The sequence below is a fragment of the Ensifer sp. MJa1 genome, assembly GCF_037026475.1.
Taxonomy (GTDB): domain Bacteria; phylum Pseudomonadota; class Alphaproteobacteria; order Rhizobiales; family Rhizobiaceae; genus Ensifer.
The window spans coordinates 226821-284302 of the sequence record NZ_JAKUMO010000002.1 but is presented as its reverse complement, the minus strand read 5'-3'; the positions used below and the strand labels follow the sequence as shown (position 1 = coordinate 284302).

Here is a 57482-nt window from a genome sequence, read left to right as displayed (position 1 = left end):
CACGCATTTCCGCCTGGCGGGCGCGTGTTCGGCCGCTGCCGCTCGTCGCCATCGGCGGCCTCAACATCGAACGGATCGACGGGGTCTTCGATCATGGGGCTGACAGCGCCGCCGTCGTCACCGATATCACGCTGAATGCCGATCCGGAGGGACGGACCCTGGCGTGGATCGCCCGCACCGCGCCCTGGCGATAACAGCACCACACCGCCCCATCCGGCATGCGCTTGCCAGATGGCGGTGTGGTTCGGACCCTCCTGCCTTCAGGCGATCGCCAGATCACCGAGCCAGGTGGAATCCAGGCCGCGCCGGTTGCAATAGGCGGTAAGCCGGTCACGTGCCGGGCCTGGCCGGTCAAGGCCAAGGAAGCGGGAGGCGTTGCGCCAGAAGATGTTCTGCTGGTGCTCGTCACTGACATTGGCAAGGGTCAGTTCGCCTGCGATCCTCGAAACATAGGCGTTGTAGTCCTTTTCGAGCGCCATCATCGACCAATCGGTGCCAAACATCAGGTGACGCGCGTCGGGATCGTAGTCATCAAGCCATTTGTCCAGCAACTGTCGGATCTTGGCGTGCAGCGTCTTGTCATCGCTGCTGACCAGTTCACTCAGATAGCTCAAGTCGGCAAACAGGTTGGGCCGCCGCCCGTGATCGATCGTCCGGCCGATGATATCTTCCCAGGTGGGCGGACCGGAGAACTTATCCTCAGCACAAGAGACCATGACGCCCGTCGGCGCACCCGGACGCAGGATCTCGTCAAAGGCGCCGAAATGCGCCAGGTTGATCCTGAGCTTGTCGTATTGGTTCGTGTCGAGCAACCTCTTCCAATAGGCCGGACTTGCCAGGTTGCCATAGCCGCAACCGGCACCGATGCTGTTTTCCGCATGGGCCATGATCGGCACCTCGTTGTCGCGGCACCAGACATAGAGCCGCTTCAGCGCCGCATCGATCTTCGGATCCGCATTGCCCCAGGCCTTGAAACCCATCGGCGGATAGATTTTGACGCCTATGAACCCCTTTTCCATGATCGCGTATCGGACATTTGCAAGCGAGGAACCGGGGTTCTGCGCTTCGCGGTGCGGGTCAAAGCCGACGAAGCTGTGCATGCGGATGCCGTGCTTCCTGGTAACGATCTGCTGGACCTCGTCCATGACATCGATCTGGTCGCGCTGCGGCGAAGACGTACCGCGAAGCGACTTGTCGAAATCCAGGATGCTCGGCGTAATCAGCGAAAGCCGGCATTTCGATGCGAAGATCTTGAAATAAGCTTCGGCGAGGTTCTCTCGATAGTCCTGCATCAGCCGGACGAAGGAGAGATAAGTGCCGATCTTCTCGTCGGCCTTGGCGGCGGCAGTCACTGCATCGACGTCCTGGCTGGCCGCGGGGCCGGAACGCCGCTGGAACGTCTGGGGCAGATTGGGGGTGCCGCCCAATCGTTGCAGCAGCCCGACATAGTCAGGCTCGTCGCCGGCGCTGCGCCTTGAAAAGCTCGCACCCTGCTCGTTGGCGCGCGCGATCAGTTCCTGAACCGCAACGCGCAGCTGATCATCCTTGCGCCGCTCCAGCTCCGCATCAGAAGGACGCCGCACCCGTTTCTTGAGAATTGCCGCCTCGTCCTTGGCTTTTGGCGCGACATCGCCAAGGGCAGTGACAAGAAACACGACCAGGGCGTTCTCCACGCCTTTCGTGTCGAACTCGCTTGCGGTGAGCCCACTCCCGTGCAGCTTTTCCCGCAGTGCCACATAGCGGACCAGCCCCTCCACCGGCACGTCGGCCGCGTTGAAGAAGTGGCAATGCACGTCGATGATCGGATGACTGAGACTGCAGGCGCCAGGCGGTGGCAGATGCCGGCATCCGGAAAGCACATTCGCCATCACGCCTGCCGAGACAAACCGCAAGACATCGCGGCGCGTCACGGCGGCGACTGGATCGGACCAGTCGACCCCCATTTGTCCCCTCCTGTTGCGAGACCCCCTCGAACAATCGCAGAAACATTACTCCGACAAACAGCTCTGTGGAATAGGAATTTACTTGCCGTTACTGCGGCGCCCGAGATCAACAGCCATTGCCTTTCAGTCGGAATGGAGGCGTGTTACTCTAAAATCTTGGGGAGAAATTTGCGTGGTTGGTGGCGCCGGCAAGTATGAGTTCCAACGTTACCTGTCGGGGGCCCTGGTTCAATGGTCCTCCCCGACAGCGACGGAATCGGCCGCCCCCGCGCGGGAAGACTTTCTCGGTTCGTTGCTTTTTGCCGATATTTCCGGCTTTACCCGACTGACTGCCAAATGGTCGGAAAGCGACCGCGCCGCGGGTGCCGAGCGCGTCAGTCTGCTTCTGAACGGGTTCATGAGCGAGCTCATCAGGCACGTGGAGGAGCATGGCGGCACGGTCTTGAGCTTTGCCGGCGACAGCCTGATTGCCGGCTGGCAGGCGTTCTCCCCCGAGGAACTTGAACAGACGGCCTGGCGCAGCTGTTACTGCGCCGGCCGGATTCGCGAGCAGATCGGCGGGCCGGGCACGCCCGAAGATGCGCTGCAACTGCGCATCGCCGTCGGCGCCGGCACCATCACCTTGCTGCATCTTCTGCCCCGCGAGGACCAGCGCTGGCTGATTATTGGCGGCGACTGCCTGGCGCAGACCGATCATTGCGGCCAGCTGAGCGATGCCGGTGAAATCCTTGTGTCCGAGACCGTGTGGCGGCTCATCGGCAAGCGGGCCAAGGGAGGAGTGAACCGGGAAGGGACCACGCGGCTCGACGACATCGACGCCTACCTAGCCGGAACGGCGACGCCGCCAAGCCGCAATAGCAGCCCGGCCGAGCGGCTTGAATCCTATCTGCCGCTCTCGTTGCGCAGCCGCCTGCTGTCGCCGCTCGCGGAATGGCTTGCGGAACTCAGAACCATTACGGCGCTGTTCGTGCATATCGTCGGGCGTGATCTCGAATCCGATCTCGACCGGTTGAACAGGGTCGTCGGACGGTCGATCGCCGTCGTCGGCCGCACCGGTGGAGAGATCCTCCACACGGCCCTCCACGCCAGCGGGCTGGAAATCTTTGCCGTCTTCGGCCTGCCCGGCGAAAAACATGCCGACAACGCCCGACGCGCGATCATCGCAGCGCTGCGCCTGTCGAGCGAACTTGACGAGCCCGATCTCGGCCTGTCGGCCGGCATCTCCACAGGCGAGGGCTTCTGCGGCGCGCTCGGCACGGCCCGGCGCGCCGACTATACGGTCGTCGGTTCCGCCGTGAACATGGCCTCACGCCTGGCGAGCGTCGCGGCCGGCCGCATTCTCGTCGACCAGGCAACCGCCAAGCAGACCGCTGGCCAGATCGCCTTTTCCGGTCCCTGGACGCTTGCCATCCCCGGCATGCGCGGCGGCGTGTCCGCCTTTGCTCCAATCGCCGAAACGGTTTCGACGATCGACAGCAGATCATCCATCCTCCTCAACCGCGTGTCTGAACTCGCGGTGCTGACGACCTATGCGGAACGCGCGGCCAGGGGACAGGCGGCCGGCGTGATGATCGTCAAGGGTGAATCCGGCGTTGGAAAATCGGCGCTGCTGCGCGCCTTCATTGAACGCTGCCGCGACCACGGAGGCCGTGTCCTGGTTGGCAGCGCCGACGACATCGAAAGCGACGTTCCCTATTTTGCCTGGCGCGGCGTGATCCGCGACATGCTCGGCATCGGCGACCAGCGCGGTGCGGAAGCCAGCGATCAGGTGATGCAGTTCTTCGAAAACAGGCCGGAACTCGCACATCTCGCTCCGCTGCTGAACGATGCCATCAACCTGACCCTTCCCGATACGATCGAGACCCGGGCCATGTCGGGCGACGGGCGCTCCCACCACCTGCGCGAACTGCTGCGCGAACTCATGACCGGCAGTCTCGCCGCCGGGCGGGGGCTCGTCGTACTCGAGGACGTGCATTGGCTCGACGAGGCGTCCGGCCAATTGCTCGGACGGCTGGTTTCGGGAACGACGCCAATCCCCGTGGTGGTGTCGACAAGAACAGAACGAACGCAGCAAGACCTCACGCGATGGACCGGCCAGCACCACAACAGCGCCCAGACACTCGATCTCATGCCGCTGGACCTGGAAGGGACGATCGCGCTCGTGCGCGCATCGATCGGCGGCAATTCGCCCACGGAAGGCTTCGTCGAAGCGGTCTTTGCCCAGTCGGCGGGAAATCCGCTGCTCATTCGCGAAATCTGCCGCATGATCGGCGAGCGACGATTGCCAAAATCCTCGGAGGCCCCAGCCCCCCTGTCGCTCGCCGAAACCCGCTCGAACGAAGCAACCTTGCTCAATACGGCCAAGGTCACGGTGATTGCCCGAACCGATCAGCTCCCGGCCGATCTGCAGGCACTGCTGAAAATAGCCAGCGCCATGGGCGCGACCTTTTCCACCGAGGAACTTCGCGCGCTGCCGCCGATCAGAAAGACCAGCCTGGACATCGAGGCAAGCATCGAGCGGCTGCAGGCGGCGCATCTGATCAAGCCGATGGACGATCGCCCCGGTCGCTTCACCTTCAGCCATGCCGTCATCCGCCAGGCGATCTACGACAGCATGCTGACCGAACAGCGGCGCGAGGCGCATCGCGCGATCGCCCGGGCGATCGAGGAAAGCGGACAGCCCGACAATGCCGAGAACCTGCCGCGCGTGCTGAGCCACTGGGAGCGTGCCGGCGATGCCAAGCTGGCGTTCAACTATCTCGATCGCGTCGCTGAATTGCGCCTGCGCCAGTTCGACAACGCCGCCGTCGTCGACCTGATCGAACGCTTCTTCAAGATCGCGCGCGACCTCTCCATCACCATGCCCCCGGCCCGCCGCGCGGCCGCCTGCTTTCTGCTGGGCGAAGCCAGCCTCAATCTCGGCCGCGCCGAGGCAGCTCGGCATGCCTATGAAGAAGGGTTGCGGCTTTCAGGATCGCCGCTTCCTCGCACCTCGGCCGGGCTGGCCCTGCATCTCGTGCTCGACCTTGCCGAACAGATGTGGCGGCGTGCAACACACCGCGACAAGGACTGGATCCTGAAACGAGAAATTTCACGTTCGCCATCCGATCCGTTTCTTCTTGCGGCCAAGGCGCACGAGGACCTGACGCGCATCTACTATTTTACCAGCGAGAAACTGCGGCTGATCCACGCGACGCTCAGGGCGACGAACCTTGCCGAACGAAACGAATATGTTTCCCCGACGACGGCCACCAACTATGCCAGCCTCGGCGCGATCTGCGGCGTCATCCCGCTGCACAAGCAGGCAGAGCATTACAGCCGTCTCGCAGCCGCCCTCTCGGAACGGGTCGACCAATTGGGAACGAGGGTCCGCGTCGATCTGTTGTCGGGACTTTACCAGATCAGTATCGGCCACTGGCGCGAGGGACGGCAGGCCTTTGAAGCCGGCATGAACAATGCAACGGCCGTTGGCGATCTCAGGCGCTGGTGCGAGGTGGCGGTCGGCCTTGAGACCATCTCCGGGCCGTGGCTGCTGACACCGGCATTCGAAGGCATCGCCCCATGGGAGATCCTGGTGCAGCGGATCTGCGAGGAAGGCCGCCGACGTGGAGACATGCAAGTGCTTGGCTGCGGGTTGCTGGGGCGCCTGAGGGGTCACGCAGCGCTTGGGCGCTGGAATGCCATCGAGCCGGATCTCGAAGAGCTCAACGAGATCATCACCGAAAAGGCCGAGGGGCTGGAACTCGTCCACTGCATCGAAGGCGCTTCACTGTTGGCCGAGGCCGCCCGTCGGCGCGGTGACAGGAAGGAGGCGGCGAACTGGCTTGAGCGCGCCCTGGCCTGGTGCCGGCCCCTCAATCCGGCGATGAAGACACGAACGCTGCCGGCTCTTGCCCGCCTGTTCGACGTCGCAAGCGATCCGGATGCGGGCGATGCCGCCGCCGCCCGTTTCGTTCATGCAAAGCTCGAGCGTTTCGCACGGGTCTATCCGATCGGCCGCCCGGCGGCAGCGCTCGGGGAAGCGAGCCTGCATCTGCGCCGCGGTCAGCAACGCCGCGCCGAGCGCGTCGCCCAATACGCCTTTGCCGAGGCGATACGACTGGAAATGCCCGCGGTGGCGCTCGCCTCGCTGAACCATCCGGCAGGTCCGCGAGATGCATCCGCGCGGCAGGCGTTCGAGACGATGTTCTCGCTGCGGCAGGCTACCTGGAGCGAAGTTCTCCAACTCGATCAGGCAAACAGTCCGCCGATAGTTCCAATAGCCACGTCCCAGGGAGGTCGCGGATGACAGAGGCCAGGGTGCCCCGCATTCTCATCGTGCTTGCTCATTTCGACGAAACGCGAAACCCCAACGGCCGCCCCGACTTCATTCCGCAGGGAACCGGACACCTGTTCCTGGCTGGCGCTTTCGCCCGGGATCGCGTGAACCTGCGCGCCTATAGCGAGTTTCACGACGGCCCGCTCGTCGACGAGGCGGCCTTTGCGGACCTGGACATGCTGGTGCTGACCGGCGTCACTGCGGCCTTCGACCGGATGCGCCACCTGACGGCCTATGCACGCTCGAAATCGCCCGGCTGCGTCGTCGTTGCCGGCGGCCCTGTCGTGCGCAACCTGCCTGTTTCGAGCGCCGAGACCTTCGACTACGCCTGCGAAGGAGACGTGGAAGAGCTTCAGGCGGTCATCAAGGACGTGTTCGGGGAATGGGCCATTTCCGAGACGATCCTGCCGCGTTTCGACCTCGCCAACTGGCGCGGACCTGTCGCTTACGTGGAGACCAGCCGGTACTGCAATTTCAAATGCAGCTTCTGCGCGCTGACCGCCGAAAGCAGGCACTACCACAGCTATGATCTCGGTTACATCGAGGCACAGCTGCGCAACGCGCCGGCCAAGAAATACGTGCTGTTCATCGACAACAACTTTTACGGCAACAGCAAGGATGCCTTTCATGCCAAACTCGACCTGATCCGGTCGCTGTGGCGTCAGGGCCTGTTTGAGGGCTGGATCGCGCTCGTCACCGGGGATTTCTTTCGGGATCCCCACAATCTCGAGGCAGTGCGGGCGGCGGGCTGTCTTGGCCTTTTCAGCGGTGTCGAAACCTTGAGCGAAGCGCAGTTGAAGCGCTATCAAAAGAAACAGAACCTGGTGGTGCCTCAACTGGAGGCCATTCGAACCTGCCTGAACGCAGGCGTCGCTTTCCAATACGGCCTGATGTTCGACCCTTCATCACAGACGATGGAGGCGATGCAGGATGAACTCGCCTTCATCACTGGCGAAAGCACGATGCCGCTGCCGGCGTTCCTGAGCCTGACGATCCCGCTGCTTGGCACACCCTTGTTTGACGAATGCGTCGCACAAGACCGCTTCCTGCCTTCCGCCAAGTTGCGCGACATGGACGGCTTCACCTTGATGACCCGCCCGCTCGATCGCCTCGATGAGGTCGCCTTGTTTGCCCGCAAGCTGTCGCGCCTCGACGGCAATCGCGCCCGCATCCTCCGCCATTGCCTCGGATTCTACCGCAACTACCGCCATTCCCTATCCGGACGCCAGATGGTGCATCTGCTTGCCAACAGCCTGCGGCTCGCCCTGCCGTCAGTCATGCATCGCCATGGCCTTCCGACGCGCTCGGGGAGCGACGACAATCTCACCTATGTCACGACGACACAGCCGCTCGGACCGCTTTACACGCCGGCATTCCGTGTCGGCGAAGGCTTCCGCTCGCATTTTCAGCCGACAATGATCACCGATGCGTCGGGAGCGCTCCATGAGACCATTGCCCGCAACCTTGATTTCCGCGCCAGGCAGCGGCGTCGGACGGGGCAACGGGTTGAGAATGCTTCGATGTGAAGGTGCACGGAGGCGCCGGGGCTGCGTCAATGTGACCGGGTTGCTGCAACCTTGAGTGCGCAAAGTTGGGTCCAGTTGGTAAGATTGGATTCAATCTTTTTGGGTAAGCTTCCGTTAGCTATTCACACCTGTCGGCCGGCGATTGCCGTCGACCTAGTTTTGCGTACGGGTGCCCATGCGTCTTTCATCTGCGACCGCAATCCTGCTGGCCGGCCTGGTTTCGGGCTGTTCATCCAGTTCGAGCCTGGACACGATCGCACCACGGGCCTCCCGCGAAACGACCAGCTCCGTCGTCCTTTCGGCTGCACCGGTGCCGGCCGCCAGTGTCGGCGCAAATGTGGCACAGGCGACGCCGCCCCAGAATGTGCAGTCCGCGCCGCCGCAGCAAATGCTCGCCTGGGCCGGACCGGTTCCAGAACCTGAAGCCTTCGCGCCGGCTGCCAATGCGACGACAACCACCACGACGCTCGCCATGCCCGTTCCCGGCGCACGGCCGGTCGCCTTTGTCGCGCCGGAAAATCCGGTGACGCAGGCGATGCCGCGCGGACGCTCGCAGATCTACGGTCATCGTTTCCGCGACGCCAAGCCGATCAATTTCGGCCGCACCAAGAATCCGCGCAAGATGGCCGTCCATGGCGTCGACGTTTCGCGCTGGCAGGGTGAGATCGATTGGCCGAAGCTGCGCACGCAAGGGGCCAACTTCGCCTTCATCAAGGCGACCGACGGCGGCGACCATCTCGATCCGATGTTCAAGAAGAACTGGCGCGCCGCCAAGGCAGCTGGCATGAGGCGCGGCGCCTACCACTTCTTCTACTGGTGCCGCACCGCCGGAGAACAGGCCGACTGGTTCATCCGCAACGTCCCGCGCGAGCCTGGCGCGCTGCCGCCTGTGATCGACGTCGAGTACAATGGCGAATCCAGCTGCAAGCGCCGCCTGTCCCCGGAGCGCATCCGCGAAAAGATGCAGGTGTTCATGGACAAGCTCGAAGCGCATTACGGCCAGCGCCCGATCATTTACACGGCGCCGGACTTCTATGCCGACAACCTGCAGGGCGCGTTCAAGCAGTATCCGTTCTGGCTGCGCGCAGTCGCCCAGCACCCGTCCATCGTCTACCCGAACCGCAAGTGGCTGTTCTGGCAGTATTCCGGTTCGGGTCTGTCGCACGGCGTCGACGGCAAGATCGACCTCAACGTCTTCCATGGCAGCGAGGCCGACTGGCACGACTGGCTGGAAGCGCGCGCACGCTGAGCCGACAGGATCGTCGGCCGTCTTCGTCCTGGAGTAGGCGGCTCTTGACCTGTCAGTGCCATGAGGCTGCACTTCGTGAAAGGCGAGCACCTTCATGCGCCTTCTCACACCAGACTCGGAAAACCCATCCAATTGACGGACAAGCCCCGGAACCTCAGGTTCCGGGGCTCGAGCGCAGCCTAGCCGGGAGAAAGAGCTAGGCCGCCTGGACCTTTTTCGACACGCGCGCCCATTCCGGGATCCAGTCGCGGTGGGCGACGAGCAGATCGTCGACGAGCGACCAGATCTGGTCGAGGTCGAGCTCGGCCGCCGTATGCGGATCCATCATCGCCGCGTGATAGAGATGCTCGCGGTTTTCGGTCACCAGCGCCTCAACCGTCAGTTCCTGGACATTGATGTTGGTGCGGATCAGCGCGGTCAACTGCGGCGGCAGATCGCCGATGAAGGTCGGCTGGATTCCGGACGCATCGACCAGGCAGGGCACTTCCGCGGCGCAGTTTTCCGGCAGCGAGGTGATGCAGCCGTTGTTGCGGAGATTGCCGTAGATCACTGACGGTTCGCCAGTCCACACCGAATTCATGATCGAGGAGGCGTATTCGTGGCTCTCGGCCACCTCGATCTTTTCCGCCTCCTTGAAGGCCGCCGCCTGGCCCTTCCAGCGCTCGATCTGCTCGACGCAACGCTTCGGGTATTCGTCGAGCGGGATGCCGAACTTCTCGATCAGGTCGGGCCGGCCGTCCTTGATGAAATAGGGGGTGTATTCGGCGAAATGCTCTGAGCTTTCGGTGACGAAATAGCCGAGCCGCGTCAGCATCTCGTAGCGCACCTTGTTGGGGCAGCGCGGGTTCCAGTGGCTGGGCTTCGGAAAACGCCCCTCGCGATAGCCGCGCACCAGATCCGGATAGAGGTTGCGGAAGCTGCCGTCGGCCTGTTTGTGTTCGAAGGTCAGGTAGAAGGCCATGTGGTTGATGCCGGCAGCGCGGTAGCGGATTTCCGACACGGGGAGATCGAGGTCGCGCGCCAACTCAAAAGCGGTGCCCTGGACCGAGTGGCAGAGACCGACCTGGCGGATCGTCGGGAACTTCTCCGAAATCGCCCAGGTGTTGATCGCCATCGGGTTGACGTATTGCAAAAGGATCGCGTTGGGGCAGACCTCGAGCATATCCTCGCAGATCTTCCAGAGATGCGGCACAGTGCGAAGCCCGCGCATGATGCCGCCGACGCCGAGCGTGTCGGCGATCGTCTGGCGCAGGCCGTATTTCTTCGGCACCTCGAAATCCGTCACCGTGCAGGGCTCGTAGCCGCCGATCTGGAAGGCGACGACGACAAAATCCGCCCCTTCCAGCGCCTTCTTCTGGTTGGAATGGGTCTCGATCTTGGCCTTGACGCCGAGCGTGCGCACCAGCTTGCCGGCGACGATCTCGCTTTCGCCAAGCCGCTCGGGGTTGACGTCCATCAGCGCGATCGTTGCGGCGGACAGCGACGGCCGCTGCAAAACGTCGCCGATGATGTTCTTCATGAAGACGGTGGAGCCGGCGCCGATGAAGGTGATCTTGGGTTGTCTGGTCATGGATTGCCTCTCAGTTCTAGCGGTCATGCTGCCACATCGAAGGCGGCTCGTACGAGCCTTTCGGTGTAGGCGGTCTTGGGATTGGAAAGGATTTCGCTCACCGGCCCCTCCTCGACGATTTTGCCGTGCTGCATCACCACCACCCGGTGGCAGAGCGCACGCACGACCTTGAGGTCATGGGAGATGAAGAGATAGCTGAGCCCCCGCTCGTCCTGCAGCTTGCGCAAAAGCTCGATGATCTGGGCCTGGACGGAAAGATCGAGCGCCGACGTCGGCTCGTCGAGCAGGATGAATTCCGGCTCGAGCGCGATGGCACGGGCGATGGCGATGCGCTGGCGCTGGCCACCGGAGAATTCGTGCGGGAAGCGCGACAGGATGTTGCCAGGCATGCCGGCGGCGACAAGCGCGTCCACCACCCGCTCTACCCGCTCCTTGCGGTTCTCGCCTATGAAGTTGACAACCAGCCCCTCCTCGATGATCTGGCCGATCGGCATGCGCGGATTGAGCGAGGCGAAGGGGTCCTGGAAGACGATCTGGATGCGCGAGCGCAACGGCCGCATCTGGGTGCGATCCTTGTCGTGAATCGGGATGCCGTCGAAGAAGATCTCGCCGCCATCGGCATTCAATAGCCGGATCAGCGCCTGGCCGAAGGTCGTCTTGCCGGAGCCGGACTCGCCGACCAGCCCCAGCGTCTCGTGCTTGCGCAGATTGAGGCTGAGCTTGTCCACCGCAATCAATTCGGAAAATTCGGACCGGAACAGGCCACCCTTCTTCAGCATGAAGGAGACCTTCACATCCCGCCCATCGAGCATGATCGGCGCATTGTCCGGCAACGGCTTGGCGGCGCCCGACGGCTCGGATGAGAGCAGCCGTTTCGTGTAGGGATGCAGCGGATTGGCAAACAGCGCCGCCGTGGTGTTGTGCTCCTTCACCTCGCCATACTGCATGACATAGACGTAGTCCGAGAACTGCCGCACCACCGTCAGGTCATGGGTAATCAGGATCACCGCCATGCGGAGCTCGCGTTGCAGGTCGCGGATGAGATTGAGGATCTGCGCCTGGACGGTGACGTCGAGCGCCGTCGTCGGCTCGTCGGCAATCAGCACATCCGGATCGTTGGCAAGCGCCATGGCGATCATCACCCGCTGGCGCTGACCGCCGGAGAGCTGATGCGGATACTGGTTGATGCGGAGTTCGGGATCCGGGATCTTGACGTGGCGCAGCAGTTCCAGCGCCCGCTCGGTTGCCGCGCGGCGACTGATCCGGCGATGCGCCCGGATCGCCTCGATGATCTGCGTTCCCACCGTATAGACCGGGTTGAGCGAGCTCATCGGCTCCTGGAAGATCATCGCCAGACGATTGCCGCGCAAGGCTCGCCGTTCGCGCGGCGAGAATTTCAGCACGTCCTTGCCGTCATACTCGATGCGCGATTGCGAGGCGATCGTGGCACGCTTGGAGAGAAGCCCCATAACGCTGCGCGCCGTCACCGATTTGCCCGAGCCGGATTCGCCGACGATGGCGATGGTCTCGCCGCGGTAGAGCTGGAAGGACACGTCCTTTACCGCGTCCACCGTGCCATGCTCGACCTTGAAACGGACCGCGATGTTGCGCGCGTCGATGACCGGCCGGCCGGTTCGTTCGGCAACGTCCCTCCGCTCAAGCGGAGCGGCAGTGAGGACGTCGGGTATCTCTGTCATGATGCGTCCTCCTCAATAGGGATCGATGGCGTCGCGCAGGCCGTCGCCGAGCGCATTGAAGGCGAAGACCGTGACAAGCACGAAGGCAACGGGCGAGAGGATCCAGGGATAGGACCCGATGACGGAATAGGTGGAGGTGTCCTGCAGCATCAGCCCCCAGGAGATGAGCGGCGGCTTGACCGCGAAACCCAGGAACCCGAGGAAAGACTCCAGGAGAACGACCTGCGGGATCGACAGCGTCACGGCGACGATCACATGGCTCATCACATTCGGCAGGATGTGCTGGAAGATGATGCGCCGGTCACTGGCGCCGACGGCGATCGCTGCGCGCACATAGTCGATGCGGGCGAGCGCTAAGGTCTTGCCGCGCACCTCGCGCGACATCTGCGCCCAGCCGAGCGCCGACATGACGATGATGACGAAGGCGAGGAAGACGTTGGTTGGCGCCGTCACCGGGATCAGCGAGGTCAGCGCCAGGTAGAGTGGCAGTTGCGGGAACGCGAGCACCAGTTCCACGAAGCGCTGCGTCCAGACATCGAAGCGGCCACCGAAGTAGCCGGACGCCATGCCGACGGTGGTGCCGACGACGGTCACGATCGAGACGACGATCAGCGCGATCATCAGCGAGATGCGCGATCCGACGAGAATGCGGGAGAGCACGTCGCGGCCGAACTTGTCGGTACCGAGCAGATGCACCGGCGAGCCGTCGACCGCGCCGAAGAAGTGGCGCTCGGCCGGGATCAGACCGAAGAGCCGGTAGGGTGCGCCCCTGACGAAGAAGCCGAGGATCTGCGGATTGTCGTAGTCAGGGCCGATGATCGGCTGGAAGGTGATCGGGTCCAGCTCCGCGCCTTCGCTTAAAGGATAGCTGCGCGGTGAGAAGACGACGTTGCCGTCCTTGTCGGTGAAGCTCACCGCCTGCGGCGGCGCGAAGGCGACGCCCGTCGCCTTCGGATCAACCGGCGACAGGAAGTCGGCAAAGACCGCCATGAAGATCAAGAGGCCGACGAGCACGAGGCCGAGCATGCCTGTCCATGAGCGCTTCAGCCGGCGCCAGACGAGCGCGGAATAGCTCTCGTTGTGTTGTTCGTGTTTCGGCTCGGCGGCGAGCGGAAGGGTGGTCTGCATCTCCATGGTCATGCCGGGGCTCCTCCGAGACGCACGCGCGGATCGAGCGCTGCCAGCAGCATGTCGGCGATGATGTTGCCGAGGATCAGCGTTGCCGACAGCACCAGCATGAAGGTGGCGGTGACATAGACGTCGCCCACCCACATGGAGCCGACGATGGCGGGACCGACGGTCGGAAGCGCGAAGATGATCGCCGTCTCGATCTCGCCCGTCAGCATGTAGGGCAGAACCACGCCCTGATACATGATCAGCGGATGCAGCGCGTTCGGAACCGCGTGGCGCATGACCACGGCACCTTCGCTCAGACCCTTCGCCCGGGCGGTCTCGACATATTGGGCGTTCAGCGTATCGAGCAGATTGCCGCGCATCACCCGCATGTTGTAGGCGAGGCCGCCGAAGGTGGCGATCGCCACGACCGGCCAGACATGTTTGACGAGATCGACGAACTTGTCCCACGACCAGGGCGCGCCGCCATAGCGGGCGGAATGGAAGCTGTTGATTTCGCTGACATTGAAATGAAAGACGAGGATATAGACGATGATCAGCGCCATCAAAAAGCGCGGCACCGTCATGCCGAGGAAGGACACGGTCGAAAGCAGGCTGTCGATCCAGGAATATTGCCTTGTCGCCGCGATGATGCCGAAGGAAATGCCGATGATGGACGCGAGGATGTGGCAGACGAGCGCCAGGGCCAGCGTGCGCGGCAGGCGTTCGCCGACGACATCGGCAACCGGCTTGTTATAGTAGAGGCTGTGGCCGAAATCGCCGCGCGTCAGGATGCCGGTCATCCAGTTGACGTATTGCACCGCCATCGGCTGATCGAGGCCATGCTCCTTGCGGTAGGCCTGGGCCTGGGCTTCGGCTTCCTCATAGGACGCGCCGCCCTGGTTTATCAGTTGCGAGCGGATGTAGTCGCTATAGTCTCCTGGCGGCGCCTGGATAATGGCGAAGGTCGCCACGCTCAAGACAAGCAGCACCGGAATGGCAGAGGCGATGCGGACAAGCAGAAACCTGAACATGCCGTTTCCTTCTGTCGGTTGGGGTGGCGGAGCGCTCCCCCGGCTGCGCGCCGGAGGAGCGGCTTGGCATCAGTTGCTGAGACCCTTCTCGCCGGGCTTGCCCGGAAGCTGTTCGGCAAAGAGCTCGAAGTCACCCTGCTTGTCGGCGGGAACGAACAGTCGCTCGCGCATGATCGTGTCCTCGGCCCAGTTGAACATGAAGATCGGCGCCCCGGTCGGAACGTTGGCGAAGCGCTTGTTGATGATCAGCGCGCCCGGATATTCGGTAAGCCCGATCGTATCGAGGTTGGTGGTCGCGATCTTCTGGTACTCTTTCATCAGGGCGACGCGCTCGGCATTGTCGTTGCTGGCGATGAACTTGTTGATGGCGTCGACAAGCTCCTTTTCGAACGGCATCAGATCGACCTCACCACCCTCCGGCGCACGGTGGTGCCAGCTGGTGCGCGGACCCGTTGCGCCAAGCTGCGGTGTGTTCTGCACGACGGAGGCGTATTCCGGGCCGTTGCGGTGAACCATCCAGTCGAAGCGGCCGGCATAGTTGGCCGCGTCACGCTGCTTGCCGTCGAGCGAATTCAGGACGACACGCAACCCGAGCTTTTCCATCTGGCCGATGATGCCTTCCGCAAGGTTACGGTCGGTCGCGTAGCTGTTGTCGATCAGGAGCACGATCTCGACGTCCTTGCCGCCGGCCTTGCCGTCCGGGAAGTTGACGAAGCCGTTGCCGTCGGTGTCCTTGAGGCCGGCCTTGTCCAGCAGCACCTTGGCGCCGTCGAGGTCGAAGGGATAGTAGACGGTCGACTGGCGGTCATAGAAACTGGTGCCTGACGAAAGACCGCCCGGATAGATCGCCGTGAACGGGCCTTTCACCAGGGCTTCACCGAGCTTCTTGCGATCGACGGCCATGGTCACGGCCTTGCGGAAGTCCTCGTTGCGGTTGAGCTCGCGCACGGCCTGGGCCCGCTCGTCCGGCTCGCCCCAGCCATTGGCCGAGAAGTTCATGTGCAGATTGTAGCCAATGAGACGCGGACCGAAGGCAAGACGGGCGGGAGCCGTATCTTGTGCTGCGCGCTTCAGCGACTCGACGAAGTTTTCCGGTTGCTCGAGGTTGGAAAGATCCGCCGAACCGGCGATCGCCTGCACGTCGCGGTCGGCCCATGTCGAGAGCTTGTAATGCAGCTCGTTGATGTAGGGCAGCTGGTTGCCGGCCTCGTCGACCTTCCAGTAGTAGGGATTGCGGCGCAGCACGATGATATCGTCAGGGCGATAGGCGACCGGGACCCAGGCGCCCATGACCGGGATGTTCATGTACTCCGGCGGGAAGGCGTTCTTGTACTGGTCGTAGGTCGTGCCGGCATATTTCGGGTGCTTGGCCTTGAGGATATGCGACGGGCCGGGGCAGAAGGTGCCATAGGCCATGGCATAGAGATGCTGGCGCGGGAAGGCCTCCTTGAAGGTCCATTCGACCGTGTACTGGTCGATCTTTTTCAGCGTCGTGCCAACGCCGAAGGTCTCGGGCGTCGCGCCGTTCAGCGGCGAAACATTCGGGTCGAGAACATTGTCGTCCCAGTAGAACATCACGTCGTCGGCGTCGAAGAGGTCACCGTCGGACCACTTGGCGCCTTCGACCAGATGCATCGTCAGCGTGTGGCCGTCAGCCGACCAGTCCCAGCTCTTGGCGAGGTTCGGCAGCGGCTCGACGTCGTTTGCCTCCACCTGGAAGAGCGGCGCCGTTCGCGTCAGGCATTCCGACATGCCGATGTCGATGCCGCCCCAGCCCTGGCTCTGGCCGGCCGAGTAATTCCAGCCCTCGGGACGACCGCCGATGACGTGGCGCAGCGTATCGCCATAGACGCCGACGCCGTCGGGCATGTTGCCTGTCTTGAAGACCATCGGCTCCTTCGGCAGACGTTCGGCAACCGGCGGCAGCTTGCCGGCCTTGACGTAGTTCTCGGTGACCCAGGCCGGCTCTTTATACTCCGGCAGCGCCTTGAACTCGGCGATCGAGTCGCGCGGCACATAGGTGATCTTGCCCTGCGCCGGGAACGGCGGCTGCTCGGGCACGACGGTCGGATCGGACGCCGCCGCCTGAAGCGCGAAGGTCGAGATGCCGACGAGCAGCAGGCTCGCCATTTTCGTCAGTCTGTGGCTGGTCATTGGCTCAGATTCTCCCTCATCTGTTTGCCGCCCGAAGGCAGCCTCCTCCTCGAAATTCCAGGAATGCCGCGCGAGCGCGGCTCCTTGGCGGCAACGGACCACGTCTCCTCACGCGGCCTGCTCCGCAAACGATCAGCCGGCAGCGCGGGCCTGTCGTTCGGCACGCAACTCGTCGAGCGAGCGCACCGGGCGGCGCGCGGCACCGTTCCACTCGCGCGTCTTGACGCTGGCACGGCTCAAACGTTCCTTGGCACCATCGATGGCATGGGCGTATTGCGGCAGCCACTGACTTTGGGCGACCACCATCTCGTCGACCATCTGCCAGACCTCCTCCGGCGTGCAGATCGCGCCGACGAGCGGATCATGCAGCATCGCCAACTTCAGGAGGTCGAGGTCGCCGGTGACCGCCGCATGCACCGACATGCGCTGGACGTTGATCGACGAAAGGCAGGTGGCGGCGCAGGCTTCGGGAAGGGTGATGCCCGAGACCATGTTGATGCCGAAGCGGTCGACGAACCCCGGAGATTCGATGATGGCATCGGCCGGCAGGTTGGTGATGACGCCCGAATTCTTGACGTTGAAGTGGCCGCGATAGACGCGCCCGGTTTCCAGCGCTTCCAGAATGTGGCTTGCGTGTTCGTTCGAGCGCTTCTTGTGGTCGAGCGGCTTTCCAGCCGCTTCCAGGAACTGCGGAAACTCGGTCTCGAACCAGTTGCGGGTCTCGGTCGAGTGCCTGAGATAGCCGCCGGTCTCGCCGTGGATCCAGTCCGACATGTCGATCCAGCGGGAAATTTCCTCCGGGCGCTTGCGGTACCAGGGAAGATATTCGGAGAGATGGCCGTTGCTTTCGGTCGAATAGACGCCGAAGCGCTTCAAAACGTCGATCCGAAGCTTCTCTTGCTGCGAGAACACCGGATGCGCCTCAAAGGCAGCGACAAGTTCGTCCTTGCCGATCCTGCGGCCCTTGAGCCTGACGTCGACGAACCAGGTCTGGTGATTGATGCCGGAGCAGATGTAATCGAGTTTACCCTCGCCGGCACCAAGGATTTCGGCGATCTGCTCAGCCCCGTGCTGGACGCCATGGCAGAGCCCGACCGTGTCGACCTTGCCGTATTCGATCGCCGCCCAGGTGTTCATCGCCATCGGGTTGGCGTAGTTCAGAAACTTCGCGCCTGGTTCGGCAACAGTGCGGATATCCCTGCAGAAATCGAGGATGACAGGAATGTTGCGCTGGCCGTAGAGGATGCCGCCGGCGCAGATCGTGTCGCCGACACACTGGTCGACGCCGTACTTCAAGGGAATGCGGATGTCGTCGGCATAGGCATCCAGCCCGCCGACGCGCACGCAGCTGATGATGTAGCGGGCGCCTTCGAGCGCCTTCAGCCGGTCGGTCGTTGCCGTTACCTTGGTCGGCAGGCGGTTGACCTCGACGATCCGGTCGAGGATCGCCTTGATCATATCAAGATTGCGGGCGCTGAGGTCGGTCAGCGCCACCTCGATATCGCGCAGTTCCGGCACGGCGAGGATGTCGGTGAAGAGCTTCTTGGTGAAGCCGATGCTGCCGGCGCCGATGATGGCGATCTTCAATGTGGCCATGCCCTTTCACTCCTCATGAACTGCACGCGTCTCTGACAAAGGGTAAAATCAATTCACGGTTTTTCGCCGCTTCTGCCCGCAACTTCGATGCAGCCCCTGATTTCTTACGGGCCGAAAGCACCGCCTGTTGCGCTGTTGCCGGTCATTATGTGTATAATCACCGACCCCGCCAGAGCGGTATTGTGCTTTCATGGGTAATTTTATGCTGCACGATTTGATCGATAACGGCCCTGTCATGCGCACCGTTTCGCTGCCGCGGGGACGCCAGAGCCTGCACACCATGCCGACCAGCACCGGCTACGAGATCCGCACCAACGCGACCTATGACTGGGACGGGCGCAAGCGCGGAAACACGCCGTTTACCGTGCTGCAGCATACGATCGCGGGTGCGGGAAACCTGCGCTATGAAAACCGGAGCTATCGGGTGCGCGAAGGCGAGACGCTGCTTCTGCTCGTGCCGCACAATCATCGCTACTGGCTGGAAGACGGCGGGCGCTGGGAGTTCTTCTGGATCTCGATGAACGGCGACGAGGCCTTGCGGGTCCACCGCGCCATTCTCGCTGTCACCGGCCCCGTCTTGAAGTTGCAGCCGGAAACGATCGAACATCTGGCCGACTGCAGCCTGCGCCTGATCCGCGGCGGCGAGACGCCGGGCCGCGCTTCGGCGATCGCCTATGAAGCGGCGATGGCGCTCTACGACGACGTCTTCGGTTCGCATCCGGTGTTCAGCCATGAACACCGGACGATGCATCGCGTGGTCGACCACATCATGAACAACCTGCAGAGCCCGCTTCCGGTGGAGGACCTGGCCCGCGTCTCGGGCCTGAGCCGCGCGCATTTCTCACGCGTGTTTGCCGCCAGCGAAGGCATGGCGCCGGCCGAATACGTGCTGCAGAAGCGCCTGCAACGGGCCGTGAAACTGCTGACGAAGACAGCAAGCCTGCCGGTCAAGGAAGTGGCCATCCTCTCGGGCTTCGAGGATCCGAACTATTTCGCCAAGGTCTTCCGCCGCTCCTTCGGGCTCAGCCCGACCGAATTCAGAACCACCGGCATGTATGCGAGCGTTCCGGCCGGCTCCGTGGAGCAACCGGCCGAAACGCAGGAAACAGTGGACCGGGCATTGGCCGGGCGCTGATCATCATCCGGCCAATTGCTGGCGAAGCGCGTTGGCTTTCGGCATGACTATCCCGAGATCGGCGTGCATGGCCCGCGCGATCACGCGAAAATCGCGTTCGCTGATGGCAAGATAGCCGAAGCGCAGCTTCTGGTCCCAGTTGCGGTTGCCTTCGGCAAACTCCAGGCTGTCGAGCCACGGCCGGACCGGTGCCTCGATGCCGTCGGCCCAATCGACGTCACCGCGATGGGGAGCAACGCCGCCCATGGCAAAGGAATAGGGAAGACGCACCTTGATCGTGCCGATGGCGGTGAAGCAAGGAAGCGCGCCCTTGCCGCAGAAGGCGGCGTTCGGCGAATAGGCAACGAATCCATCGCCCGCCTTCACGCGCGTCATCGACTGGACGTTGCCGTAGCCATAGCGCGAGAAGCCACTTTCCTGAACGTCGTACATATCGTCGCCGGAGACCGCGCCAATCCAGAAATTGCGCTCGCCCGGTCTGCTTGCACCGCTCGTCTGAAACAAATCCTGCGCCGACATGGTCATCCCTCGATCCCTGATCATGGCAACACTTTACGCGCGACCCCTGCCAAATTCTGTCAGCATTGAATTTGGAAAATGAAGCCTGTGCGGCTGCATCCGGAGGGCCATTTTTCGGGTTCAGAAGGCCGCACCGCACAAAGCAAAAGCGCCCGCAGGACATGCAGGCGCTTGGGCAAATTATAAGTCTTAGTCGGTCGCCTTAGCGGGCGAAGGCCGTGCGTGCGACGCGGTCGATGTCGGCACGTTCGATGCCGAGGTCACGCAGTTCGCGGTTCGACATGCGGCCCAGTTCGGTGACCGTCTGACGATACTTGCGCCAGTTGTTGATGGAGCGTGCGATGTTCATTTGATCCCCCTTTCAATGGGCTTTCGAAGCCTGGCAGCCAGTCCGTGGCGCCTCGTTCCGCTTCGATGAACACCTTGTAGCTCAGGCCTTTGGTAAGTTGCAGCGCTCAAAACTCAGCGCTCCCATGTGGCAAATGCATGGGTCGGCGCGGCGGCCGCCACCGCCCCAGATGCCAGACCCGTGCGGCGTGGCCACGCGGTTGGGGCGGCCGACGCAACAGGCGCGTGCACTCGAATATGTCAGCCTCGCACAATCGTTGCGACGGAAGCTGTTGATCCGGACGACAGAGACAAGTATTTCTTTTGTCGACAAAGGAATCTGACATGGCCGATATCGACACCGACAACAGCCCCACCCCCGAACGCAAGCGCGGATCCGGCGTGAAGATGGTCTATGACCTCTTGCGCGACGAGATCCTTGATCTGGTCCTGCCGCCCGGCAGTCCGATCGACGAGGTCCAGCTTGCCGAGCGCCTTAAGATGTCGCGCACGCCGATCCGCGAGGCGCTGGTGCGGCTTGCCGGCGAAGGGCTAATCGATACCTTGCCGAACCGGTCGACGATGGTCGCCAACATCGACTTCCTCAACCTGAACCCGTTCTTCGACGCACTTGTTCTTATGTACCGGGTCACGACCAGGCTTGCGGCGCAGAACCATCGCCCGGAAGATCTCGCCGTCATCCGCGGCTTCCACGAGGACTATGCGGCCGCCGTCCAATCGCGCGACGCACTGACGATGATCGCCACCAATGCCGCGTTCCACGCGGCGATCGCCGAGGCCGGACGCAACCCTTATTTCACGAGCCTGTTCCGCCGACTGCTGGACGAGGGCCGGCGCATCCTGCGTCTTTATTACCAATCCTATGAGGAACAATTCCCGCAGCGCTTCGTCGACGAACATGAGGCGATCATCGCGGCGATCGCGGCGCGTGACGTCGAGACGGCGGACCGTCTCGGCAAGGCGCATGCCGAGCAAATCGTCGAGCAGGTGCAGAAGCTTTTTGCCCGCAACAACAAGCTCGATATCGCCCTGTAGCGGGCTTTGTATTTTTCTTGTCGACAAATAAAATACAAACGGCTATTGTCTGGATCAACGGCAAGGGCGCACGCCTCCTTGCCCCGAGAACAAAGCCGAGAGGAGTTTCAGATGAAGGCTCAGATTTTCACCGGCGTCATCCCGGCGCTGATGACCCCCTGCAAGGAAGACCGCACGCCTGATTTCGACGCGCTGGTGCGCAAGGGCAAGGAGCTGATCGCTCAGGGCATGTCCGCCGTCGTCTATTGCGGCTCGATGGGTGACTGGCCGCTCCTGACCGATGCTCAGCGCATGGAAGGCGTCGAGCGCCTGGTCAAGGCCGGCATTCCGGTTATCGTCGGCACCGGCGCCGTCAACACCGCTTCGGCCGTCGCTCACGCAGCCCATGCCGAGAAGGTTGGCGCACAGGGCCTGATGGTCATCCCACGCGTGCTGTCGCGCGGTTCGGTCGTCGCCGCCCAGAAGAACCACTTCAAGGCCATTCTTTCGGCCGCCCCGAGCCTGCCGGCTGTCATCTACAACAGCCCCTACTACGGCTTTGCCACCCGCGCCGACCTGTTCTTCGCGCTGCGCGCCGAACATCCGAACCTCGTCGGCTTCAAGGAATTCGGCGGCGCCGCCGACATGCGCTATGCGGCCGAGAACATCACCAGCCGTGACGATGGCGTCTCGCTGATGATCGGCGTCGACACGGCCGTGTTCCACGGCTTCGTCAACTGCGGTGCAACGGGTGCCATCACCGGCATCGGCTGCGTACTGCCGAAGGAAGTCATCCACATGTGTAACCTGTCGCGTGCGGCCGCCGAAGGCGACGTCGACGCCCGCCAGCGCGCACTGGAACTGGAACAGGCGCTCGCGGTTCTCTCCTCCTTCGACGAAGGCCCGGACCTCGTTCTCTACTTCAAGCACATGATGGTCTTGAAGGGCGACAAGGAATACACGCTGCACTTCAACGAGAGCGACGTACTCTCCGACAGCCAGCGCGGCTATGTTGAAGCCCAGTTCAAGCTGTTTAACAGCTGGTACGCCGAGTGGAGCAAGCTCCCGGGCGCCGTCCAGAAGTACAAGGCCTGATCATCGGCTGACGCACGCTAGAGCGAAGACTTCCCGGCCGGAGGCTCGCCAAAGTGTGGAATCTCAGGTGACGTTGCTGCTGAACCCCCTATCCGCAAGGATCCAGGGGGTTCATTTTTGTGCAAAGACCTGAAGGACGTGAGAGGCAGCGAGTGCCTCGCCCCTAAGCTCTGTGCCCCTGCGACGTCTGATTTTGAATGATCGACGTTAGCTGCTCGCCACAGATCTTCAGGGGAGCCACGGACTGGGATGCTTTCGCCATCGCCATTGCGCCGGAATAGGCTGCCACGACCAGGGTTGCCATGGCCTCAGCGTCGAAATCGTCGATGCTGTCTGAACGAAGGTCGGCCCTCAGCTTGTCGGCGATGGCGGTCCTCCAGCGCAAGAAAATCGCCTCGATCGCGGCTTGAAAAGCCTCGTCCTCCCGCGACAGTTCAAGCGCGAGGTTGTTCAACGGACAGCCAGACACAGCTCCCTTCCGCTCCAGTTCGGAAATGATCGTTGCAAACACCTCCTGGATCCCTTCGGCCGTCGTCATCGCAGCTCTGACGGGCGCAATCCAGGTCAACTCGACGGCTTCCGCCACACGGTCCTGAATGACGGCGAGGCCAAGGGCCCTCTTGGTGGGGAAGTGATGGGCAAGCGCACCACCGGTGACGCCCGCATCGCGCTTCAATTCATGCAGCGCACTGGAATGGTAGCCACGCGTCGTGAAGGCAGCGTAGGCCGTATCCACAAGCCGCTGCCTTAGCCCCTCCGGATCGTTCGTGCGCCGATGTGGTGAGGTCGGTCGTTCCGCCATGAGTTCCCTCCGTTCTTTCCGATCTATAGCAGATTGACAAAACAGGACAACTGTCCTGTATTTAAAACCGGACACTTGTCCTGTTTTGTGGAGGAATGCACGTGACTGTCATGAATCAAGAGCAATCAATAGCGCGGGCCGTGCGCGACAAAGCCGACGCGATCATCGAACTGCGACGGTATCGGCTTCGACCGCAAGCCAGGGAAACGCTGATCGACCTGTTCGATCGCGAGTTCATTGAACCCCAGGAAGCACAGGGAATGTGCGTGATGGGCCAATTTCGCGACCTTGATGATCCCGACAGCTTCGTATGGCTAAGAGGCTTCAGCGACATGCCGTCTCGCGCCGCGGCGCTGAACGCGTTCTATACCGGCCCAGTGTGGGCCGCTTACCGCGACCATGCGAATGGTACGATGATCAATTCTGACAACGTTCTGCTTCTGCGGCCCGCATCGCCCGAGGTCGGCTTTGCGCCATTGCGCGCGACGCGTCCCCAGCCCGGCGCGGCAGATGGACAGCGCAGTCTCGTGGTTGCGACGACTTGTTATCTCGCACCACGGACGGAGGAGGCGTTTGCAAGGTTCTTTGAGAACACCGTAAAGCCACACCTGGTGCGAGCCTCCGCCACCGTATTGGCCGCGTTGGTCACCGAGCAGAGCCCGAACACCTTCCCCAGACTGCCGGTTCGCGAGGGTGAGACTGTCTTCGTCTGGTTTTCCGCTTTCCCCAGTTTGGCTGCATACGAGACCCACCTTGCCGCGCTCGCGCAGTCCGAGAGCTGGACGGCGGAGGTCGTTGCGGAAATGGAGCGCAGGACGTGGCGAAAGAACGAAGTTTTGCGGCTAACGCCAACGGCACGATCACTGCTGCCGTGACGCATGTCGCCGAAAGGAGCATCGGCGGGCTTTCGACCGGGTCGCGGAGGTCTCGTGGTGTTGCCGCCCGATGCCATTGGCGGAATCGCAAAATGCGGAACCGGAGCAATCTGGTTCCGCATTTTAGTCTGAGCCGTGCCGCCGGTAGGCGGCATTCGTTCTGCCGAGCGCCAGACGAGCCGGATGCCGCGGATTGGATTTTACGCGACAGCATCCAATCCGAGCGCGAGCAGCCGGTCGAGCTGTTCCGTCTCGGCCTGGTTGAGCACGACGCCTTCGGCCCTCGACTTGGCGCGCGCGACGAAGCGGCGCTGTGAAGGAAGACGCGCGCCCTGGCCGACGATCGCCTCGAACAGCACTTCGGCGCGGGCAAAGGGATCTCCCGGACGGCCGGCTGCAAACTTCTCCGGCGAGAAGGCGACGATCAGTTCGCCATGGAAGGGCGCAAGCGTCGTGGTGCCGAGATAGTCGAGCACTTCCGGGCTCGTGAGGTCGCCGATCATGATGCCGGCGAGAAGCTCGACCATGGTGCCGATCGCAGAACCCTTGTGCCCGCCGAAGGGCAGCATGGCGCCGGCAAGGGCCGCTTCCGGATCGGTCGTCGGATTGCCTTCGGCGTCGATCGCCCAGCCCTCAGGCAGTGGCTTGCCGGCGCGGCGGTGCAGCTCGATCTCGCCGCGGGCGGCAACCGAAGTCGCGAAGTCGAAGACGTAGGGCGACTTGCCCTGGCGCGGCCAGCCGAAGGCAAACGGATTGGTGCCAAGCAGCGGCTTGTTGCCGCCGGTCGGGGCGACCGTCGCATAGCTCGGGCACATGACGAGGCCGGCAAGGCCCTCGCCCGTCAAGCCTTCGACTTCCGGCCAGAGCGCGGAGAAATGGGTGCAGTCGTTGATGACGAGGGCGGCAACCCCGAGCGTACGGGCGCGCTCTGCAAGGACCGGCAGGCCAAGCTCGAAGGCCGGATTGGCGAAACCGCCCCTGGCGTTGACCTTGACGATAGCGGAGCCTTCGCCCGCATCGAGTTCCGGCACGGCATCCGACTTGACCTTGCCGGCCTTGACCGTGCGCAGCGCCCCTTCGATGCGGTAGATGCCGTGCGACTTGCAGGCGTCACGCTCGCCGGCGACGATGACACGGGCAAGTGCGCCCGCCTGGACGTCGTTGAGGCCCGCCTTGCGGAAGATCGCCTCGACGCGCTGAAACAGTGCCGCGATCGTCAGGGTGTTGGTCTCGCTCATCTCTCTCCCTTTTCAAATGCTGCGCCTGATCCGGATGAGCCAGTCAGACGATTGATGTTCTGCATACATATAGTATACAAAGATCCGACAAGTGCAATTCAGCCATGATCTCCTCTGCCACAAAAGGCAATCCGGGATCGCAAGAAAGGATCGCAAGATGGCCTTCACCCCCAAAGGAAAACACCTGGTTGCCGGCGAATGGCTCGACGGAGCGGGCACTTTCGCGTCCGTTCCCGCCCACGGCCCGGTCCATCAGTTTGCCACCGGCACCGTGGACCTCGTCAACCGGGCTGCCGAAGCCGCCGAAGAAGCGTTCCTGAGCTACGGCTATTCGACCCGCGCGGAACGCGCCGCCTTCCTGCGCGCGATCGCCGATGAGATCGAGGCGCGCGCCGAGGCGATCACCGAGATCGGCACCCAGGAAACCGGCCTGCCGGAAGCCCGCCTGCAGGGCGAGCGCGGCCGCACCACCGGCCAGCTCCGCCTCTTTGCCGACCACATCGAGAAGGGCGACTATCTCGACCGTCGCTTCGACGCGGCCCTGCCCGAGCGCCAGCCGGCGCCGCGGCCTGAAATCCGCCTCATCCAGCGGCCGATCGGCCCGGTCGCCGTTTTCGGCGCCTCGAACTTCCCGCTGGCCTTCTCGACCGCCGGCGGCGACACCGCTGCCGCCCTTGCTGCCGGCTGCCCCGTGGTCGTCAAGGGCCACTCGGCCCATCCCGGCACCGGTGAGATCGTTGCGCAGGCCGTAGAAGCCGCCATCCGCAAGACCGGCGTTCACCCGGGCGTGTTCTCGCTGATCCAGGGCGGCAACCGCCAGGTCGGCGAAGCGCTGGTGCAGCATCCGCTGATCAAGGCTGTCGGCTTCACCGGTTCGCTCGCTGGTGGCCGCGCCCTCTTCAATCTCTGCGCCGCCCGCCCTGAGCCGATTCCGTTCTTCGGCGAGCTCGGCTCGGTCAACCCGATGTTCCTGCTGCCGGAAGCGCTGAAGGCCCGCGCCGAAACGCTCGGCCAGGGCTGGGCGGGTTCGCTCACCATGGGTGCCGGCCAGTTCTGCACCAATCCCGGCATCGCCGTCGTCGTCGAAGGCGCTGACGCAGACCGCTTCACGACGGCCGCCGTCGAGGCGCTCGCCAAGGTCGCACCGCAGACGATGCTGACGGACGGCATCGGCAAGGCCTATCACGACGGCAAGGCGCACTTTGAAAGCCGCAACGCCGTCAAGCCGCTGCTGACGACCGAATCCTCCGGCCGTTCGGCGTCGCCGAACCTGTATGAGACGACCGGCGAGCAATTCCTTGGCGACCATGCGCTCGGTGAAGAGGTCTTCGGCCCGCTCGGCCTCGTGGTCCGTGTCGGCTCGACTGGCGAAATGGAACAGCTTGCCCGTGGTTTCCAAGGGCAGTTGACGACCACGCTCCACATGGATGAGGGCGACCTCGAAACGGCCCGCCGCCTGCGGCCGATCCTCGAGCGCAAGGCCGGCCGCGTGCTCGTCAACGGCTTCCCGACCGGCGTCGAGGTGGTCGATTCCATGGTCCATGGCGGCCCCTATCCGGCCTCGACCAATTTCGGCGCCACCAGCGTCGGCACCCTGTCGATCCGTCGCTTCCTGCGTCCGGTCTCCTACCAGAACATGCCGGAAGCGCTGCTGCCCGAGGACTTCCAGGGCTAAAACGGAGCGAGGAAAAATGCGTGCGGTTTCCCCGTACGCACCACGCTCTCACTTTCGTCACACGACAGATCGCTGCGCAGGGACCCCATTTGGCGAAACAAATGGGATCCCTGCGCACATTCTGCGTTACGATCATATACTTTTTGTATACTACTTGTATTTTTCTATTGATTTACGTTCTCTAAAACGGAATAGTGCGTCAGCCGTCAAACGGCACTCATTTCAGGGAGAGAGATAATGAAGACTTCGGTGCTCGCGCTCGGCCTCGTTGCGGCCGCTGCTCTGACCAGCCAGGCCCATGCCGACAAGCTGGATGACGTCATCGGCTCGGGTACGCTGCGCTGTGCAGTGGTACTCGACTTCCCGCCGATGGGTTCTCGCGACGAGAACAACAACCCGATCGGCTTCGACGTCGACTACTGCAACGACCTTGCCAAGGCACTCGGCGTCACCGCCGAAATCGTGGAGACCCCGTTCCCGGAGCGTATCCCCGCCCTGATGTCGGGCCGTGTCGACGTCGGTGTTGCCTCGACCTCCGACACGCTTGAGCGCGCCAAGACCGTCGGCATGACGATCCCCTACTTCGCCTTCGAAATGGCCGTCACCGCCAACGAAAAGTCGGGCGTCAAGTCCTTCGAAGACATGAAGGGCAAGGTCGTCGGCGCCACCGCCGGCACGTTCGAAGCGATCGCGCTCGAAAAGCAGGTCAAGGAATGGGGTGCAGGCGAATTCCGTCCGTACCAGACCCAGGCCGACGTGTTCCTGGCGCTCAGCCAGGGCCAGATCGACGCCACGGTTTCGACCTCGACGGTTGCCCAGGCCAACGTCAAGACCGGCAAGTTCCCGGGCATTGCCGTCGTCGGCAAGGCGCCGTTCGACACAGACTATGTCGCGCTCTTCACCAACCGCGAAGAATACGGCTTCATCAACTTCCTCAACCTTTTCATCAACCAGCAGGTCCGTACCGGCCGTTATGCTGAGCTCTATGAAAAGTGGGTCGGCGGCGAGCTTCCCGACCTGACGGCAAAGGGCGTATACCGCTAATCTGCCGTCCATTTGGCGGCGCGAAGTCAGATCACGATGATTTTGGGTCCAACGACCCAAAATCATGAACGTGATCGATCTATAAGTTAGAGCGGGATGCGGGCGGAAAACCGCAGACACTTTTCCTCATCCCGCTCTGGCTCGCGCCGCTCTTCGTTTCCGAAGAGGCGAGACGAAACATGTTCAGTTATACCTTCCATTGGAACCAGGCGCTGAAAGCCCTGCCGCAGATGCTCGACGGAGCGCTGGTCACCTTGCAGGTGGCCCTGCTCTCGATGGTCATCGGCCTGGCACTGGCGCTGGCGCTCACGGCCTGCCGCCTGTCCGGCAATCGCATCCTCGGTGGCTTCGCCACTGCCTGGGTCGAGATCGCCCGCAACACGCCGGCGCTGTTCCAGATCTACATGGCCCATTTTGGCCTCGGCGGCCTGAATATCTATCTGGCGCCCTATATGGCTCAAATCGGCTTCAATAACTTCAACATCCATCTGAGCCCCTATATGGCACTGTTGGTCGGGATCGCCTTCAACAATGCCGGTTATCTCGCTGAGAATTTCCGCGGTGCGCTCAAGGCCATTCCCGAGACCCAGACGCGCGCCGGCCGATCGCTCGGCATGACGTCGGTCCAGGCCTTCCGCTACATCGTGATGCCGCAGATGCTGCGCATCGCCTTCCTGCCCGTCACCAACCAGATGGTCTGGGCAATCCTGATGACCTCGCTCGGCGTCACGGTCGGCATGAACACCGATCTCGCCGGCATCACCCAGGAGCTGAACGCCCGCTCGTTCCGCACGTTCGAATTCTTCGCAATCGCCGCGGTGATCTACTACCTGATCGCCAAGGCCGTGACGCTCGGAGCACGTCTGCTCGCCGCGCGCATGTTCCGCTACTAGGAGAGGTGAGAGATGTTCAATACCGCCCTCACCCTCGCTGATCTCGGCTTCCTATTGCAGGGCGCCCTGATGACGCTCGCGGTCACCGCCGTCTCCGTGACGGCCGGCACCGTGCTCGGCATCATCTTCGGCGTCGTGCGCAACCAGGTCGGCCCCTATTGGGGCGCGCCGCTTACCTTCGTGCTCGACGTCTTCCGTTCGGTGCCGCTGCTCATCCAGTTGGTGCTGGCGAACGCCTTCCAGGCGATCGCCAAGCTCGGCTGGGCGCCGTTCACGACCTCCTGCGTGGTGCTGTCGCTCTATACGGCCGCCTATTGCACCGAGATCGTACGCGGCGGCATTTCCTCGGTTCCGCCGACGACGCGCCGTGCGGCCCGTTCGCTCGGCATGACCTGGTGGCAGGACATGCGCTACATCGTGGCGCCGCTTGCGACACGCGTCTCGCTGCCCTCCTGGATCGGTCTCACGCTCGGCGTCATGAAGGACTCGGCACTCGTCCTTTGGCTCGGCCTGATCGAGTTGCTGCGCGCCTCGCAGGTGCTCGTCACCCGCCTCCAGGAGCCGCTGCTGATCCTTCTGATCTGCGGCGCCATCTACTTCCTCATCAGCTTCCCGATCGCCCGGCTCGGCGGTTACCTTGAAAAACGGTGGTCCAATGATTGAGATCCAGAACGTTCGCAAATCCTTCGGCTCGCTGGAGGTTCTCAAAGGCATCGACCTCACCGTCAACAAGGGCGAGGTGCTGACCATTATTGGCGGCTCCGGTTCCGGCAAGTCGACGCTGCTCACCTGCATCAACGGTCTCGAGCCGATCGATGCCGGCCGCATCCTCGTCGACGGCACCGAGGTCCACGCAAAATCGACAAACCTCAACAAGTTGCGCAGCAAGCTCGGCATCGTCTTCCAGCAGTTCAATGCTTTCCCGCACCTGACAGTGCTTGAAAACGTCACGCTGGCGCCACGCAAGGTGCTCGGCCTCTCCAAGGAGAAAGCCGAGGAGATCGCCGTCAAGCAACTCACGCACGTTGGCCTCGGCGAGAAGCTCTCAGTCTACCCGACCCGCATGTCGGGCGGCCAGCAGCAGCGCATGGCGATTGCCCGCGCGCTCGCCATGTCGCCGGAATACATGCTGTTTGACGAAGTGACCTCGGCGCTCGACCCGCAACTCGTCGGTGAAGTGCTCGACACGCTGCGCATGCTTGCGTCAGAAGGGATGACGATGATCTGCGTCACCCACGAGATGAAGTTTGCCCGCGAAGTCTCTGACCGGGTCGCCTTCTTCCACAAGGGCGTGATGGCCGAAATCGCAGCACCGGAAGCGCTCTTCGGCGCGCCGAAGGACCCGGAACTCAAGAAGTTCCTCGCAGCGACGCACTGAGCCGATCATGAAGGATGCATTTCAGCCTGACGTCATCGTCATCGGCGCCGGCGTCGTCGGCCTTTCGGCGGCGATCGCCGCCCAGGCACGGGGGCTTCACGTCACCGTGCTCGACCGGGAAGGCCCGGCGGCAGGTGCCTCGGCGGGTAACGCCGGAGCCTTCGCCTTCACCGACATCCTGCCGCTCGCCTCGCCAGGCATCCTGAAGAAGGCGCCGAAGTGGCTGCTCGACCCGCTCGGACCCTTGAGCGTTCCGCCGGCCTATGCCGCGCAGATCGCGCCCTGGATGTTCCGCTTCTGGCGGGCCTGCTCGCCGAGCCGCGTCGCCCACTCGACGACAGCGCAGACGGCGATCATGGATCTTTCCAAGGCCGAACTGGTACCTTTCCTGTCGGCGACCGGCACTCTGCCGATGCTGTACAAGGACGGCAATCTCCAGGTTTATGAAAGCGAGGCGGAGATCAAGGCATCGCTTCCCGGCTGGAAGGCACGGGCCGAACACGGCATCGAGTTCCGCCACATGGGGGCGGCCGAAATGGCCGAGATCCAGCCCGGGCTCGCGTCGCGTTTCACGCACGGCACCTTTACCCCCGGCTGGTACTCGATCGCCGATCCCAAGCTCTACACGCTGGCACTCGCCGACCACTTCCGCTCCAGGGGCGGCGTCATCGAGCGTGCCGAGGTCGTGGGCCTGAAGCCGATCGGCGGTGGCGTGGAGCTGACGAGCAAGGACGGCAACACGCGGCGCGCCGCTCACGTCGTGCTTTCGGCCGGTGCCTTCTCGCACCGGGTCGCCCGTACGCTCGGAGAGCGCATCCCGCTTGAAACCGAGCGCGGCTACAACACCACGCTGCCGCAGAACGCCTTTGATCTGCGCACCCAGGTCACCTTCGGCGGTCACGGCTTCGTCGTCACACGGCTTTCGACCGGCATTCGCGTCGGCGGCGCCGTCGAACTCGGCGGCCTGAAGCTGCCGCCGAACTTCCGCCGCTCCGAGGCCATGCTGAAGAAGGCGCAGACCTTCCTGCCGGGCCTGAAGAGCGAGGGTGGCGTGCAATGGATGGGCTTCCGCCCGTCGCTGCCCGACAGCCTTCCGGCGATCGGCCGCGCTCGTGCCACCGACCGCGTGATCTACGCCTTCGGCCACGGCCACCTCGGCCTCACACAATCGGCCGGCACCGCCCGGCTCGTTGCCGACCTCTTGACCGGCCACCAGCCGGCCATCGACATCAAACCCTTCTCGCCGCAACGTTTCTGACAGAGTTTCGATCATGGCCAACCACACCTTCTCCTGCATCGACGGCCACACCTGCGGCAATCCCGTCCGCCTCGTTTCCGGCGGCGGGCCGCGGCTCGAAGGCGCAAACATGCTGGAGAAGCGGGCGCATTTCCTGCGCGAATTCGACTGGATCCGCACCGGCCTGATGTTCGAACCGCGCGGCCACGACATGATGTCGGGCTCGATCCTCTATCCGCCGACGCGGCCGGACTGTGACGTCGCGGTGCTGTTCATCGAAACCTCGGGCTGCCTGCCGATGTGCGGCCACGGCACGATCGGGACCATCACCATGGCGATCGAGAACGGGCTCATCACCCCGCGCGAGCCGGGCAAGCTGTCGATCGACGCGCCTGCCGGCAAGGTCGACATCACCTATCGCCAGGAGGGCCGCTTCGTCGAAGAGGTGCGCCTCACCAACGTGCCGGGCTTCCTTTATGCCGAAGGGCTAACGGCCGAGGTCGAGGGTCTCGGCGAGATCGTCGTCGACGTCGCCTATGGCGGCAATTTCTACGCCATCGTCGAGCCGCAGAAGTATTTTCGCGACATGGCCGACCACACGGCCGGCGAACTGGTCGGCTGGAGCCCGAAGCTGCGCGCAGCGCTCAACGCCAAGTACGAGTTCGTCCATCCGGAGCATCCGGAAATTCAGGGTCTCAGCCACATCCAGTGGACCGGCAAGCCGACGCAGGCCGAAGCGCATGCGCGCAACGCCGTCTTCTACGGTGAAAAGGCGATCGACCGTTCGCCCTGCGGCACCGGCACCTCGGCGCGAATGGCGCAGCTTGCCGCCAAGGGCAAGCTTGGGGTTGGTGACGACTTCGTGCACGAGTCGATCATCGGCTCGCTTTTCAAGGGCCGCGTCGAGGCGGCGACCAAGGTCGCCGGCCGTGACGCCATTATCCCGTCGATTGCCGGTTGGGCCCGCATGACCGGCATCAACACCATCTTCATCGATGACCGCGACCCCTTTGCTCATGGATTTGTCGTAAAATGACCCAAGCGATCTCCGCCCGCAGCATTCTTCCCGGCTCCGCCGATGGCGCCATCATCGCCACCGAGGAGGCGTTGAGTTTCTGGGGCGGGGTCGATCCGGCGACCGGCCGGGTGATCGACGTGCACCATCCGCTGCATGGCCTCTGTCTCACCGGCGGCATCCTGATGATGCCGTCGAGCCGCGGCTCGTGCACCGGTTCGGGCGTTCTGCTCGACATGGCGCTGACCGGCCGCGCACCGGCAGCGCTGGTCTTCTGCGAGGCTGAGGACGTGCTGACGCTCGGCGCGCTGATTGCGGCCGAGATGTTCGGCAAGTCCTTGCCGGTCCTCAGGCTTTCCCGCGACGCCTTCAAGGCGCTTTCCGAGGCGAAGTCGGCCCGCATCAGCGACACAGCCATTGAAGCGGACGGCCTGACCATCGCGGTCGAACCACCGGCGACGACGGCGCTCGACCTGACAGAGAACGACCGGGCGATGCTTGACGGCCGCGACGGCATCGCGGTGCAGCAGGCCATGCGCATCATCGCGGCGATGGCGGCTGGGCAGGGCGCTGAAAAGCTGGTCGACGTCGTCCAGGGCCATATCGACGGCTGCATCTACGCGAGCCCCGCCAACCTCACCTTCGCCGAGAAGATGGCCGACATGGGCGCCAAGGTTTGCGTGCCAACGACGATGAACGCGATTTCGGTCGACCGCGCCAACTGGCAGGCGCAGGGCGTGCCGGAGAGCTTTGGCGATCCAGCCGCGCGCCTGGCCGATGCCTATGTGCGCATGGGCTGCCGCCCGACCTTCACCTGCTCGCCCTATCTGCTCGACAGCGCGCCGAAGGCCGGAGAGTCGATTGCATGGGCGGAGTCAAACGCCGTGATCTTCGCCAACACAGTGCTTGGCGCCCGCACGGCAAAGCATCCTGACTTTCTCGACCTCTGCATCGCGCTCACCGGCCGCGCGCCGCTTTGCGGTGTCTATCTCGATGCACCGCGCAAGGCCAAACGCATCATCGACGTCGAACTCCCCAAGGCGATCGACGACGCCTTCTGGCCGTTGATCGGCTATCTCGCCGGCAAGGCCGCGCCGGATCGCATCCCGCTGCTGCGCGGCCTTGGCCCCGCAAGGCCCTCGCGCGACGACCTGAAGGCGCTCTGCGCCGCCTTCGGCACCACGTCAGCCGCTCCGATGCTGCACGTCGAGGGCGTCACCCCTGAAGCTGAAGGCGCCGCTGCCGCAGACGCCGACCACGTGACCATCACGCGCGCCGACATGGCTGAGGCGTGGGTGCATTTCAACGAAGGACCGGCTGAAATCGAACTTGTCGCCATCGGCAGCCCGCACGCCTCGCTCGAGGAATGCCGGGCGCTCGCCGATGCCTTCGACGGCCGCACGCGGCACGGCGATGTCGCCGTCATCGTCACCGCCGGACGGGATGCGATTGCAGCCGCGCGGGAGGAAGGCGTGCTCGGGCGGCTCCAGGCAAGCGGCATCCAGGTGCTTCCGGATCTCTGCTGGTGCTCGATCTCCGAGCCGGTCTTCCCGACGAAGACCCGGGCGCTGATGACCAATTCCGGCAAATACGCCCATTACGGCCCAGGCCTCTCCGGCCGTGCCGTTCGCTTCGGCAGTCTTGCCGATTGCGTCGAGGCGGCGCTGACGGGCCGTGTGCCGGCGCGGTTGCCGGGCTGGCTCTCGTAACAGCTCCACCGGGCGCTTAGGCGCCGCGTGGCGGCGCCGTCGAGGCGCGCGGCACAAGGTGGCAGGCAAGCTCCACCCGGCGCGGTGGCGCTGGGATGCCGGAGAGCGTGTCGCGCAGGAGATCAAGGGCGACCGAGCCGATCTCGCGCATCGGGATGTGCATGGTCGTCAGCGGCGGGTTGAGGAAGGCCGCCTGCGGCAGGTCGTCCATGCCCATGACCGAGACGTCGCCCGGAACCGAAAAACCCTTCTGCTGGATGCCGACCATGGCGCCGACGGCAAGGCTGTCGCCCGCGGCAAGAACCGCTGTAAAATCGAGCCCGCGCTCGGCGATGCGCTGCATCAGCGCCTGCATCGCCAGTTCCGGCAGCCAGTCCTCGACGGTGACGAGCAGGTCGTCATCGATAGGCAAGCCCTTCGCCAGCAGGCCATCGCGCCAGCCCTCGTAGCGCCGCTCGATGGTGCGCCGCCCCGGCCGCATCAAAAACAGGATGCGCTCATGTCCGAGTTCGGTCAGATGGTCGGTCGCAAGACGCGCGCTCGAGCGGTTGCACGGCGTGACGCTCGACAGCCGCATGAACGGGTCGTCGCTGTTTAGAAGCACCACCGGCTTGTCGAAGCCGCGCGTCGCCGCCAGCATGCCCTCGTCGTCAATGGTCAGAAACAAGAGACCGGCAACCTGTTCGTCGCCTTCGGCCTCGGCAAGCACGGCCAGCTCTTCGTTCCGGTCAGCAATGGGCCGGGTGACGATTTCGAGATCCAGCGCCTGTGCCCGCTCCTTCAGCCCCTCCAGCACATAGTGGGTGAACTGGTTGCGCACATAGTCGATCATCGCCGCACTCGACGCGGCTACGATGACCTTCTGCCCCGCGACCGCTGTCGGTATGACGTAGTTGGCGTTCTTCGCCGCCTCCAGCACCTTCTGGCGGATTTCGGCACGCACGCCCTTTTCGCCGGCGAGCGCCCGTGACGCCGTACTCAGGGACACGCCGCAAGCCTCGGCGATATCCTCCAACCGCACCTTCTTGCTCTTCTTCCCGCGTTTGCCCGGCAGCGGTTTCGTGATCATTCGGCTCTCCCTTGCCACAATACTGAGAAAAATTTTCATATTGCGCAACTAAAATCGTCATGCCTTTATCTCTCTCAAGAAAGCCGAGGGAAGAGCGGCTAAGGAGGAGGAACGCCATGGGCCTGAATGCCCACGACATTCGTTTGGGTCTCGATCGTCTTGTTGCCGGCATGACCGGTCTCAAGCATGACGGCCGGTTCGACGAGCCGAACCTCGATGGGACCGCCGGCGACTACATCAGCTTCGACAGCTGGGAGTGGCCGCAGGGCGTCGGCCTCTATGGCCTGATCAAGCTCTGGCTGTTCACCGGTCGCAACGATATCCGCCAGTTGATCGAGGGGTGGTACGAAGGCCGTCTGGCCGCCGGCCTGCCGGAACTCAACGTCAACACGACCGCGCCGATGCTCGGCCTCTCCGTGCTCTGGGCGAAAACCGGAAACCCGCGCTGGAAGCCGCTGCTCGACGAATGGGCGGACCGGGTGATGAGCGAAATGGGCCGCACGCCGGAAGGCGGTTTCGAGCATCACGTCTCCGACAAGGTCAACGACAACGAACTCTGGGACGACACACTCTACATGGTCGCCCTCTTCCTCGCGTCCTACGGCCAGGCAAGTGGCCGGCGCGAACTGGTCGACGAGGCCTCGCGGCAGTTTCTCGTCCATGCCCGCTATCTCGCCGACACCCAGTCGGGTCTCTGGTTCCACGGCTGGACCTTCGACGGCCGGCACAATTTCGCCCGTGCCCGCTGGGCCCGCGGCAATGCCTGGATCACCGCCGGCATGCTCGATCTCTTCGATCTCGCTGAGATCGCCGCACCGGTGAAAGAATACCTGCGCGGCATGCTCGTCACCCAGGTCGAAGCGCTCCTGCCGCTACAGACCGCTTCGGGCGCCTGGCGTACGCTGCTCGACGATGCAAGTTCCTATGAAGAGATCTCGGCGACCGCCGGCATCGGCTACGGTCTGCTGAAAGGTTACCGCCTCGGCTACGGCACGCCGGTCTGGCGCGCCGCCGGCCTGCGGGCGCTGGACGCCGTGATGCGCAACATCGACGAGACCGGTACCGTGCTCAACGTGTCTTACGGCACGCGCATGGGCCACGACCTGCAATTTTACAAGGACATCCCCATTCAGCCGACCGGCTATGGCCAGGCACTGGCAATCCTGTGCCTTTCCGAAGCCCTGCATCATGTCGGCGCGGAAGGACAGGCAGCATGACGATGAAGGTTCTCTACGGGGCCAATCCCGAAGACATCAAGACATACGACACGGCGCGGCTTCGCCGCGAGTTCTTGATCAGCGATCTCTTCGCGGAAGACACTGTCAATTTCACCTATACCCATGTCGACCGGTTGATCCTCGGCGGCGCAATGCCGAAGACCAAGAGCGTCTCCTTCGGATCGGGCGCCGACATCGGCACGCCCTATCTGCTTTCGGCGCGCGAGATGGGCATCGCCAATCTCGGCGGCACCGGCACGATCACCGTCGACGGTAAGCACTTCACGCTCGAAAACCGCGATGTGCTCTATATCGGGCGCGGCGCCAAAGAGATCGTCGTCTCCAGCGAGACCGCCGATCGCCCGGCGCGCTTCTACATGAACTCGGTGCCCGCCGGCGCCGATCTGCCGCACCGGTTGATCAAGAGGGCGGAAGCGAAGGCCATCGAGCTTGGCGACGTCAGGCGTTCGAACAAGCGCCGCCTCGTCATGTACATCCATCCGGAGGTCATGCCCTCCTGCCTGCTTCTGATGGGCATCACCGACCTTGCCGAAGGCAGCGCCTGGAACACCATGCCGCCGCATGTGCACGAGCGCCGCATGGAGGCCTATTGCTATTTCGACATGGCGCCCGAGGACCGCGTCGTCCACGTGATGGGCGAGCCGGGAGAAACTCGGCACCTGATCGTCGCCGATTGTGACGCCGTGCTTTCGCCCGCCTGGTCGATCCACATGGGTGCCGGCACCGGGCCCTATGCCTTCGTCTGGGGCATGACCGGCGAGAACCAGGAATATAACGACGTCACCCCCGTAGCCTTGGCTGAGCTGAAATGAGCAATTCGATTTTCCATCTGAAGAAGAGCCTCGTTCCGGGGCAGGCGATTGGCTACTGGCAACTCGGTGCGATTGCCGAAGAGCGCTTCGACGTGCCGGACCAGCCGATGAAGGGCGAGATGGACCCCTTCTTCTTCCTGACCAAGCACAAGAACTTCATCCCGCACGAATATCCCTGCCGCACGATCTTTGCCGAGCGCTATCGCGGCAAGCGGCCGGACGTGCGCGGTAAATTCGAGGCGACCCGCTGGTGGCTGCCCTTCGGATCGCCGAGGCTCGACCTCTCCGGCTTCTGGTTCCGCCCGACACGGCTTGCGACCTTTGCCCGCACCTCGATCGAAGCCGTTGCAGCCGGAATCGCCAAGATCCGTCTCGGCACCTGCGGCGGCGCGGTGATCTTTTTGAACGGCAGCGAAATCGGCTGGATGGCGCCCTATAGCCGCAACCTGGAAGCCAAGGCCGAGTTCGACCTGCCGCTTGCAGCCGGCCTCAACGAGATCACGATCTTCTTCGATGACCTTGCCGAACGCGATGCGCGCTATTTCTTCCAGCTCGACTATCTCTCGGGTCCGGCTGCACGGGTAGCCCTTCCCGTCCCTTGCGCAAGCGAGGCGGCAGCACAGATCGAAACCGCGCTCGACGGCATGCATTTCGACCGCACGGCCTATTTCGAAGGCGACATCACGCTCAATTTCGCAGCCGCACTGCCGCTCGACGTCAAGGTCAATGTCGCGGTCGAAGGCGACTTCATGTCGACCGAGCGCTTCGACCACGACTTCGTGCTGAAGGCCGGTGACCGCAAATTGCGGGTCGGCGCATCGGAAGAAACGCCGGCCGATTTCCGACACTTCCGCATCACGCTTAATGCAGGCGACTTCGTCGCGTCGCGCTCGCTCGGCGTCGAAATCTGCCATGCCGGCCGCCAGGGAAAACCGCCGACAGCGCTTGTCGCCCGGATCACCGAGACGCTCGACGAAATCTCGGGCTTCTCCGAACGCGACACGGTGCGCGCCTTTGCAAGGCTTGCAAGCGGCCGCGGCGGCGCCGACACGGATGCGATGATTACGGAAATCCTGCCGTCGATCGAGGACTGCCACGACTGCGCCGACTTCTCGCTGGTGCCGCTGATCTGGTCGCGCACCAGCTGGGGCAGGGACATCAGTGAAAAGACGCGGGATCGGATCGACCAGGCGATCCTTGGCTTCCGCTACTGGATGGACGAACCCGGTAACGACGTGCAGTGGTATTTCTCGGAAAACCATGCGCTGCTCTTCCACACGTCCGCCTATCTGGCCGGCCACCTCTTCCCGCAGGCGACCTTCCGCCGCTCGGGCCGCAAGGGAGCTGAGCAAAGCGCCGTCGGTGCTGCCCGCGTTCGCGCCTGGCTCGATCACTTCGAAGCCTGGGAAATGGCCGAGTTCAACTCGGCGCCCTATTTCCCGATCGACCTCAAGGGCCTGACAGCACTCGCCGCCCTCTCGCCCGACGCCGATATCGCCGAACGCGCCAAGAAGGGCATCGTCCGTCTCTGCGAAATCATCGCCCGCTCCGCCCATCACGGCATGGTGACGGCAGCCCAGGGGCGCTCCTACGAGCATACGCTCTGCGCCGGCCGCTCGCTGGAACTGTCGGGTGTCTCCCGCCTGCTCTGGGGCAAGGGCTGGTACGGCCGCCGGGTGCATGCGCTGCCGCAGCTTGCTGTCTGCCTGCGCGACCACGGCCTCGTCGTACCGGAAGCGCTCGCCGCCGTTGCCTGCCACGAGGACGAGGCAGCCCATCAGGAATGGCGCTTCGCCCAGGGCGAAAACCGGTTTGCAGCGCTCTATCACTACAAGGGCCGTCACTTCGCGATGGGCTCGGCGGCGCATTATCGCTGGAACGAATGGGGCTACCAGGAGACCGTGCTGCACCTGCGCCTTGGCCAACGCCCCGAAGCGGCGATCTGGATCAACCATCCGGGCGAAACCATTCAGTTCGGGTACGGCCGGCCATCCTATTGGGGTGGTTGCGGCACCCTCCCTCGTGCCCACCAGTACAGGGGGCTGGCCGTACTCGACTTTTCAGCCTTCAACGAACAGCCGGATTTCAGCCACGCCTGGTTCCCGGTCGCCGAGTTCGACGAAAGCAGGGTCAAGGGCAATCTCGCACTGGCCCGCAGCGGTCGGGGCGCGGTGATGCTGATCGGCGCAAGCGAACTGATCTCCGTCACCGACGGTCCGTCGGCCAATGCGGAGCTGCGACAGGCCGGCCACAAGACCCGCTGGATCGTCCGCGTCTGCGAGGCCACCGATCTCTCGGGCGTCGAAGCCCGATTTGCAGCACTCGCGGTCGAGGAGACCGGTGACGGATCGCTTGTCATCAACGACCCCGAATATGGCCGGGTCGTCTTCCGGGGCGACGGAGCCACGGAGGCGGAAGGGCGCACCATCGCCGCCAAGGATTTCACCGTTGCCGGCGAGGTCACCATGCTGGCCGCCGGCTAAGGGATGAAGAGTTGCGCCGGCCGGGAGAAGCCGGCGCAACCCCCAAACGAGCGGGAGGACGCTCGTCTAGATAAGTGGAGGAGGAAGACAATGAAGAAGACCAGAACAATGCTCGCGGCGCTCGCCGTCGGGCTCTTGTCGTCGACGGCGGCGCTCGCCGGTGACGTGCGCATCATGTGGTACTCTGACGGCGTCGAGGGCGAGGTGCTGAAAGACCTGCTCGACCGCTTCATGAAGGAGAACCCGGGGATCAACGTGATCCTCGACAACGTCTCCTACAGCGTCGTGCGCGAGCAGCTGCCGGTGCAGCTCGAAGCCGGCAACGGCCCGGATATCGCCCGCGTCACCAACCTGAAGGCCCAGAGCCAGCACTGGCTCGACCTGCGCCCGCTCGTCGCCGACGCCGCCTATTGGGACCAAAACTTCGGCGACCAGGCCGATTGGATGCGGCCTGATGGTCCCAACCAGATCTCCGGCTTCATGACGCAGATCACCATTGCCGGCGGTTTTGCCAACAAGACGCTGTTCGATCAGGCGGGCGTCGCCATTCCCGGCAAGGACGCCACCTGGGACGATTGGGCAAAGGCTGCCAAACAGGTTGCCGAAAACCAGCAGGTGCCTTTCCCGATGGCGCTCGACCGTTCCGGCCATCGCCTGAGCGGCCCGAACCTTGCCTATGGCGGCAACTATATCGGCGGCGACGGCAAGCCGGCACCGCTCGACGACGGCACGAAGAGCTTCCTCAAGACCTTCGTCGGCTGGGTCGCCGACGGCACGATGAGCAAGGATGTCTGGGTTTCGGCCGCAGGTTCCACCTATCGCGCTGCCGCCGACGACTTCATCAACGGCCAGCTCGTCTACTACTATTCCGGTTCCTGGCAGGTTCCGAACTTCTCGACGAAGATCGGCACCAACTTCGACTGGGTGGCGACCGGCAGCCCCTGCGGCCCGGCAAACTGCACCGGCATGACCGGCGGCGCCGGCCTTGTCGCGATCAAGTACACCAAGAACCCGACGGAAGTCGCCAAGGTGATGGATTATCTGGCGAGCGAGCCGATCGTGAAGGAGTTCTCCGAACGCACCCTGTTCCTGCCGGCGCATAAGGGCGTGCTTGCCAAGGGGCTCGACTTCAAGACCGACGACGCCCAGGCCAAGGCCGCACTCAACGGCTTCGTCGAGGCGGGCAAGTCGCTCTCCGACGAGGCTCGCAAGCTGCCCGGCTGGCTCTGGTCCGACGCCGTCTACGGCGCGCTCGTCACCCGCGTCAGCCAGGCAGCGGCCGGCGAAATGACGGTCGACGAGGCGTTCACGCGCATCGACAGCGACATCGCTACCAAGGTCAAGGACAGCGGGAACTGACCGGAGCCACCGCTTCACGTGCCCGAGTGGCGTGACACGTCATGCCGCCCGGACCGCCATAGCGGTGTAGGCAACGACTGAGTTAGCGCATGCTTACCAAACAAACGCGTGCTTCGGCACGTTGCGTTGCCCGCGTAGAGTGGGCAGCGCGCCGAGATCCGGCATTGACCGGTACGTACCGTGCAGCAAGCGCACGCGGGGTGGTGAGGAAGCCAAGCATGAAGGCAGATGTTCCAAAGGGAAGCGGCTCCGGCCTTGGCGAGGCGGTCATGGTACCCGTTCGCCTGGTGATGGGCGCCATCGACGCGCCGCTGCGCTGGTTGCAACGCCGCCTCGGCATCGGCGGCATGGCGACCTTCTTCCTTTTGCCGAACATGTTGATCTTCGGCATCTTCGTGCTCCTGCCGTTCTTCATCAACTTCGCCTATTCCATGACCGGCGGCACGGCACTGTTCCTGCCGGACCGCAGCTTCGTCGGCGGCGAGCAATATGCGCGTCTGTTCGACTGCGCGAACTATACCGACCCGAATTCTTGCGCCGAGGACACGTTCTGGACTGCGGTCGGCAACACCGCCTGGTTCGTGGTGCTGCAGGTCAGCCTGATGATCCTGTTTTCACTGGTGACGGCCTTGATCCTTAACCGCGAGCTTGCGGCGCGCAGCTTCTGGCGGGCGGTGTTCTTCTTCCCGGTGCTGCTTTCGCCTGTCGTCGTCGGCCTCATCTGGAAGTGGATCCTGCAGCGCCAGGGCCTGCTCAACTTCGGCCTCTACAGCCTCGGCCTCGAGCCACACACCTGGCTCAACGACCGCAACTGGTCCTTTGCCGCCGCCGTCGGCGTGTCGATCTGGGCGCATATGGGCTTCTACACGCTGATCCTGCTTGCCGGCCTGCAGGCGATCCCGAAGGATCTCTATGAAGCCGCCGAGATGGACGGCACCCGGCCGGCGCGCGCCTTCTGGCGCATCACCCTGCCGCTTTTGATGCCGAACCTTCTGGTCGTGGTCGTGCTCGTGCTGATCCGCGCCGTGCAGATCTTCGACGAAGTCTATGTCCTGACCGGCGGCGGCCCGGGCACCAGCACGCTTTATCTCACCCAGTACATCTACGAGACCGGCTTTGCGACGCAGCTGCGCAATCCGGGCCTTGCCGCCGCCGCCTCGATCCTGATGGGGGTCGTGCTGGTGATCCTGACGCTGGTGCAACTTGGCCTTGGCCGCAAAGGCGAAAACAAGGGAGGCCGCAAATGAGCCGCGTCGCCGCATTCATCTTCCGTCGCCGCGGCCGCAACGGCTGGCATTGGACCGACGTCTTCACCTGGGTGTGGCTGATTGGCGGCCTCTTCATCATGTTCGGCCCGGCCGTCTGGCTCGTCGGTTCCTCCTTCAAGTCGCCGGCAGCGCTTGCCGAGTTCCCGCCTTCGATCATGCCCTATGTGACGCAAAAGGCGACCGTCGACGGCTACGACAAGCCGCTCGACCTTTACGAAGTGACCATGCCTGATGGCAGCAAGACGGTGCTCGCCGAGGTCCGCCGCATCGGCATCGTCGCCCAGATGGTTTCGCCCGACAAGCCGACCGAGATCATCAAGGTCAAGATCGCCGATCGCAAGCCGGTACGCACCATGTCGTTTGCGACCTCGAACTACAGCGAACCCTTCACCCATTTCGATTTCGTCCGCTATCTCTGGAACTCGGTCTTCGTGACGGTGACGGCGACGCTGATCACGCTGATCGTCAATTCGATGGCCGCCTTTGCGCTCAGCAAATACGAGTTCCGCGGCCGAACCTTCGCGATGCTCCTGATCCTTGCGACGCTGATGGTGCCGCTTTCAGTGATCATGGTGCCGCTCTATTCGATCGTCTCGGCCCTCGGCCTGTTCAACAATCTCTGGGGCGTGATCCTGCCGACAGTCGCAACACCAACCGGCGTCTTCATCCTGCGCCAGTACATGCTGACCATCCCCGACGAGCTGATCGATGCCGCCCGCATGGACAAGGCGTCGGAGTGGCAAATCTACTGGCGCATCATATTGCCGCTGACCGCGCCGGCGCTTGCGGTGCTCGCCATCTTCTCGGTCGTCTGGCGCTGGAACGACTTCCTCTGGCCGCTGATCGTGCTGTCGCGCAAGGAGCTTTACACGCTGCAGGTGGGCTTGAGCATCTATTCTGGCGAGCTGAACGTGCAGTGGCATTTCATCCTCGCCATGACGGTCGTGACGATGATCCCGGTCGTTCTCGTCTTCATCTTCCTGCAACGCTTCATCACCACCGGCATCGCCGGCACCGGACTGAAATAGGGGGCACAAATGGGCCACATCAAGCTTACCAATGTGACCAAGTCGTTCGGCGCCGTCGACGTGCTTCATGACATCAACCTGGAGATCAAGGACGGCGAGTTCGTCGTCTTCGTCGGCCCGTCCGGCTGCGGCAAGTCCACGCTTCTGCGCATGATTGCCGGCCTTGAAAAACCGACCGGCGGCGAGCTTGCCATCGACGGCAAGGTCGTCAACGACGTGCCGGCCGCAGACCGCGGCCTTGCCATGGTGTTCCAGTCTTACGCGCTCTATCCGCATATGAGCGTGCGCCAGAACCTCGCCTTCGGGCTGGAAAATACCCGGATGCCGAAGGCGGAAATCGCCGAGCGCATTGCGGAGGCCGCACGCATGCTCGAAATCGAGCCCTATCTGGAACGCCGGCCCGGGCAGCTCTCCGGCGGCCAGCGCCAGCGCGTGGCGATCGGCCGGGCGATCGTGCGCCGTCCCGTCGCCTTCCTGCTCGACGAGCCGCTGTCGAACCTCGACGCGGAACTGCGCGGCTCGACCCGCGCCGAGCTTGCGGCACTGCATGCGCGGCTCTCGGCAACGATGATCTATGTGACCCACGACCAGGTGGAGGCAATGACGCTTGCCGATCGCATCGTCGTGCTGCGCGCCGGGCGCATCGAGCAGGTCGGCACGCCGCTCGAACTCTACAATAAACCGGCCAATCGATTCGTCGCCGGCTTTATCGGCTCGCCGCACATGAACTTCCTTGAAGGCACGCTGGAAGCGACAGGCTCGGACAGGGCCGTCGCGACGCTGAAGGGCGGCCACCGCCTGGAGGTTCCGATGGCGGCTGGTGCCGCGGCGAACGGAGCGCCCGTCACACTTGGCGTGCGGCCGCATCACATAACGCTCGACGCAGGCGAAAACAGCATTCCGGCAAAGATCCGGCTCGTCGAAGCGCTCGGCTCGGAAACCGTGCTGCACGCCGATGTCGCCGGCCAGAAGCTACTGGTCGTTGCTCCCGGCCAGCATAACCTCGCGCAGGGCGACGATATCAGGCTGTCGCTGAGCGCCGCCCCCATCCATCTCTTCAACGACAAGGGACTTCGCCTTGAACGCGCTGTTTGATTTGACCGGCAAGACCGCCCTCGTCACCGGCGCCCGCACCGGCCTCGGCCAGGGCATGGCTCTCGCACTGGCGCAAGCCGGCGCAAACATCGCGGCCATCGGCTCGTCACCGATGCCAGAGACGGCAGCGCTGGTCGAGGAAGTCGGCGGGCGCTTCCACCAGCATACCGTGGACCTTTCCAGACCGTTCAATGCGAACACTTTGATTGCCGAGGCGGCCGCAGCGCTCGGCGGCATCGACATCCTTGTCAACAATGCCGGCATCATCCGCCGCGCCGACCTCTTCGACTATTCCGAAGAGGATTGGGACAGCGTGCTCGACGTCAACCTGAAGGCAGCCTTCCTGCTCTCCCAGGCCGCGGCGAAGCACATGGTCTCGACCGGACGCGCCGGCCGGATCATCAATGTCGCCTCGATGCTGACCTTCCAGGGCGGCATCCGCGTGCCGGCCTATGCCGCCTCCAAGCACGGCATTGCCGGCCTCACCAAAGCGATGGCCAACGAACTGGCGCCGCGCGGGATCACCGTCAACGCGATCGCGCCCGGCTATATGGCGACCGACAACACCGAGGCGCTGCGCAACGATCCCGATCGCAACGCCCAGATCTCCGCCCGCATTCCGATGGGGCGCTGGGGCACGCCGGATGATCTCGCCACGGCAGTGTTGTTCTTCGCCTCACCGGCGTCCGGCTATGTCACGGGCACCGTGCTGCCGGTCGACGGTGGCTGGCTGGTTCGGTAGGCCGCCGCCATGTCGATATCGGCCGCTCGCCTTCGCACGCTTCTCGGGTTTGTCGATACCGAACTCGCTCTTGAGGCCTGCGAGACCGAGGATTGCGGCTCCCATTTTGTCGAAAGACTGCGCTTCCGCAGCCTTCGCAACGGCGCTGAGATCCGCGGTTTGCTGACGCGACCGCCCGGCAGCGATGGGCCGACACCGGCAATCCTCTATGCCCACGCCCATGGTGGACGCTACGAGATCGGTGCGAGCGAGTTACTCGAGGGCCGGCCGGCGCTGCTGAGCCCGCCCGGTCCCCTTCTCGCAGAGCATGGTTTCGTCACCGTCTGCATCGATATGCCAACTTTCGGCGAGCGCTCCGTCGTTACCGAAAGTGCTGCGGCCAAGGCGGCCCTCTGGTATGGCCGCACGCTATTCGGCCAGATGCTTTCGGAGCAGCAGGCGGCGCTCACCTGGCTTTCGTCACGTGATGATGTCGATGCCAACAGGATGGGCATGACCGGGATTTCGATGGGCGCTACACTTTCCTATTTTCTCGCGGCGCTCGACGATCGCATTGCGGCGATCGCTCATCTCTGCTGCTTTGCCGACTTCGCATCGCTTGTCGAGACCGGCGCCCATGATCGGCACGGCCACTATCTCACCATTCCCGACCTGCTTTCGGAGACCTCGACCGGCGCGATTGCCGGGCTCGTCGCCCCGCGGCCGCAACTGATCTGCGTGGGGCTCGACGATCCGCTGACGCCGCCTCAGGCGGTGGAGCGCGCCTATGCAGAGACACAAGCCGCCTATCGCGCCGCCGCAGCCGAAGGGACGCTGTCGCTTCTGGCTGAGCCCGGCGTCGGGCACGTCGAGACCGAGCCGATGCGCGACGCGGTGCTGGCGTTTCTGAAGCGTTACCTGCGCGCGCTCGACCACGCCTGAACCGCAACGTCGACCTGAGGTCGGATCCCACCTCATCTCCCACGGGCCGGACGACGAAACTGACCGGCACCGATATTGATCGACGCAGGCTTCGAAGATGGCGCACCGCTCCATCCAAGTTCCGGCGCGATCAGCCGAACGAAATCCTCGAGGATCTGTCGATACTCGCCCTCCTCGAATTCGTAGGGGAGCTCCAGCCTGATCTCGCTGACCTCGGGCAGGATCGGGTCGGCATAGAGCCGCTCCAGGATTTCGTCGGCGCTGCCGACCAGATCGCCGGCGTAGAGCGTGCGCCGCTCCCCTTGCGGCGTCAGCGTGCGTTCGTGCCGCCCGGCCGCATAGTCGCGGTAGCGCCTGCGGGTAATCGTGTCGGCCCCATCGATCGGTACGATCACCCGGCCGAGGGCCACACGCCTGCCCGCGCCGCCCGAGGACCGATAGAGCGCGAGCTGGCGCGCCTGCGCCACGAAGAACGCGTCCGTGTCTTCGCCCGTCGTCACGTTGCCAATCAAGAGATTGAAGCCGTGGCTGCCGGCCCAGGCAGCCGAGCGCAGCGATCCGCCGCCATACCACAGCCGGTCCGCGAGACCCTTGGCGTGCGGCTGCAACCGCGGTCGCTTCGTGCCGAAGGGTGTCTTGATCACCGTGTCGTCATCGCCGAGCAGGTTGCTGCGCAGGTTGTCCTGAAAGCGCAGGACCCGCTCATGCGAGAAATCATAGCCGGACCAGTCGCCGTCAAAGGCAAGCGGGCCGATCAGGTCGAGATGCGGCGGCTTGCCGGCGCTCAGTCCCACGTTCAGCCGGCCGCGTGACAGCACGTCGACGGTCGATAGGTCTTCCGCCAGGCGATAGGGGTTTTCATAGCCGATCGGAATGACGGCGGTGCCAAGCTCGATGTCGCTCGTCCTCTGGGTGGCGGCCGCCAGAAAGGCGGCGGCCGACGAGATGCCCGGTTCCAGATGCCGCTGGCGCACCCAGGCGCTGGCAAAGCCCAGAGCCTCGCCGTACTGCAGCAGCGACAGGGTCTTTTCGAGCCCGTCCAGAGGATTGTCCGGCGCGTAGTTGCCGGGGCTCAGGAAACCGATCTGGTCGATGGAAATGTTTGTCATCCCGGCACCTTAGAACTTCGGCAGGCCGGGCGGGTTGGTCTCGGACTTCGGCAGTGCCTCTTCCTGCAGATGCCATCGCGCAAGCACCTTGGCATAGGTGCCGTCTTTGATCAGGCCGTTGGTGGCGATCGTCAGCGCATTGGCAAGACCACTGCCCTTGCGGGTGGTGATCGCCACGTCGGAACGCTCCGGCCAACCGGCGCTGAGCGTACCGACGCGCTTGATGTTCTTGTCGCGCGCGGCGATGAAGACGAGCTGCGCGTGTGGCTGGACGATGACATCGGCACGACCGGAGGCAAGCGCCACCAGGCTCGTCGCTTCGTCGTCGTAATATTGCAGTTCCAGCGTCTTCAAACCGGCGGCGACATTTTCCGCGCTCCATTTCAAGAGGATGCGCTCCTGGTTGGTGCCGGCACCGACGATGATGCGAAGTCCGGCGGCATCCCTCGGTTCCTTGATCGCGGTAATGCCGCTATCCGCCTTGACAAAGAAGCCGTGCAGGCCCTGGCGATAGGTCGAGAAATCGAATTTCTCCTTGCGCTGCTCGGTGACGCCGACATTGGAGATGACCGCGTCGTACTTGCCCGACGTCAGGCCAAGCGGCCAGTCGATCCAGGCTGTGGGCACGAGCTCGAGTTCCAGGCCCAGGCTGTTGGCGATCGCAGCCGCATATTCCGGATCGGCGCCGATGACCGTGCGGGCATCGGTGGCGTAGGTGGCAAGCGGCGGCCCACCCGGGCTGACCCCGACGGTGAATTTGCCCGGCGTCACGAACTTGAAATCGGCGGGGATCGCCGCAACAGCCGCCTCGCTGCGAACCGCATGGGCACGGCCGGGCTGTTCGGGACTGAGGTCGAAGCCGGTATCGGCCTGCGCTGAGCCGGCATGGAGAAGGGCTGCCACAGCAGCGGCGATAAGGGTGTGAAGGCGGGGCGTGCCGTTCATGCTGAAGGTCTCCGGGTGATATGCGGGATGTGACCGGCAGCATAAGCCGCCGGTCCATTGGGATCGGATCAGGAACCGCTCTTCGGCAGGCCGGGCGGGTTGGTCTGGGCGGCATCGACGGCTTCCGCGCCGAGGCTCCAGCGCTTCAGCACCTCGCCATATTTGCCGCTCTTGATCAGGTCGTTGAGCGCAATGGTGACGGCATCGGCAAGGCCACCGCCCTTGCGGGTGGTCACCGCAATTTCGGCGGTCAGCGGCCAGCCGCCGCTGACGATGCCAACGACCTTGGTGTTATTCTTGATCGAGGCGGCATAGGCTCGCGTCGCGTTCGGATTGAACTCGACATCGGCGCGGCCCGACTGCAAGGCGAGATCGCCTGCGGCGCGGTCGTCGTAGTACTGCACCTCGATCGGCTTCAGCCCGGCCGCGACGTTCTGCCGGTCCCATTCGAGGATGATCTTTTCCTGGTTTGTGCCGGCGCCGGTAATCACCTTCAACCCGGCGACATCCTTCGGCTCCTTGATTTCGGTGATCTTGCTGTCGGACTTGACGAAGAAGCCGAGCACGTCCTTGCGATAGGTGGAGAAATCGAACTTCTCCTTGCGCTCCTCGGTCACCGTGACGTTGCTGATGACGGCGTCGTACTTGCCCGAGGCGACGCCAAGCGGCCAGTCGGCCCAGGCGACGGGCACGAGTTCGAGTTCCAGACCAAAACTGTCAGCGAGCAGCGACGCGACATCCGGATCGGCGCCGACGACTGTCTTCGAGTCCGAAGCGTAGGTGGCGATCGGCGGATCCCACGGGTTGATGGCGACGGTGAACTTGCCCGGGTTCACGAACTTGAAGTCGGCAGCGATTGCCTTGATCGCCGCCTCGTTCTGCTCGGCACGCACGCGGTTGGAGGTATCGGGGCTGAGATCGAATTTCTCCTCGGCCTGAACGGCGCTCACGCCGAGGGTCAGCGCTGTAACGGCACCGGCCAGAAGCAACTTTACAGTGTTTAGCATGGTCATAACTCTCTCCTTTTCAATCAATGATTGCTGAAGATGGCAAAGCTTCGCCGTCGGCACATGGACGGGTAGCTTTTGTTAGAGAACGCGCGCCAGGAATTCGCGGGTGCGCGGATGTTTGGCCTCAGTGAAGATATGCGCCGGCGGTCCGGCTTCCAGCACCCGACCCGCCTCCATGAAGACCACGGTGTCGGCGACCTCGCGGGCAAAGCCGGTTTCATGGGTGACGATGACGAGCGTCGTGCCGGTGCGGGCCAGTTCCTTGATGACGTCGAGCACTTCGCCGACGAGTTCCGGATCAAGCGCCGAGGTCGGCTCGTCGAAGAGCAGTACCTTCGGGCGCAGCGCCAGCGCGCGGGCAATCGCCACACGCTGCTGCTGGCCGCCCGAGAGCTGGCGCGGATAGGCGTTGATCTTGTCGCTAAGACCGATACGGGCGAGCAGTTCCTGGGCGAGCCGCACCGCCTCCTCGCGGCCAAGACCGCGCACATGAATCGGCGCCTCGATCAGGTTTTCAAGCACGGTCAGATGCGGAAAGAGGTTGAAGTTCTGGAACACCACGCCGATATCGGCACGCCGCTTCAGAATGTCCTTCTCCTTGAGTTCGTAGAGCGTGTCGCCCTTCTGGCTGTAGCCGACGAGTTCGCCGTCGATCGCGATGAAACCGTCGTCAACGCGCTCGAGATGGTTGATGGCGCGGAGCAACGTCGATTTGCCCGAACCGGACGGCCCGAGGATCGCCGTGACGCTGCCGGCCGGCAGATTCAGTTCAACTCGGTCGAGCACTTTCAGCGAGCCGAAGCTCTTCGATATGCCATGCACATGCACGGCACCGCCGGCGCGAAGGGCCTGTGCGTCGCGGAAGCCCACCTTTGCGGTTGCGGCCGCGGGACGGACGACCTCCGGTAGCGGCCTGCGGAAGCGTGCGACAAGCGCCTGGAACGGCAGCGGCACCGGATTGCGCACAGCACCTCTCGAATAGTAGCGCTCGATATAGTGCTGGGCGATCGAAAGCCCGGTCATGATCACCAGATACCAGACGGTCGCGACCATCAGGAGCGGGATGACCTCGAGATTGCGGCGATAGATGACCTGGACCGTATAAAAGAGTTCCGGCAGCGCCAGCACGTAGACCATGGAAGTGCCCTTGGCGAGGCCGATGATCTCGTTGAAGCCGGTCGGCAGGATCGAGCGCATGGCCTGCGGCAACACGATGCGGAAGGCCTGGCGGCGGCGCGGCAGACCGAGGGCAGCTGCCGCCTCGTGCTGACCCTGATCGACAGCGAGGATGCCGCCACGCACGATCTCGGCGAAGAAGGCCGACTGGTTGAGGGTGAGACCAAGAAAGGCAGCGGCAAAGGGCGTCAGGAGCTGCGTCGTCGGGTAGTTCAGCCAGACCGTGTCGGTGAAGGGAACCCCGATCGCGATCGTCTCATAGAGGTAGCCGAGATTGTTGAGCACCAGCAAAAGCACGATCAGCGGGATGGAGCGCAACAGCCAGATGTAGCCGAAGGAGAGGCTGGCAAGCAGCGGCGACTTCGACACGCGGGCAAGCGCCAGCGCCGTTCCGAGCAGCGAGCCGGAGACGGTCGCAAGCCCGGTCAGAAGCAGGGTGCGGCCGAGGCCCGCGAGTACCGGTTCGGCGAAGAACCACTCGGCAAAGACCGGCCAGCCCCAGCGCGGATTGGTCAGCACCGAATAGAGCACGCCGGCGATGACGAGAGTAGCAAACAGCGTGCCGAGCGCACGGCCCGGATGGCGGGCCGGCACGATGCGGTAATGCGCGTAGCCCGGGTTCGGCTCGCTGGTGCGGCTGACGCCGGGCGGGCCGGCGAGATCGCTCAGAACTGCCATGTTGGATCCTCTCCTAAGAAAATGGGTTGGCGGCCGGTGCCAGCAGCCCAAGCCTCACGCGTGGCTTGCGGCCTGTGGCTGCGTCGGCGGCACTTCGGCCAGAAACGCCAGGGTGGTGACAAGATGGGAGATGTTCTTCTCGAAGGGCAGCGTCTTGTAGACTTCCGGATCAGCCTCGACGTCGAAGAGCGCGGTATAGCCATTGGCAAGGTAGAGACCCACCGCCTCCGGCTGGCGGAAGCCGGTGGTCAGGTACACGCGCGAATAGCCCTGGCGGGCCGCCTGCGCCTCGAGTTCGAAGAGGACCTTGCGCGCCAGCCCCTGACGGCGGAGATTGGATCGGGTCCAGATGCGTTTGAACTCGGCGGTGTGGACATCATAGTGCTTGAAGGCACCACCGCCGATGGCTTCGCCGTTGCGGATCAGAAGCACGAAATTGCCGTGTGGCGGAGCGAAGGCTTCCGCCGGATAGCGGTTCATCTCGGCCGCCGCCCCTTCTTCGCTGAAATAGTTGCCGTAGCGGCTGTCATATTCGACGATCAGCTCGTCGATCAGCGGCTTGGCGCGGGGGTCGAGGGGCGTGGTGTAGAGAAACGTGTCGCTCATGTCTTTCGCCATCCCATGGTCGTCATGCAAGGAAGGTTTCCACCAGCCGGACCCAGTAGCGGGCGGCCGGGGCGATGATTGCGTCGTTGAAGTCGTATTCGGCGCTGTGGAGGGACGCGCTGTCGCCGTTGCCGACGAAGGCGTAGTTGCCGGCCTTCTCCTCGAGGAAAAAGGCAAAGTCCTCGCTGGCGGTCCGCGGTTTGAAGTCGGTAATGACCGCGTCGGGACCAAGCGCCTTCAACGCGGCGCTACGAGCAAAATCGGTTTCCGCAGCGTGGTTGACCAGCGCCGGAAAACCGAGCCGGTAGTCGACGTCAGCCCGCGCGCCGAAACTTTCGGCCTGTGCCCGCGCAAGCGCCTGGACCCGTTCGCCGAGCAGGCGACGGACCTCGCCGTTGAAAGCACGCAGGGTCAGCCTCAAGGAAACGCTCTCGGGAATGACGTTCGATGCCTGGCCGCCATGAATGGAGCCGACGGTGACGACGGCCATGTGCTGCGGGTCGACATTGCGTGACACCAGGCTCTGAAGCGCCGTGATCAGCGATGCCGTCGCCAGCACCGGGTCAACCGTCAGGTGCGGCTCGGCGCCGTGCCCGCCCTTGCCGACAACGGTGATGTTGGCCTGGTCGACCGACGCCATGGCCGGGCCCTCGACAAAGCCGAGGCGGCCAGCAGGAACGCCCGGCCAATTGTGCAGGCCGAAGATGGCGTCGACCGGGAAACGTTCGAACAGGCCTTCCGACAACATTTTTCGCGCACCGGCGCCGATCTCCTCGGCCGGCTGGAAGATCAGCCGCAGGGTGCCGTCAAAGCGGCCGTCGGCGGCCAGAAAACGGGCGGCGGCGAGCAGGATCGCCGTGTGTCCGTCATGGCCGCAGGCATGCATGAAGCCCTTGTGGCGGCTCGCATAGGTGAGCCCCGTCGCCTCCTCGATCGGCAGCGCATCCATGTCGGCGCGAAGACCGATCGCCCTTTCGCCCTGTCCGCGCCGAAGCGTGGCCACGATGCCGGTGCCGGCGATGCCGCGGCTGACCTCAAAGCCCCAGGAGGTCAGCAGATCGGCAACCAGGCCGCTGGTGCGTTTCTCCTGGAAGGCAAGCTCGGGATGCCGGTGCAGGTCGCGCCGGATGGCGACGATCTCATCGAGGAAGGCTGAAAGGCCACGCTCGACCGCGGCGGATCTCTGGCTATCGGTGAGGATGAGGTTCATTGGCGTACTGCCACCGAAGCCATCAGGCTCCGACGACCCTTCCCCGTTCGACATCCGTTGCGACGTTTGCGTACCGGCTTTCACGATAGGGGAGCCCCAGGTGGTCGCGCAGCGTTTCGCCTTCGAGCTTGGGCTTGAAATAGCCGCGTCGTTCCAGGGTCGGCAGCACGTATGCGGTGAAATCGGCAAGCCCCTCGGCGATCACCGGGAAGCCGAGGATGAAGCCGTCGGCGGCATCCTCGTCGATCCAGCGGATGATCTCGTCGGCGATATGCTCGGCCGTGCCGATGAAGGCGGTCCTTGGGGTGGCGACATCGAGCGCGATCTCGCGGAGCGTCGCTCCGGTGTCGCGCGCCGTCTTCTTGATGCGGTCGGTCGTTGCCCGGAAACTGTTCTTGCCGATATCGCCGATATCCGGGAACGGCGCGTCGAGCGGATAGGCCCTGAAGTCGTGATGGTCGAAGAAGCGGCCGAGATAGAGCAGCGCTTCCTCGATGGTCACCAGATCTCGGATGGCACGGTACTTTGCCTCGGCCTCTTCCGCCGTGGCACCGACGACCGGGCCGATGCCTGGGAAGATGCCGATCTCCGCAGCGCGACGTCCCTGAGCGACCGCGCTTTGCTTGACCTGCCTGTAGAAGGTCTTGGCGTCCTCGATCGGCCCGCCATTGGTGAACACCGCATCGGCATGTTTGCCGGCGAGGCGAATGCCGGAATCGGAGGCGCCTGCCTGAAACACGACCGGTTGGCCCTGTCTCGATCGCTCGATGTTAAGCGGCCCCTCGATGCGGAAGAACCGCCCCTTGTGGTTGAGCCGGCGCAGCTTGGTCTTGTCGGCATAGACGCCGGTGGCGCGGTCACGGACAAAGGCATCGTCATCCCAGCTGTCCCACAGCCCCTTGATCGCGCCCAGATATTCGTCGGCGATCTCGTAGCGCAGCTCGTGCTCCGGATGCTCGCGCCCGTAGTTGCGGCCGGACCCTTCGAGCGGCGAGGTCACCGCGTTCCAGCCGGCGCGGCCGCCGCTCAAGAGATCCAGCGAGGCAAACTGGCGGGCCACCGTGAACGGGTCGCTATAGGAGGTCGAGACCGTGCCGACGAGGCCGATCTTCGAGGTCGAGGCGGCGAGCGCCGACAGGATGGTGAGCGGCTCGAAACGGTTGAGAAAATGCGGGATCGACTGCTCGTTGATGTAGAGGCCGTCGGCGACGAAGGCGAAGGCGATGCCAGCGGCTTCTGCCTTGCGCGCGGTTTCGACGAAGAAGCCGAAGTTGACGCTGGCATCGGCCGGCCCGCTCGGGTGTTTCCAGGCGTTCATATGCCCGCCGGGGCCTTGCAGCATGATGCCGAATGTGACGTTCTTCTTGGTCATGACAAATCCTTCCGGAATGATCAGGCGGCGAGGGACAATCGTTCTCGTGCAATGAGTTCGATCGAGGCGAAACGTTCGGCGGTCCCAACCGAGGGTGTGTCGATGACGAACTCCTTGACGCCGTAGCGGCGGTGCAGGTTGTCCAGTTCCTGACGCACCTGGCGCGGCGTGCCGGTGAGCACGCTCGGCGTCTTTTCCTCGACGCGGTAATCGCTGATGCCGGCCTGGCGGGCGTATTCGGCTGCCTGCTCCTCGCTGCCGACATTGACGCTCTGGCCATTGCCGAGGAGCACCTTGAAGATCTTCAGATCGGCGACACGCTTGCCAGCCTGTTCCTCGCTCTCTGCCGCAAGCGCCGCCAGAGCCAGAAGTGGCCGCTCGCCGCCCGTCGCCCGTTCATAGGCATCGAACGTTCTTTGCAGATTGTCCGGGTCGCCGTTCAGATGCCCGGCAAAGACCAGCTTCCAGCCCTTTTCGGCGGCAAGCACAGCGCTATCGACACTCGCCCCAAGCAGAAAGCGTTCCGGAACTACGGGCGGCAGCGGTGTAGCCAGAAGCTCGGGCCGTTGCGCATGGTCGGGCAGCAGATACCGATTGAGATCGACCAGTTGCTCGGCAAAGCTTGGCCGGAGTTTGGCATCGATGCCCACCTGCAGCGCCTTTGTCGAAAGCGGAAAACCACCCGGCGCCTTGCCGACGCCGAGATCGACGCGCGAGGGTGCGAGGCTGGCGAGAAGATTGAACGTCTCGGCGACCTTGTAGGCGCTATAGTGCTGCAGCATCACGCCGCCGGAGCCGATGCGGATCTTCGATGTTTTCGCCAGCAGGTAGGCAATCAGCGTCTCCGGCGCCGAGCTTGCGAGGCCTGGTATGTTGTGATGTTCCGCAACCCAGAAGCGATGATAGCCCCACTCCTCTGCACGGGCCGCCAGCCGCGCCGTCGCCTGCAGGGCGTCGAAGGCGGATTGCCCCTGGTCGAGAGGGCTCTTGTCGAGGAGGCTGAGCAGATAGGACATGTCGCGTGTTCCAGATTGCCGCGGTCACTCACCGCATTAATCTATAAAACACATAGACAATATGCGTTATAAGGAATGCAATTCTATTTCCTCGATCAGACGGGAAAAAACAGGTCGCCACCATGGCGCGCAAAGAAAATGCAAGGACACCGTATGGCTGTTGGCGCTGGCGCAACGCCGGAAACCAGCGGGCGTTCGCAACCGCCGCAATCAGGTTTTCGTGAGCTCGCGGTCACGATTTTTCATTCATCGAAACAACCCCTTCGAGAATCACAAGAAAGCGAGTACTCTGAAGGAACTTTGCGAATGGGACGCCGTTTATTCGAATGAGCGAGCCGATAAGCAGCGATCCCCGTCTCAGCCAGCGGCCGCGGGAGAGCATGATGCAAAAGAGCGAATGCGACGTCTTCGATCTCTTCTCGGAGATCTATACTGGTGCAGCGCAGGAAGAAATCAGCCTACAAGAATACCTTCTCGCATGTCGCGACGACAAAAGCATGTATGCGACCGCGCAGGAGCGGATGGTCTCGGCCATCGGAAATCCAACACTGATCGATACCAGCGCCGACGAACGTCTCGGCCGCATCTTCGCAAACCGAACCGTCAAGATCTATCCGGCCTTCGCCGACTTCTACGGCATGGAAGACACGATCGAGCGGATCGTCGGTTACTTCCGCTACGCTGCCCAGGGGCTCGAAGAACGTAAGCAGATCCTTTATCTGCTTGGCCCCGTCGGCGGCGGTAAATCGTCGCTTGCCGAACGGCTGAAAAAGCTGATGGAGCAGCAGCCGATCTACACGCTGGCTGTCGGCGGCAAGATCAGCCCGATTTTTGAATCGCCCCTCGGGCTCTTCCATCCGGACCGCATGGCCGATCTGCTCGAAGACAAGTACGGCATCGCCCGGCGACGGCTCACCGGGCTGATCTCGCCCTGGGCGACGAAGCGTCTCGACGAAGTCGACGGCGACATCTCCAAGTTCAGCGTCGTCAAGCTCATGCCGTCACGCCTGCGCCAGGTCGCGATCGCCAAGACCGAACCGGGCGACGAAAACAACCAGGACGTTTCCTCGCTGGTCGGCAAGGTGGACATCCGCCAGCTCGAAAACTACAGCCAGGCCGACCCGGACGCCTACTCCTATAGCGGCGGCCTCAACCGCACGACGCAAGGCTTGCTTGAATTCGTCGAAATGTTCAAGGCGCCGATCAAGGTCCTGCACCCGCTTCTGACGGCCACCCAGGAAGGCAACTACAACGGCACCGAGAACTTCGGCGCCTTCCCCTACCAGGGCATCGTTGTTGCCCATTCGAACGAGTCCGAGTGGCTGCAATTCAAGAACAACAAGAACAACGAGGCCTTCCTCGACCGCATCCTCGTGGTCAAGGTGCCCTATTGCCTGCGCGTCACCGAAGAACGGCAGATCTACGAGAAGCTCCTGCGCGAAAGCGAACTCACCAAGAGCCCCTGCGCACCGGAAGTGCTCGAAAGCCTCAGCCGCTTCACCGTGTCGACCCGCCTTGCCCGCCACGAGAATTCGCCGCTTTATGCCAAGATGCGCGTCTATGACGGCGAGAACCTGAAGGACACCGACCCCAAGGCAAAGTCGGTGCAGGAATATCGCGACGCTGCCGGCGTCGACGAGGGCATGACTGGCATCAGCACCCGCTTTGCCTTCAAGGTGCTGTCGGAGACCTTCAACTACGACACCAAGGAGGTCGCGGCCGATCCGGTGCACCTCATGTATATCCTGGAACAGGCGATCCGGCGCGAACAGTTCCCCAAGGAGACTGAAGCGAGCTATCTTGATTTCATCAAGTCGGAACTTGCATCGCGTTATGCCGAATTCATCGGCCACGAGATCCAGAAAGCCTATCTGGAATCCTACAGCGAATACGGCCAGAATCTCTTCGACCGTTATATCGCCTATGCCGATGCCTGGCTCGAAGACCAGGACTTCAAGGATCCCGACACCGGCCAGATCCTAAACCGGGAGATCCTCGATAGCGAATTGTCGCAGATCGAAAAGCCGGCCGGCATTGCCAACCCCAAGGACTTCCGCAACGAAGTCGTGAAGTTTACCCTGCGCGCCCGCGCCAGGAACCATGGGAAGAATCCCTCCTGGACGAGCTACGAAAAACTTCGCGATGTCATCGAGAAGCGCATGTTCGGC

The 57482-nt window shown here is 63.4% G+C and carries 46 protein-coding genes (2 of these 46 cut by a window edge); 26 read left to right on the top strand and 20 right to left on the bottom strand.

Annotated elements, in window-relative coordinates; all coding sequences use genetic code 11:
* Nucleotides 1–194: the end of a thiamine phosphate synthase gene (locus MKZ91_RS04035; RefSeq protein WP_336168218.1), read on the top strand. Its footprint begins 412 nt before the window's first position; the window shows 194 of its 606 coding nt (coding positions 413–606); its start codon lies beyond the left edge, outside the window; its stop codon occupies nucleotides 192–194.
* 66 nt (nucleotides 195–260) lie between these two features.
* On the opposite strand, the gene MKZ91_RS04030 is transcribed toward MKZ91_RS04035, so the two are convergent.
* Nucleotides 261–1943, bottom strand: a complete 1683-nt coding sequence (locus tag MKZ91_RS04030; RefSeq protein WP_336168216.1) for an amidohydrolase family protein — start codon at nucleotides 1941–1943, stop codon at nucleotides 261–263.
* Nucleotides 1944–2115: 172 nt separating this feature from the next.
* On the opposite strand from MKZ91_RS04030, the gene MKZ91_RS04025 reads away from it, so the two are divergent.
* The 3 genes from MKZ91_RS04025 (at nucleotide 2116) to MKZ91_RS04015 (ending at nucleotide 9036) form a co-directional block, all read left to right on the top strand.
* On the top strand, nucleotides 2116–6231 hold the full coding sequence (locus MKZ91_RS04025) for an AAA family ATPase (RefSeq protein ID WP_336168214.1): 4116 nt from the start codon (nucleotides 2116–2118) through the stop codon (nucleotides 6229–6231).
* The gene (locus MKZ91_RS04020; protein WP_336168213.1) at nucleotides 6228–7787 is read left to right on the top strand and encodes a B12-binding domain-containing radical SAM protein; all 1560 of its coding nucleotides are present in this window, start codon (nucleotides 6228–6230) and stop codon (nucleotides 7785–7787) included. Before MKZ91_RS04025 ends, MKZ91_RS04020 begins: the two co-directional genes overlap by 4 nt.
* 175 nt (nucleotides 7788–7962) lie before the next feature.
* Nucleotides 7963–9036: a glycoside hydrolase family 25 protein gene (locus MKZ91_RS04015; RefSeq protein WP_336168211.1), complete on the top strand. Its 1074-nt coding sequence runs from the start codon at nucleotides 7963–7965 to the stop codon at nucleotides 9034–9036.
* Nucleotides 9037–9232: 196 nt separating this feature from the next.
* Here the strand turns inward: MKZ91_RS04015 and MKZ91_RS04010 are convergent, their stop codons facing one another.
* From MKZ91_RS04010 to MKZ91_RS03985, 6 genes are all read right to left on the bottom strand, one after another.
* The gene (locus tag MKZ91_RS04010) at nucleotides 9233–10606 is read right to left on the bottom strand and encodes an alpha-glucosidase/alpha-galactosidase (protein ID WP_336168209.1); all 1374 of its coding nucleotides are present in this window, start codon (nucleotides 10604–10606) and stop codon (nucleotides 9233–9235) included.
* 23 nt (nucleotides 10607–10629) lie between these two features.
* Entirely contained in the window at nucleotides 10630–12303 is a 1674-nt protein-coding gene (locus tag MKZ91_RS04005; RefSeq protein ID WP_336168207.1) for an ABC transporter ATP-binding protein, read from the bottom strand.
* A 12-nt stretch (nucleotides 12304–12315) separates the two neighbouring features.
* Nucleotides 12316–13443, bottom strand: a complete 1128-nt coding sequence (locus MKZ91_RS04000) for an ABC transporter permease (RefSeq protein ID WP_336168205.1) — start codon at nucleotides 13441–13443, stop codon at nucleotides 12316–12318.
* On the bottom strand, nucleotides 13440–14450 hold the full coding sequence (locus MKZ91_RS03995) for an ABC transporter permease (protein WP_336168204.1): 1011 nt from the start codon (nucleotides 14448–14450) through the stop codon (nucleotides 13440–13442). Before MKZ91_RS03995 ends, MKZ91_RS04000 begins: the two co-directional genes overlap by 4 nt.
* A gap of 69 nt (nucleotides 14451–14519) precedes the next feature.
* Nucleotides 14520–16604, bottom strand: a complete 2085-nt coding sequence (locus MKZ91_RS03990) for an ABC transporter substrate-binding protein (RefSeq protein WP_336168203.1) — start codon at nucleotides 16602–16604, stop codon at nucleotides 14520–14522.
* A gap of 132 nt (nucleotides 16605–16736) precedes the next feature.
* Nucleotides 16737–18200, bottom strand: coding sequence for an alpha-glucosidase/alpha-galactosidase (locus tag MKZ91_RS03985; protein ID WP_336168201.1), 1464 nt, complete (start codon nucleotides 18198–18200; stop codon nucleotides 16737–16739).
* Between the two features lie 190 nt (nucleotides 18201–18390).
* On the opposite strand from MKZ91_RS03985, the gene MKZ91_RS03980 reads away from it, so the two are divergent.
* Nucleotides 18391–19335 (top strand): AraC family transcriptional regulator, encoded by a 945-nt coding sequence (locus MKZ91_RS03980; protein WP_336168199.1) that lies wholly within the window; start codon nucleotides 18391–18393, stop codon nucleotides 19333–19335.
* A 3-nt stretch (nucleotides 19336–19338) separates the two neighbouring features.
* On the opposite strand, the gene MKZ91_RS03975 is transcribed toward MKZ91_RS03980, so the two are convergent.
* A complete protein-coding gene (locus MKZ91_RS03975) occupies nucleotides 19339–19860 on the bottom strand; it encodes an EVE domain-containing protein (RefSeq protein WP_336168197.1) in 522 nt (173 codons plus the stop codon).
* Between the two features lie 196 nt (nucleotides 19861–20056).
* The gene (locus MKZ91_RS03970) at nucleotides 20057–20203 is read right to left on the bottom strand and encodes a DUF1127 domain-containing protein (RefSeq protein WP_064817045.1); all 147 of its coding nucleotides are present in this window, start codon (nucleotides 20201–20203) and stop codon (nucleotides 20057–20059) included.
* Nucleotides 20204–20526: 323 nt separating this feature from the next.
* Between MKZ91_RS03970 and MKZ91_RS03965 the strand changes: the two genes are divergently transcribed.
* Nucleotides 20527–21237: a GntR family transcriptional regulator gene (locus MKZ91_RS03965; RefSeq protein ID WP_336168188.1), complete on the top strand. Its 711-nt coding sequence runs from the start codon at nucleotides 20527–20529 to the stop codon at nucleotides 21235–21237.
* 111 nt (nucleotides 21238–21348) lie between these two features.
* Nucleotides 21349–22311 (top strand): dihydrodipicolinate synthase family protein, encoded by a 963-nt coding sequence (locus tag MKZ91_RS03960; RefSeq protein WP_065778219.1) that lies wholly within the window; start codon nucleotides 21349–21351, stop codon nucleotides 22309–22311.
* A 163-nt stretch (nucleotides 22312–22474) separates the two neighbouring features.
* On the opposite strand, the gene MKZ91_RS03955 is transcribed toward MKZ91_RS03960, so the two are convergent.
* Nucleotides 22475–23113, bottom strand: coding sequence for a TetR/AcrR family transcriptional regulator (locus tag MKZ91_RS03955; RefSeq protein ID WP_336168186.1), 639 nt, complete (start codon nucleotides 23111–23113; stop codon nucleotides 22475–22477).
* A gap of 110 nt (nucleotides 23114–23223) precedes the next feature.
* Between MKZ91_RS03955 and MKZ91_RS03950 the strand changes: the two genes are divergently transcribed.
* Complete coding sequence (locus MKZ91_RS03950; protein ID WP_336168588.1) at nucleotides 23224–23988, top strand: NIPSNAP family protein; 765 nt, start codon at nucleotides 23224–23226, stop codon at nucleotides 23986–23988.
* Between the two features lie 200 nt (nucleotides 23989–24188).
* Here MKZ91_RS03950 and MKZ91_RS03945 read toward each other — a convergent pair whose 3' ends face one another.
* Entirely contained in the window at nucleotides 24189–25226 is a 1038-nt protein-coding gene (locus MKZ91_RS03945; protein ID WP_336168185.1) for an Ldh family oxidoreductase, read from the bottom strand.
* A 157-nt stretch (nucleotides 25227–25383) separates the two neighbouring features.
* Here MKZ91_RS03945 and MKZ91_RS03940 point away from each other — a divergent pair, with 157 nt between their 5' ends.
* From MKZ91_RS03940 to lhpI, 8 genes are all read left to right on the top strand, one after another.
* A complete protein-coding gene (locus tag MKZ91_RS03940) occupies nucleotides 25384–26901 on the top strand; it encodes an aldehyde dehydrogenase (NADP(+)) (protein WP_336168183.1) in 1518 nt (505 codons plus the stop codon).
* A 237-nt stretch (nucleotides 26902–27138) separates the two neighbouring features.
* Nucleotides 27139–27945, top strand: coding sequence for an ABC transporter substrate-binding protein (locus MKZ91_RS03935; protein WP_336168181.1), 807 nt, complete (start codon nucleotides 27139–27141; stop codon nucleotides 27943–27945).
* Between the two features lie 179 nt (nucleotides 27946–28124).
* The gene (locus MKZ91_RS03930) at nucleotides 28125–28838 is read left to right on the top strand and encodes an amino acid ABC transporter permease (protein WP_336168179.1); all 714 of its coding nucleotides are present in this window, start codon (nucleotides 28125–28127) and stop codon (nucleotides 28836–28838) included.
* A gap of 12 nt (nucleotides 28839–28850) precedes the next feature.
* Nucleotides 28851–29501, top strand: coding sequence for an amino acid ABC transporter permease (locus MKZ91_RS03925; RefSeq protein ID WP_065373387.1), 651 nt, complete (start codon nucleotides 28851–28853; stop codon nucleotides 29499–29501).
* Complete coding sequence (locus MKZ91_RS03920; RefSeq protein ID WP_336168176.1) at nucleotides 29494–30216, top strand: amino acid ABC transporter ATP-binding protein; 723 nt, start codon at nucleotides 29494–29496, stop codon at nucleotides 30214–30216. The genes MKZ91_RS03925 and MKZ91_RS03920 overlap by 8 nt, the downstream gene beginning before the upstream one ends.
* Before the next feature lie 7 nt (nucleotides 30217–30223).
* Nucleotides 30224–31474: an NAD(P)/FAD-dependent oxidoreductase gene (locus MKZ91_RS03915; RefSeq protein WP_336168175.1), complete on the top strand. Its 1251-nt coding sequence runs from the start codon at nucleotides 30224–30226 to the stop codon at nucleotides 31472–31474.
* Nucleotides 31475–31487: 13 nt separating this feature from the next.
* Nucleotides 31488–32489, top strand: a complete 1002-nt coding sequence (locus MKZ91_RS03910; protein ID WP_336168173.1) for a 4-hydroxyproline epimerase — start codon at nucleotides 31488–31490, stop codon at nucleotides 32487–32489.
* Nucleotides 32486–34177, top strand: a complete 1692-nt coding sequence (lhpI, locus tag MKZ91_RS03905; protein WP_336168171.1) for a cis-3-hydroxy-L-proline dehydratase — start codon at nucleotides 32486–32488, stop codon at nucleotides 34175–34177. The genes MKZ91_RS03910 and lhpI overlap by 4 nt, the downstream gene beginning before the upstream one ends.
* 16 nt (nucleotides 34178–34193) lie before the next feature.
* On the opposite strand, the gene MKZ91_RS03900 is transcribed toward lhpI, so the two are convergent.
* A complete protein-coding gene (locus tag MKZ91_RS03900; protein ID WP_336168170.1) occupies nucleotides 34194–35246 on the bottom strand; it encodes a LacI family DNA-binding transcriptional regulator in 1053 nt (350 codons plus the stop codon).
* Between the two features lie 116 nt (nucleotides 35247–35362).
* Between MKZ91_RS03900 and bglB the strand changes: the two genes are divergently transcribed.
* From bglB to MKZ91_RS03855, 9 genes are all read left to right on the top strand, one after another.
* Nucleotides 35363–36463, top strand: coding sequence for a beta-galactosidase BglB (gene bglB / locus MKZ91_RS03895; protein ID WP_336168167.1), 1101 nt, complete (start codon nucleotides 35363–35365; stop codon nucleotides 36461–36463).
* Nucleotides 36460–37296: a 5-dehydro-4-deoxy-D-glucuronate isomerase gene (kduI, locus tag MKZ91_RS03890; RefSeq protein WP_336168165.1), complete on the top strand. Its 837-nt coding sequence runs from the start codon at nucleotides 36460–36462 to the stop codon at nucleotides 37294–37296. Before bglB ends, kduI begins: the two co-directional genes overlap by 4 nt.
* Nucleotides 37293–39779, top strand: coding sequence for a hypothetical protein (locus tag MKZ91_RS03885; protein WP_336168163.1), 2487 nt, complete (start codon nucleotides 37293–37295; stop codon nucleotides 39777–39779). Before kduI ends, MKZ91_RS03885 begins: the two co-directional genes overlap by 4 nt.
* A 90-nt stretch (nucleotides 39780–39869) precedes the next feature.
* The gene (locus MKZ91_RS03880; RefSeq protein ID WP_336168162.1) at nucleotides 39870–41138 is read left to right on the top strand and encodes an ABC transporter substrate-binding protein; all 1269 of its coding nucleotides are present in this window, start codon (nucleotides 39870–39872) and stop codon (nucleotides 41136–41138) included.
* Between the two features lie 218 nt (nucleotides 41139–41356).
* Entirely contained in the window at nucleotides 41357–42385 is a 1029-nt protein-coding gene (locus MKZ91_RS03875) for a carbohydrate ABC transporter permease (protein ID WP_336168160.1), read from the top strand.
* Nucleotides 42382–43434, top strand: coding sequence for a carbohydrate ABC transporter permease (locus MKZ91_RS03870; RefSeq protein WP_336168158.1), 1053 nt, complete (start codon nucleotides 42382–42384; stop codon nucleotides 43432–43434). The genes MKZ91_RS03875 and MKZ91_RS03870 overlap by 4 nt, the downstream gene beginning before the upstream one ends.
* 9 nt (nucleotides 43435–43443) lie before the next feature.
* The gene (locus MKZ91_RS03865) at nucleotides 43444–44529 is read left to right on the top strand and encodes an ABC transporter ATP-binding protein (RefSeq protein ID WP_336168156.1); all 1086 of its coding nucleotides are present in this window, start codon (nucleotides 43444–43446) and stop codon (nucleotides 44527–44529) included.
* The gene (gene kduD / locus MKZ91_RS03860; protein ID WP_336168155.1) at nucleotides 44513–45271 is read left to right on the top strand and encodes a 2-dehydro-3-deoxy-D-gluconate 5-dehydrogenase KduD; all 759 of its coding nucleotides are present in this window, start codon (nucleotides 44513–44515) and stop codon (nucleotides 45269–45271) included. The genes MKZ91_RS03865 and kduD overlap by 17 nt, the downstream gene beginning before the upstream one ends.
* Nucleotides 45272–45280: 9 nt before the next feature.
* Complete coding sequence (locus tag MKZ91_RS03855) at nucleotides 45281–46192, top strand: alpha/beta hydrolase family protein (RefSeq protein WP_336168154.1); 912 nt, start codon at nucleotides 45281–45283, stop codon at nucleotides 46190–46192.
* Between the two features lie 32 nt (nucleotides 46193–46224).
* Here MKZ91_RS03855 and MKZ91_RS03850 read toward each other — a convergent pair whose 3' ends face one another.
* From MKZ91_RS03850 to MKZ91_RS03815, 8 genes are all read right to left on the bottom strand, one after another.
* On the bottom strand, nucleotides 46225–47301 hold the full coding sequence (locus MKZ91_RS03850; RefSeq protein ID WP_336168153.1) for an LLM class flavin-dependent oxidoreductase: 1077 nt from the start codon (nucleotides 47299–47301) through the stop codon (nucleotides 46225–46227).
* Nucleotides 47302–47310: 9 nt separating this feature from the next.
* Entirely contained in the window at nucleotides 47311–48246 is a 936-nt protein-coding gene (locus tag MKZ91_RS03845; protein WP_336168151.1) for an ABC transporter substrate-binding protein, read from the bottom strand.
* 68 nt (nucleotides 48247–48314) lie between these two features.
* Entirely contained in the window at nucleotides 48315–49259 is a 945-nt protein-coding gene (locus MKZ91_RS03840) for an ABC transporter substrate-binding protein (RefSeq protein WP_336168149.1), read from the bottom strand.
* A gap of 75 nt (nucleotides 49260–49334) precedes the next feature.
* Nucleotides 49335–51110, bottom strand: coding sequence for an amino acid ABC transporter permease/ATP-binding protein (locus tag MKZ91_RS03835; RefSeq protein WP_336168147.1), 1776 nt, complete (start codon nucleotides 51108–51110; stop codon nucleotides 49335–49337).
* Between the two features lie 54 nt (nucleotides 51111–51164).
* The gene (locus tag MKZ91_RS03830) at nucleotides 51165–51716 is read right to left on the bottom strand and encodes a GNAT family N-acetyltransferase (protein ID WP_336168146.1); all 552 of its coding nucleotides are present in this window, start codon (nucleotides 51714–51716) and stop codon (nucleotides 51165–51167) included.
* Nucleotides 51717–51738: 22 nt separating this feature from the next.
* Nucleotides 51739–52926, bottom strand: coding sequence for a M20 aminoacylase family protein (locus MKZ91_RS03825; RefSeq protein WP_336168145.1), 1188 nt, complete (start codon nucleotides 52924–52926; stop codon nucleotides 51739–51741).
* A 22-nt stretch (nucleotides 52927–52948) separates the two neighbouring features.
* Nucleotides 52949–54298 (bottom strand): LLM class flavin-dependent oxidoreductase, encoded by a 1350-nt coding sequence (locus MKZ91_RS03820; protein ID WP_336168143.1) that lies wholly within the window; start codon nucleotides 54296–54298, stop codon nucleotides 52949–52951.
* 20 nt (nucleotides 54299–54318) lie between these two features.
* On the bottom strand, nucleotides 54319–55314 hold the full coding sequence (locus MKZ91_RS03815; RefSeq protein WP_336168141.1) for an MsnO8 family LLM class oxidoreductase: 996 nt from the start codon (nucleotides 55312–55314) through the stop codon (nucleotides 54319–54321).
* 383 nt (nucleotides 55315–55697) lie between these two features.
* Here MKZ91_RS03815 and MKZ91_RS03810 point away from each other — a divergent pair, with 383 nt between their 5' ends.
* Nucleotides 55698–57482: the 5' portion of a PrkA family serine protein kinase gene (locus tag MKZ91_RS03810; protein ID WP_336168139.1), read on the top strand. It continues 165 nt past the right edge of the window; 1785 of the gene's 1950 nt are visible here — the first part of the coding sequence; its start codon is at nucleotides 55698–55700; its stop codon lies beyond the right edge, outside the window.

What these genes read in the sequence shown, in the direction of transcription:
- MKZ91_RS03845 (WP_336168151.1), bottom strand. Translation starts at nt 48,246, where the DNA reads ATGAACGGCACGCCCCGCCTTCACACCCTTATCGCCGCTGCTGTGGCA.
- MKZ91_RS03965 (WP_336168188.1), top strand. Translation starts at nt 20,527, where the DNA reads ATGGCCGATATCGACACCGACAACAGCCCCACCCCCGAACGCAAGCGC.
- MKZ91_RS03865 (WP_336168156.1), top strand. Translation starts at nt 43,444, where the DNA reads ATGGGCCACATCAAGCTTACCAATGTGACCAAGTCGTTCGGCGCCGTC.
- MKZ91_RS04005 (WP_336168207.1), bottom strand. Translation starts at nt 12,303, where the DNA reads ATGACAGAGATACCCGACGTCCTCACTGCCGCTCCGCTTGAGCGGAGG.
- MKZ91_RS03830 (WP_336168146.1), bottom strand. Translation starts at nt 51,716, where the DNA reads ATGAGCGACACGTTTCTCTACACCACGCCCCTCGACCCCCGCGCCAAG.
- MKZ91_RS03995 (WP_336168204.1), bottom strand. Translation starts at nt 14,450, where the DNA reads ATGTTCAGGTTTCTGCTTGTCCGCATCGCCTCTGCCATTCCGGTGCTG.
- MKZ91_RS03835 (WP_336168147.1), bottom strand. Translation starts at nt 51,110, where the DNA reads ATGGCAGTTCTGAGCGATCTCGCCGGCCCGCCCGGCGTCAGCCGCACC.
- MKZ91_RS03855 (WP_336168154.1), top strand. Translation starts at nt 45,281, where the DNA reads ATGTCGATATCGGCCGCTCGCCTTCGCACGCTTCTCGGGTTTGTCGAT.
- MKZ91_RS03975 (WP_336168197.1), bottom strand. Translation starts at nt 19,860, where the DNA reads ATGACCATGTCGGCGCAGGATTTGTTTCAGACGAGCGGTGCAAGCAGA.
- MKZ91_RS03990 (WP_336168203.1), bottom strand. Translation starts at nt 16,604, where the DNA reads ATGACCAGCCACAGACTGACGAAAATGGCGAGCCTGCTGCTCGTCGGC.
- MKZ91_RS03910 (WP_336168173.1), top strand. Translation starts at nt 31,488, where the DNA reads ATGGCCAACCACACCTTCTCCTGCATCGACGGCCACACCTGCGGCAAT.
- MKZ91_RS03840 (WP_336168149.1), bottom strand. Translation starts at nt 49,259, where the DNA reads ATGACCATGCTAAACACTGTAAAGTTGCTTCTGGCCGGTGCCGTTACA.
- MKZ91_RS03945 (WP_336168185.1), bottom strand. Translation starts at nt 25,226, where the DNA reads ATGAGCGAGACCAACACCCTGACGATCGCGGCACTGTTTCAGCGCGTC.
- MKZ91_RS03880 (WP_336168162.1), top strand. Translation starts at nt 39,870, where the DNA reads ATGAAGAAGACCAGAACAATGCTCGCGGCGCTCGCCGTCGGGCTCTTG.
- kduI (WP_336168165.1), top strand. Translation starts at nt 36,460, where the DNA reads ATGACGATGAAGGTTCTCTACGGGGCCAATCCCGAAGACATCAAGACA.
- MKZ91_RS03955 (WP_336168186.1), bottom strand. Translation starts at nt 23,113, where the DNA reads ATGGCGGAACGACCGACCTCACCACATCGGCGCACGAACGATCCGGAG.
- MKZ91_RS04030 (WP_336168216.1), bottom strand. Translation starts at nt 1,943, where the DNA reads ATGGGGGTCGACTGGTCCGATCCAGTCGCCGCCGTGACGCGCCGCGAT.
- MKZ91_RS03900 (WP_336168170.1), bottom strand. Translation starts at nt 35,246, where the DNA reads ATGATCACGAAACCGCTGCCGGGCAAACGCGGGAAGAAGAGCAAGAAG.
- MKZ91_RS03935 (WP_336168181.1), top strand. Translation starts at nt 27,139, where the DNA reads ATGAAGACTTCGGTGCTCGCGCTCGGCCTCGTTGCGGCCGCTGCTCTG.
- lhpI (WP_336168171.1), top strand. Translation starts at nt 32,486, where the DNA reads ATGACCCAAGCGATCTCCGCCCGCAGCATTCTTCCCGGCTCCGCCGAT.
- MKZ91_RS04020 (WP_336168213.1), top strand. Translation starts at nt 6,228, where the DNA reads ATGACAGAGGCCAGGGTGCCCCGCATTCTCATCGTGCTTGCTCATTTC.
- MKZ91_RS03885 (WP_336168163.1), top strand. Translation starts at nt 37,293, where the DNA reads ATGAGCAATTCGATTTTCCATCTGAAGAAGAGCCTCGTTCCGGGGCAG.
- MKZ91_RS03930 (WP_336168179.1), top strand. Translation starts at nt 28,125, where the DNA reads ATGTTCAGTTATACCTTCCATTGGAACCAGGCGCTGAAAGCCCTGCCG.
- MKZ91_RS03820 (WP_336168143.1), bottom strand. Translation starts at nt 54,298, where the DNA reads ATGACCAAGAAGAACGTCACATTCGGCATCATGCTGCAAGGCCCCGGC.
- MKZ91_RS03925 (WP_065373387.1), top strand. Translation starts at nt 28,851, where the DNA reads ATGTTCAATACCGCCCTCACCCTCGCTGATCTCGGCTTCCTATTGCAG.
- MKZ91_RS03960 (WP_065778219.1), top strand. Translation starts at nt 21,349, where the DNA reads ATGAAGGCTCAGATTTTCACCGGCGTCATCCCGGCGCTGATGACCCCC.
- MKZ91_RS03870 (WP_336168158.1), top strand. Translation starts at nt 42,382, where the DNA reads ATGAGCCGCGTCGCCGCATTCATCTTCCGTCGCCGCGGCCGCAACGGC.
- MKZ91_RS03815 (WP_336168141.1), bottom strand. Translation starts at nt 55,314, where the DNA reads ATGTCCTATCTGCTCAGCCTCCTCGACAAGAGCCCTCTCGACCAGGGG.
- MKZ91_RS03970 (WP_064817045.1), bottom strand. Translation starts at nt 20,203, where the DNA reads ATGAACATCGCACGCTCCATCAACAACTGGCGCAAGTATCGTCAGACG.
- MKZ91_RS04015 (WP_336168211.1), top strand. Translation starts at nt 7,963, where the DNA reads ATGCGTCTTTCATCTGCGACCGCAATCCTGCTGGCCGGCCTGGTTTCG.
- MKZ91_RS04010 (WP_336168209.1), bottom strand. Translation starts at nt 10,606, where the DNA reads ATGACCAGACAACCCAAGATCACCTTCATCGGCGCCGGCTCCACCGTC.
- MKZ91_RS03980 (WP_336168199.1), top strand. Translation starts at nt 18,391, where the DNA reads ATGGGTAATTTTATGCTGCACGATTTGATCGATAACGGCCCTGTCATG.
- MKZ91_RS03915 (WP_336168175.1), top strand. Translation starts at nt 30,224, where the DNA reads ATGAAGGATGCATTTCAGCCTGACGTCATCGTCATCGGCGCCGGCGTC.
- MKZ91_RS03850 (WP_336168153.1), bottom strand. Translation starts at nt 47,301, where the DNA reads ATGACAAACATTTCCATCGACCAGATCGGTTTCCTGAGCCCCGGCAAC.
- bglB (WP_336168167.1), top strand. Translation starts at nt 35,363, where the DNA reads ATGGGCCTGAATGCCCACGACATTCGTTTGGGTCTCGATCGTCTTGTT.
- MKZ91_RS03875 (WP_336168160.1), top strand. Translation starts at nt 41,357, where the DNA reads ATGAAGGCAGATGTTCCAAAGGGAAGCGGCTCCGGCCTTGGCGAGGCG.
- MKZ91_RS03950 (WP_336168588.1), top strand. Translation starts at nt 23,224, where the DNA reads ATGAATCAAGAGCAATCAATAGCGCGGGCCGTGCGCGACAAAGCCGAC.
- MKZ91_RS03920 (WP_336168176.1), top strand. Translation starts at nt 29,494, where the DNA reads ATGATTGAGATCCAGAACGTTCGCAAATCCTTCGGCTCGCTGGAGGTT.
- MKZ91_RS03825 (WP_336168145.1), bottom strand. Translation starts at nt 52,926, where the DNA reads ATGAACCTCATCCTCACCGATAGCCAGAGATCCGCCGCGGTCGAGCGT.
- MKZ91_RS03940 (WP_336168183.1), top strand. Translation starts at nt 25,384, where the DNA reads ATGGCCTTCACCCCCAAAGGAAAACACCTGGTTGCCGGCGAATGGCTC.
- MKZ91_RS04000 (WP_336168205.1), bottom strand. Translation starts at nt 13,443, where the DNA reads ATGACCATGGAGATGCAGACCACCCTTCCGCTCGCCGCCGAGCCGAAA.
- MKZ91_RS03985 (WP_336168201.1), bottom strand. Translation starts at nt 18,200, where the DNA reads ATGGCCACATTGAAGATCGCCATCATCGGCGCCGGCAGCATCGGCTTC.